The following is a 57,671-nucleotide window of genomic DNA, read 5'->3' on the forward strand; positions in this document are numbered from 1 at the left end:
CTTTGCATGGCCCCAATCGCGCTGAGCGGATAAATTGCCTACGTACAGGCAATCCTGCAGGCCTAAGCTGATCTTGGCAACGGCGCGGGTAATTTTACGGGTAACAAAAGTTTCGCCGCGTATAGGGCTTTCGTGGTTAAACAATATACCGTTGCAGGCATACATTTGATATGCTTCGCGGTAGTTCACAATGATCCAGTAGCCGTAAAGTTTGGCTACCGCATAGGGTGATCGTGGATAAAAAGGGGTGGTTTCGCTTTGCGGGACATGCTGCACCAAACCATAAAGTTCTGATGTAGATGCCTGGTATAAACGTGTTTTTTTGGTAAGGCCTAATAACCTAATTGCTTCCAGTATACGTAATACACCAATACCATCGGTATTAGCGGTATACTCGGGAGAATCAAAACTTACCTTAACATGGCTTTGGGCGCCAAGGTTATATATTTCATCCGGCTGTATCTCCTGGATAAGCCGGGTTAAATTCATAGCATCAGTAAGATCGCCATAGTGCAGATGTAATTTAACGCCGCTTTCATGCGGGTCGTGGTACAAATGGTCTATCCTGTCTGTATTAAAAGATGACGCCCGGCGTTTAATGCCGTGTACCTCGTATCCCTTTTTCAGTAAAAACTCAGCTAAATATGCGCCGTCCTGGCCAGTTATGCCCGTTATTAAAGCCTTTTTCATTAACAATATTATAAGATGCAATATTATTAAATTAATTGTAAAAGCTTGTACCTTCCGGTTCGGTGCAACAAAATGGTCTATACAAACGTAAACCGGCGAGTTAATCATTGACATTATGCAACGTACAGTCGTATTCATCGCCCTTTTATTATTCGCCAGCTGCAAAAAAAGCAATACAGATACAGAGGTACCAAAGGAGACAACCATAGCGAGGGAGACGGATACCGAGGTTGAAAATATAGCAAACGGTGCCTCAACTGCACTTTCAACCTTGCCTAAGCGTGTGGCCTTCGGTACGGAGGGTGATATTTCTCAGAGCGCTCAATTTATTAAGGAAGCTGATTATCAATATCAATATTTGGCAGGTGACATTTTCTCAAATGGATGGACGACATGGAATTCACCCACAGGCGAGTTTGCCCGCGCGTTTTTAAAGCAAACCGGAAAAATGGGAAAGGTTCCGGTATTTAGTTATTACAACATCGTGCCTGCCAAAGGTCGTTACCAGGACCCGGGCTTTAGTAACTTAACCGATCCTGAGGTAATGAATAAATACTTTGCTGACTGGAAATTTTTACTCCAGATATGTAAAGAGTATGGTAAAACTGTTATTATCCATTACGAACCCGATCTGTTAGGTTACATGCAGATGTACAGAAACGATGCCTCCAAAAGTGTTATCATGGTCAGCAGTAGTAAAAATGCAGACGTTAAAACTTTTTCAAACGATGCTCGCGGCCTTTCACAGGCTATCGTGGCTATGCGGAATAAGTACGCGCCTAATGTGTTATTAGGCTGGCACGCTTCGCAATGGGCTACAGGCTATGATCTGATAAAGGGTAAAGCTGACCCCGAAAAATTAGCTATGGAAACCGCTGCTTATTACAAATCATTAAACGCGCGGTTTGACCTCATCTTTTCTGAGTTTTCTGACAGGGACGCCGGATATGATCAAATTGTAAGTGGGAAAATGAACACCCTATGGTCAGTACAAAGTAATGAAGCCAATAATTACCTGAGTGATTTTGACCGGTTTCAACGATACCTTAAAAGATTGAACCTGGAAACAAAGCAAAAAATCATTTTATGGCAAATTCCCATTGGCAATTCTCTTACAAGGACCTGTAATAATTCACGCGGGCATTATAAAGATAATCGGGCGGAGTATTTTTTGCAGCCAGTACTTAATAATGGAAACTCAGAGAAAATAGCCCAATATGGGCAGGCCGGCGTGATCGCCTTTTTGTTTGGAAGAGGTGCAAGCGACTGCACGAGTTTTATGGATGCCCGTGGTGACGGAATAACCGGCGCTACGGAAACTGCGGATGATGATGGCGGCTACTTACGTAAGGCGATTAAAGCCTACTATCAGAATGGGCCGGTTATATTACCATAATGGTCAGGCAGATTGTTTACTTAAACCTACCGAAAAAATAAAGGAGAACTGCTGCGCATTTACCGGCTTTATAATATAATCGGTAATAGCTGAATGATTTTGCACCTTTACGATATCCGCATAATCGATAGAGGAAGTGACCATGAAAATCGGGATCCGTTTGGGTAGGCGCGGTTTAATATGTTCGAAAGCTTTAACGAACTCCCAACCATCCATTACCGGCATGTCAATATCCAGAAAAATCACATCAGGTAACTTATCGCCGCTTGTTTGGTCTGTCAGAAAATCTATAGCATCCTTTCCGTTACCAAAATCTACTATGTCTGAACATAATCCCTTCATTTTTACAAATTTGCGAAAAGCATATTTGTAAATTTCATCATTGTCTATGATCCAGACCGTCTGTATTGTGTTATCCATGCGTGTTTTATATACGGATACGGTATCTAAATGGTTACACCCTTATTATACAAGTTTTATAATAAAGCGGGTACCTACGTTTAAAGTGCTCTCCACGTTAATCTCTCCGCCAAGCGCTTCAATTTGATTACGGGTGATGTAAAGTCCGATCCCCTGTGCATCACTGTTTCTATGAAAGGTTTGATACAGGCCGAAAATCTTGCTCCCATATCGCTCCATGTCTATACCCAGCCCGTTATCTTCAAAAATTAAATAGCAGTGCCCGTTTTCAAATTTGCTTTCACATCTAATTATCGCGTCACGTTCGGGATGACGATATTTTAAAGCATTTGTCAAAAGATTGTGGAAAATACTTTCGAGGTAGGCCGGTAGATACTCAACAGATCTGCACTTGCTGAAATCGTAACTGACAGTGGCATGGGCAGCCTCAATATTAGTTTGCAACGCGCCTACTATATTTTTGAAAAGTAAGTCGAATTCAATCAATGTCTTTGCGTTATCTTTTTCGGAATCTATTTTAATGATTTCGTTTAGATGTTCGATCATGGTATTTAAAGTACTACTGATCGTTTTTATATGGCCAAATACTTCGGGCCGGTCTTCATCCGTTTCCTCATGAAGATTAACCATGATCTGTAGATTCCCTATATATGATCGCAAATTATGGGAAACTATGTAGGCAAAGTTTTCTAAACGCTTATTTTTTTGATTAACGATATTAAGCGATGACTTTAGTTTGTTTTCATTTTGCTTGCTATGGTCGATATTCTGTATGATTCCTTTTATGACAAAGCATTTACCGTAATGATCGATGTTAGCTACAGCCTTTAATTTAACCCATATCGCATTGTTTCTGGCCGTTATCATTTTAAGGTCGAAGTCGAAGGGCCGGCAATTTGTGATACAGGTTTGAATCGCGCTGTTTATTTGCGATTGGTTATGCGGTTCAAAAAAGCTAACTAACTGCTCTATTTCTGTAATATGCTGTTTCAGCTCAAAAATATCCAGTGCTTCGTTACTTAAATAAAGCTTGTTAGCAGCTACATCAATTTCCCACCTGCCTAAATTAACCAGTTGGTTCGTTTCGGTTACCAGCCGGTTATCCGTAGTTAGCTTGAATTGCGAAACTTTAAATTGATGGATATTGATGATCGTTCCGGTAAGTTTATCGCTATGCTTTTGGGTGTTGCTTTGAAACCACTCATAGCCGCTTTTTGTTAATAACCGTATGTACACAACATCCAACTGGTTGTGCTGCGTGTCATTTACGGATTTTAAGAAAATACTTTTATCCTCGTAATAGATCAGGTTGTCGGTAAAATTTGAGTAGGAGCATTCAATTTCCCCGGGTTCATACCCTAGGATCCTGTAAAAACCGATCGACCATCTTACTTTTTTAGTGAGATCATCCAGTTCCCATACGCCGGCGTTGGCGGTGTTAATTACTTGTGCAAGGTTAGGCGTGTCATTATCAAACAGGTAACTCTCAAATAAACTCATATTTCATCACCATTTTATCTGCTGTCATGATTTAACAGTTTAAAAGTACAACATCCCGTTCAATCAGTATTGCATTATTCCTGTATGGAGTTATTTTACGGTGATCGACGCTTAAATGTTTCATAGTTAAGCAACTTGCTCATAAGGTTTTTAACCGGGCTTATACTGTCAGCAAATTTATGCCTGTAAAAACAAGAAACACAATAACATTTGCAGTAAGTAACTTGTGTAATAAAAAAGTTGCTGAAGAAAACATTTATCTCGAACGGATCACTTTCTCGCATTGTGTTTAATTTACTGGAAAAAAAATGAAATTAGTGTAACTAAATTTAATATACGTCGTACTAAGGTTCATGGAAGATTCGAAAACAATAAGTCATTCCTGGCTAAGTTCCAAATCCGGAATAATAGCGATCGTTATCATAGGTAACTTAATGGTTATTGGACTACTGGCGCTTATATATATCGTTTTGTAATATTTCAAACATCGCGTCCTTCTTATTACTTATCGTCCGCGGTTAGTATGCCTGCTCTTCCCCTTTAAAAATGTTTATAACGGTAAGGAAGATGATCCTTATATCAAGCATTAATGACCAGTTCTCCATGTACCAAATGTCGTGTTCTACCCTCATTTCCATTAGTTTGGCGTCTTTCGTCTCTCCCCTGAAGCCGCTCACCTGGGCCCATCCACTGATGCCGGGCTTTAAGAACTGACGGATCATATACTTATCTATGATAACGCGGTATTGCTCGGTATGAGATAACATATGAGGCCTTGGGCCGATAATGCTCATATGACCAAGCAGGACATTAAAGAACTGAGGGAACTCGTCAAGACTGGTTTTGCGCATAAAACGTCCGATAGAGGTGACCCGGTCATCGTTACGGCTTGCCTGCCTGTGCCCGTTACCATCGTTCATCCGCATACTTCTGAATTTGTAGCACCAAAAGGGGGTGTTATCACGACCGGACCTCAATTGCTTAAAAATTATGGGTCCCGGACTCTGGAGTTTTATAATAAGGGCCAAAATAGGGTATAACCAGCTCAATACAAATAGGATAACCAGGGCGCTTACAATGATATCAAACGCGCGTTTTCTGAAGCGGTTGTCTATCGACTCCAAAGGCTCATTTCGAGCAGAGAGTACCATGAAGTTACCCCGTTTATCAAACTTAAAGTCTTGTTGAAAATCGGTGAAATTTGGGACAAAGTTTAGGCGTACACAATGCTTTTCGCCTTCTGATATCAGCTCTTTAAGATCATCCATCTTATTCGTATCGACGCAAACGTATAATTCGTTTATTCCAGAGCTGACCGCTTTTTTTAACTGTTGGGTAGAAGATGATAGTATCAATTCACCGCGCTCATTTACCATCGCGGTCTCTTCTTCTAAAAAACCTCTGAAATTTATGGTAGATTGATTAGAAAGATATTCCGCTAAATGCAGGCCGCCATTATTCATTCCGATGACCGCTACTGATTTACGTAACTCAAAATTGTCGTTCAATAAATTTTGGAAGGCGGTGCCGGTAAATCGACTGAGTATAAAGCTTAAGATGGTCAGAAAGTAGAACAGAACGAAAAAGGCTTTCGGAAAATTCAACATGTTCGTAAAAAACATGTAAGCCAGGAAAAAGCATATATGTAATGCCACGCCGCGCCAGGTCGTTTTGAATATGGCTTCGATCTTATGCAGTGTGTTCCCGGAATACATCCGGACTATACTGGTACAAATGATCCAGATCAAATTGCACACTACCACGTTATCCCTGTACATGGAAAGGTCTATAACCCGGTAGTATTTATTCGTTAAATAGAAACCAAGAAAAAAACAAAAATTTATAAGTATTAGGTCTGTCAGTATGAGGATAAATCGTAATAAGTACAAGTATCTAGATTCCATGACAATGGTCTTTGCAATTATCATACTAAAAAAACTTTCAGCTTAAATGATGGGATTTTAAACTTCAGACGGGGAAATAAAACCCAATGTGTCTTTTTTATTCCTCAATAATCATATTATGCTGTTATGCGTAAAAGATACCGGGCAGTTCGGACCCTGCTTCCTCCTGTTCCTAATGGATAAACTAAAATGTGAAGTACCAGACGGGAACCGTTTACTGAAAGAATTACTGCTGTGTAAGGGGGCTAACAAGCCGGAAGCGTGGTGTCTGCGGTCGGTTTTAAAATTTTAGAATAGCCCGCAGTCCCGCGGGAATTTTTTTCTACGTTGTGAGAAAAAACTTCCTACACGATAGGTCACCTGCCTTTAAACGTTAATAAGGCTTTTATTATTAATTAAAGATTAACATTTTTTTTACAAATGGCGGCTACCGAGAAAAATATCCGCATTAAAACTCATAAGCACCGATATCAGGTTTGCCCTTTATTCTTTGCGTTTTTTCGAAGTCTGTGGAACTATAGCTGATAGGATTTCCATGATCAATAGCCGGACTTTTGCTCTTTAGTTTAAAATTCGCTTTGATACTATTTACAGGGCTAACAAATAATGGGTCCTCATATATACACGAAGGACTGGTGATGCTGATCACCGCCCTTGAGGGATTGGTTATATTATAATGCAGGTTGTTTTCGTAAATAAGGTTACTGTTAGCATAATTGGAGTTCAAAATAACATTTGCATCGGATATCAATATATTATTGACGATCTTGTTATCGTCGCCCATTCCGGAAAGTATCTGGCCTGCTTTCAGCCCGCTGCTTTGAGAGTTACAGAAGGCAGTATTATTGATCATATCAACATGATCACTCTGAAAAGAGTGTATTCCCGTTCCACCATTATACCAGCATACGTTGTTCTCGATCAAAGTTCTTGAACGGTATCTGCCTAGCTTTGATCCATTCTGCCGGTTTCTGAAGTCGTCAATAATAATTCCGTTACCGTCATTTATCTCGCATGTTTTGAACCAGGGAACAAAAGAATTATTATTATAACACTTATTTCTACGAATAAAGTTGTGGTAACCATTAGTATGATTTGAGTTCCAGAACTGATAAAAAGCTATTCCGCTTGTCCCAAACAAGCTATACCAACAGTTGTTGTAGACCAGGTTGTCTTCTACGGTTATATAATCTGCCTGTGTTGCACCAATGCCGCCGCCGCCGCAATCATGCACGCTGTTGCCGGCAATAATTATATGATGGGAATGTTTGCCGTTTTTTCCTTCAATCGTTAAGCCGTTTCCGTTAAATTGGGGGGCAAATTTGCCCTTTTTATTTTGGCAGCCACCCGGTTGCTGCAGGGCGTGTTTAAGCGTAACCTGCGCGTTGTTCCCTATTATTTCAAACCCGGATACCTTTATATAGCTGACCCCGCTTTTTATAGAGATACCCGCCCACCCGTTAAAGCGAATGACAGGGGCGTGTCCCTTGTAGTTCATGTAGATAATGTACCTGTTTTTACTTCCGCTTCTTGATATGTCCAGAACGTTACAACTGGCACAGTCGTTTGTATAGGTGCCGTTCATTACAAAAACTGTGTCGCCCGGCCTGGTAAGTTTTGCTGCGCTCTGTATGCTTTTTTTTGGTTTATCAGGGCTAACGCCTTTACTTTTATCATCTCCACGGGTAGCGTTCACATAATAGTTCCTGGCAGTGACAGCTGTAGTGTTAATGGCGAGGAATAAAAATAAACAGAAGTATCTCATCTTAATTACTAACATGCGGCCAAATACATCAAAGCCGGACAAACAAATAAACAACTTATAAGCAATATTATTTTATCAAGTTTAACTGAAAAGTGATTAAAAGCGACCGGCCATTTAAATAAGCTATGGTATGCTTGGCATTAATGTTGCATACAGTCTGCCTCGGTAACAGTAATGAGTATTTTACTGTGATAAGTTAACTGCAAATTAAATTCATTCATTTTATAAATATCGTTTAACCACTTGCTTAATTATTCCTTCAGTAAAAAATCATGAGTAACACATTTATCAAACCAAAATTTTTATTGCTTTCATTTGCCTGCCTGGCAACCCTGCTGATCCAGTCGTCTTGCAACTCTTACAAAAAAATCCCGTATTTTGAAGATGTCAACATGGCCAAAGTAACCAGCGAAGATATCAGTAATTATACTGATCTGACAATTCAGCCGCATACGCAGTTGGCCATAAGTGTTTCGAGTAAAAACCCTGAAGCCGATGCTGTTTTTAGCAACAATATTCAAAATGCGGGTGCCAATACCAGTAACTCCAATTACGGCTATACGGTTAATCAGAAAGGAGAGGTTAAACTGCCTCTGCTTGGTTTTGTAAAAGTTTCCGGTTTGACTTCCCAGCAACTTTCAGAACAATTAGAGCATAAACTTGCGCCTTTCTTAAGCGCACCTTCGGTAACAGTTACGGTGATGAATTTCAAAGTAGCTGTAATTGGTGATGTTTTGAGACCAAATGTTTATACCAGCCCAAGCGAAAGACTAACCATCACTGAAGCTTTAGGTTTAGCCGGCGATATGAATATAACCGCGATACGTGACCGGGTCATATTAGTGAGAGAGATCAACGCTAAAAGAGAATACATCCCTGTCGATTTGACTTCGAAGACGCTTTTTCAATCTCCTTATTTCTATCTTAAAGCCAACGATCTTATTTACGTAACGCCAGGTAAATCAAAATTATCTACCGTAAGTGATAAAGGCTATCAAAATGCCAGTTTGATCATATCGGCTTTATCAGTTATAGCGATCACCATTTCCTTATTTAGGCGATAACAATCATGAATAACAACAGATCTTCAGGTAGAAGGGAGGATGACGCCCGGTTTGCGGACATACGAACAGTATTGGCCAAATACATCTATCATTGGCCAATATTTTTACTTGGGCTTATCCTGGCTTTATCAGCCGCATACATTTATGTAAAATCCGTTAACCCGGTGTACAAAATAGGAGCTACGATCCTGGTTAAGGATGAAAAGAAAGTCCCTCAGGAAAAAACAGCGCTGCAGGAGCTTGATCAGTCAAGTGCTCCTAAAAATGCAGAAACAGAAATTCAGATCTTAAAGTCATCGGAATTAGTTAGCCGGGTAGTCACTGATCTGAGTTTATGGGTAAACTATAAAAGCGGTGATTCCTGGCGTATGGCTAAGGATATCTATAAAACATCTCCGGTCAAGTTCCTGGCATTACAGGAACTTGATCTGAAAACTGAACAAGCTTTTGAGATCCTCATAAAGGACCAGGGCAGCTACCAGGTAACAGCGGGTGACGGGAACAGCCGGACTTTTAAGTTCAATGAAGTTGTAAATAATGACTTCGGAAAATGGATGTTAAAACCTACTGAATTTACCAAAGGATATGTTGGAAAAAAAATAAAGGTAGTTGTAAAGGATGCCAGTAAGGTTACCAATGAATATGTTAAAGCGCTTGATATTCATTTGCTGGATAAAGCGACACCTACTATCGGTATATTTTTAGATGATGAGGTGCCGGAAAGAGGCAAGCTTATCGTTAACTATCTGATCAAATCTTATAACGAAGTCACTTCTTCGGAAGAAAAGAGATCAACGGAAAGTACGTTAAGATTTATAAATGATCGCCTCGCATCCTTAACGGGTGAATTGAATTCGGCGGAGGATGAAGTGGAAGGTTACAGAAGCAGCCAGGGACTGACAGATATTAATTCGCAGTCGAAGGTTTATCTGGAAAATGTACAGGCGAATGATAATAAATTAAACGAAGTAAACGTCCAGCTGAATATTATTGATGGGATCGAGCGATATGTAAATTCCACATCAAACAATGAAAACCCACCGGCAACGGTTGGGATCTCCGACCCTGCTTTAAACAGCCTGATAGACAAAGTTGCCCAGTTACAGCTCAAGAGGTCTGCCTTGTTGGCTACCACACCTATCGGCAACCCTGTTTTTGAGCCTTTAGAACGGCAGATCAACACAACGAAGATCGCGATCAAACAAAATATCGGTAGTATTAAATCCTCCCTGCTTGCAGCTAAAAGAGAACTGCAATCTTTCAATAATAAGTTTGAATCATCCATAAGAAATATCCCGGGTCAGGAACGGCAGTTTATAGGGAAAAAACGGCAGCAATCTATCAAAGAAAACCTTTACGTTTATCTGCTGCAAAAGAAGGAAGAAGTGTCGTTGAGCTATGCATCAACGCTCGCGGACGCCCGGATCGTGGATAAGGCAAACGTTGAAGATACGGTATGGCCAAAGATGTCGCTAATATTGGCGATCGCGTTATTAGCTGGTTTTGGATTACCTTTTCTACTGATATTTTTTAGATCCGCCTTGAAAAATAAGGTCGTAGACAGGAACCAGATCCAATCCGCTGTTGGGATAAAGGTATTGAGCGAATTTTCAAAGCATGATGAAGACACGTCAATTTTCACGAATAATAACCACATTATTGGTGAGCAGTTCAAGTATTTGAGAACAAACCTGCATTATTTGCATGAAAATAAAAAGGGCAGGGGGCGGGTCACCCTGCTTACTTCCAGTGTGTCTAATGAAGGTAAGAGCTTTATAAGTTCTAACCTGGCCGTATCACTGGCTAATACCGGTCGCAGGACAGTGATCCTGGAAATGGACCTTCGCAGGCCAAAAATATCATCTATATTCAATTTAGATAAGAAACATCAGGGGATAAGTGAGTATCTCGCTTCTGATATGTCAGTCAATGATATTGTTCAGGCAACGAACATCGAAAACCTATTTGTTTTAAGCAGTGGGGATATTCCGCCAAATCCTTCCGAGCTGCTGGAAAAAGACCGTTTGGAACAGTTATTAGACGCTTTAAGGGAAACGTTTGATGATATTATTATCGACAGCCCGCCGGTGCACCTGGTAACTGACGCGATAATCATCAGCAGGGTAACTGATGTTTCGCTGTATATTATCCGGCAGGGTGAAACCAGCCGGTCAGAGTTGTCTTTTATCAGGGAGATTTATGAGGATGAGAAGCTTCCCAAAATGAATGTGATCTTTAACGGGGTGACGGCCGGAAAATATGGATATGGTTATAGCTATGATACCAGCTACTATACGCATAAGTCAAATCAGCCTGCGCTGACAAGAAAATGGAAATTATTTTTAAATCGCTTTTAGTAGTTCCGGCCATTTCATTTAACGGTTAACCTATCGATACAAATGTCAAACAACCTTATTTTTATTTTACCGGTTGTAACGTTAGTATTATTCTTGCTAAACGTTTTTTTTAAGGGGAATACGGTTCAATCCTGCTTGCTTTTTGTATTGTTTTTTTTGCCTTTAATGGATCTGAAGATAACTAAAGAAGCTTGGGGAGGTTTTAAAACATTTGATGCGATAAGCTACTATTGTTTGATATTCCTGTTGAAAGACTTTTTAACCATAGACAAAAAGAACAGGACCAATTTTTATTTCGTCCTGTTCGTTCTGTTTTCTGTCATTGTTCTCATTGGCGGGCTGGCTTCAGAATTTCCGGACAAAACATTCCTCAACCTGGTCAAAATCTTTCCTGTGTTTATATATGCAAGGTTTTTTATTAAGGAATGTTACCTTGACCCATCTTTCCAGGCGCGGGCGGTCAAAGCCGTAAAAATAAGTTATACAGCCGCCCTGATCTTTCTGTTTATCCAATGGGTAGTAGGTCTTAGATTTACCTTTTATCCGGAACTCGGGCCAAATACTTTTGACGCTACTCTTAATTTGATCAGGTATCCCGGGGTGTTTTATGATTCGCAAGCAAGCGGGCAGTTCCTGGCTATGGGGTGTTTTGTTTTTCTGTTCAATGCCAAAGACGCTACCAAAAAAAATCTCAGCATCAACTATATTTTATTCGCGCTCTCTATTACCGGTATTTTTTTGGCAGGCAGCAGGGCCGCTTTCGGAGGGTTCATCGTAGGTTTGCTGGTTGTTTTTTTTATGGCAGCTAACAAGTACCGGATATATGGTGTTTTTCTAATATTTATTGTCGCCGCTGCTTATATGTTTGTAGCCCCCAACAAGGGCGTTTTTGCGAGGACGGCCAATATATCGGAGGATTACCTGTTTCGAAAATCAATTTGGGAAAAAGCGATAGAGATATCAAAAGAACACCCCTATTTAGGGATAGGTATGGAGAATTATCAAAAGTATGTCATGCGCCACGCGCAAGATCAGTATCTGGAAATCAATGAGGGCGAATTATTGTATTTCAGTCAGCCTGAAAACGGCTATCTGAAGATAATGGTCGAATTAGGTTTTACGGGATTTATCATTTTTATGTTCTTTTTGACCGTACCGGTAATTACCGGTATGATATATAAAATAATAGGCTGGGTAGATTACAGGATATCGTTTTTTGTAGCGTCTTTAATATGCTTTCTCGTTGAATTTAATACCGTGTACTCGATTTGGGATAACCGTATATTACTTTTAGTGGTAACTATGATCGCGCTGATTGTCTCATATCCAATGACGCCGGTAAAAAATGATGAAATTGTTGGCAGCTATGTTAAATAACCTAAATCAATTAACCATGGTTTCCCTTTCCATCATTGTTCCTGTATATAACAAAGAGCGTTTCATTGATGATACCATCCGTTCGATACTCAATCAAACATTTGCCGATTTTGAATTGATATTGGTTAATGATGGTTCCACTGACGGTAGTTATCAGAAATGTCTTAAGTATAAAGAACTGGATAGCCGCATCGTCGTAATTGATCAGCAAAATGCAGGCGTATCCGCCGCGAGGAACAGCGGGCTGGATAAGGCCGGAGGAGCGTACATTGGATTTATAGATAGCGATGATACTATCGAGCCGGATATGTATGAGACACTCATCAACAATGCCCGTGAAAATAATGCTGACGTCTCAGTTTGCCGTATGCGCGTGGTCTTTCCTTATAAAACCGTTAGCCCGAGCGAATATGCGGGATCTGTTAACTATGGTCATGAAGACGCCCTGTCGATGTTTTTAAAAGGCGATTTCGATTATAGCGCAAATAATAAAATATTCAAATTAGATATCGCTCGTTCTATTCAATTTGAGGGCAGCATCTATGAAGACATTCTTTATGTGTGCAAAGCATTTTTGGCTGCTAAGAAGGTTGTCTTTGAGGGCGTTGTAAAGTATAATTACATCGTGAGAGATAATTCGGTAAGCATGAGTAGCTTCAATCCGAAATACTTTGAAACGATAAGCGTATCGGGAAAAATGGTTGAGCTTGTCACTGGCGAGAAAGAGAAATCGCTTATTTGGGCTAAGGCCTTTGACGTATCCGCGAATATATCGCTGCTGAATTTATTACTCATGGCAGGAAAGCACAATTACATTGATCAGTACGATCTAGTGGTTAACAATTTAAAAAAGTATGCTTCCTTCATAAAGGAAACAGGTGTGGTAAAGAAAAAGCATAAATACGCTTTTTTGCTACATACCGCCTCTCCTCGGATATACTCCGCCTTTATGTATCTTTATTGTTTGGTAACAAGATCGGAAGTGATCAAACGGACCGAGTTGAGCACTTGATTAATTATCATAAAAACTAAACCGATTACATGACCTTTTTTGAATTTATCTTACAGGATTGGGATGCTAACCACGGCAATGCGAAGGGCAGATTTATTCTGCTGCTGTTCCGACTGGCCAATTTTTGTTCCACACGTAAAATATATTATTATTTTGGATTTTTGTACCTCCTGTTTTACAGGGTATTGGTGGAATTTCTTTTCAGCATTGAAATTCCGTGGAACGTAAAGATAGGAAGAGGGTTATCTTTATTCCACGGGCAGGCGCTGGTCATGAACAATCAAGTGGTAATTGGTGAAAATTGTACGCTTCGGCATTCAACTACGATAGGCAATAAGCAATCAAAAGAAGGCGGGTTCACCGCCTCACCCGTGATTGGAAATAATGTAGATATTGGCAGCAACGTTTGCATCATAGGGAATATTCTGATTGGTGACAATGCTATGATCGGCTGTGGCGCGGTCGTGGTTAAGAATGTGCCCTCCGATAGTGTAGCGGTTGGGAACCCTACGGTGATCAAATTAAAGGACCAGGATAAATATCAATATACTTATGAATAAGGCAAAGATATTATTCAGTATGCCGAGCAAGCATCACGTGGAAATAGCCCTGGATGAAATGACCGGTTTGCAGGAGCTCGGTTATGAATGCGATTCATTTACTTATGCGGCTAAAACAGGTTATACGTCTGGCTTAGCGCGGTTACTCGTGATTTTTCAAAATGCTTTTAACCTGGTTGGTACAGCCTACAGGTTTAAACCGGACATTATCTATTTCAATTCAAGGTTGGAACAGTTAGCCGGAATCCGTGATTTCTTGACAATTATCATTTGCAAGGTATTTTATGTGAGAAAGCCTATATTTATCATAAAATCCCACGGGTCGGATATTGACGCACTGGAAAATGGTGGCTTTGTATTCAGAAAGGTAGTGTTGCCATTTTTGAAGAAGAATATTGCCGCATGGCTTTACTTATCATCAGAAGAAAGAGAAAAACTATCATTTGCTAATTATTTTAATGACAATAGGATATTCATTACGAAAAATATTGTCCGGACTGAGCAGTTTAAGAAGGACCTGGGGTTTAAAAAGAGATTAGGTATCCCGGAAGAAAATAAGGTGCTGTTATTTGTCGGCCGTGTTATTGACCAAAAAGGGGTCATGGAAGTCATAGATGCTTTCTCCTATATCAAATTGGGGTACAAAGTAACGCTTATAATTGTTGGGGACGGGGACGCAATGGATGAGGTAAGAAACAAAATTGTAAAAAGTGCCTTGGCCAATAATGTTATATTGACAGGGTTTATACCAGAACAGGATGTTGTCGCATATTATTCCAACAGTGATATTTTGGTCTTCCCTACTTTTTTTCCCGAAGGGTTTCCAATGGCTTTGTTTAATGCGGTAGGGGCAGGCATGGCCGTGGTCACGACTAAGACGAGGGCGGCTAATGACTACTTAACGGAGCCTGAAAATTGCTTATGGGTGAAACCGAAGGATAGTCAGGATGTCGTGCATGCCCTCGATAGACTATTGCAGTCAAACGAATTGATGGACTTGATGGGCGGGAATAATATAGAGAAGGCGAAACTGTTTAGCAGGCAACAGGTGGCGGCAGAACTGGCTGTAATTTTTGATCTTGTTAGTCATCAATATAAGCTATGATAAGATTTTTAAAGAGCTTACGGAATTTAATTCTCCGTAAGATAATTTACAGAAGATACCAGATCGGCGAGGGCTTTTACAGCGGGGTGAGGGTTAGATTGTGGGCCAGGCAAAAAATCGTTATCGGTCGTGATTTCTATATAGGCCGTGATTCGTTTATTGAAACAGATGCGGTTATAGGGAACAATGTGATTTTTGCTAATCGTGTCGCTTTGATCGGCAAATATGATCACCATTACCAGCAAATAGGGGTGGCGATAAGGCACGCGTCTCAGATAAGGGATAAAGGTTACGCATGGCACGGCTTGAATAGTTTAATTGTAATAGAGGACGATGTCTGGATCGGTTACAACAGCACTGTATTAAGCGGCGTGAAAATTGGCCAAGGGAGCATTGTCGCAGCCGGATCTGTTGTTGTTAGCGATATTGAACCTTATAGTATATACGGGGGGGTGCCTGCCAGAAAGATCAAAGATCGTTTTGATACTACCGAGGACCTAACAGCACATGTTAATTTATATGAACAACGCTACCCTGCTAAGGCATAATAACGCAGGTTACTTTTCATAGGTTTTATTGATCACCGCCGAATATTCAATCATAGGGAAATTATTGATCGTGCCTGGGTCAGACGCAATTAATATGACAGAGGAATAGGGGCTAAGCGTAACTGTTTTTGAGTAACGGTTGTTCTGTACATCAACATAACTGGAGCTAAGCTTGATGATCTTGGCTTCATTACTGGCGTTAAACTCGAAACGGATCTCCGTATCACCCGCGCCTGCATAGTTGGAGGCTGTCAATTTTTTCGTCCGAACAAAGTCCGTGTTTTTTGGGGCGCAATAAATATTGCTGTCTATCCGGCCAAATGAGGTGATATCATCCTGATTGGTGCTAAACTTTGCCGCTGTCTGCCTTGTATTTACGGAAAAGAAAGTATTCTTCTTTATGTTATTATTTCTGATGTATTTACTGGAGGCCAGGTAATGATCCTGCTCCAGCCGGAGTTGAACGCCATTATTAAATACAGTATTGCCGTAAATATTAATATCCTTCGCGTTATGCAATTTAATGCCGTTGTTAGCGCACAAAGAGACGGTATTATCCAATATGTTGACACTTTCGGTATTATCATCTATATAAATACCTTCGGCCTGTAAGGAGTTAACCCGGTCGGTACCGGAACTGTTACCGATACCGTGAAGGATGATGTTGCCCTCCACTCTTTTATTTGTCGTTTTTGACCAGTCACCCAGATAAATCCCAGCGCCGTCATCTTTTGTTAAGCAGAAATAAGTGATATAATTGTTTTTTGCTGACGCCGAATTACCGCCGAAATATATACCATTATATCCGACGCTGTCGATCCTGTTCTTTTCGATAACCGTATGATCACCAAATGAGGTGATCGCCTCATAAGTACCGGTGCCACTTTTACCCATTCCGGCCATTAACCCGGTGTTTTTTATAGTATTGTTACTAATTGAAGCGTTGATGCATCCGGCATCTAAATTAATACCGCCGCTTAAGGAATTATTAATCAGACAGTCCTGAACGCTTAAAAACGGACTGTAAGAAGCTAATATAGCTTCAGCCCCGGAATTTACCATGCTGCAGTTTTTTATTGTGATCCCTTTTGCCTGAATGATATTGAACGAATTTTTACCGGAACCCGTGAAGGAAATATCTTCAAATGTGATATAATTAGACCTTCGGATGTCCACAAGATTGGCAACAGAACTGGTCTTAACAATGACGGCAGATGGTTTATAGCTGCCAAAATAAACACACATGGTTTTCTTCTGCTTATCAAAATACCACTCACCTAACTTATCAAGTGTGTTGATATTATTCTGGATAAAATAGCCGTACTTGTTTTTCGGAGTATTGCTGTTACCCTCGAAGGTAAGCGTATTTCTATTATGGGATATAATAGCACTCCTGTCTATTATCCATCTTGTTTTTCTGATCACTATCTCAGCACCAGACCAATTAGGGCCACTTGCAAGCTGATTGTCCGTGATCGTGCCGTTGCCTGCATGCGAGTCGATTGTTAGATAGCCTGCGTTAGGATAACGCCCAATTTGTTGTGGCCTGTTGTTGATAAGCAGATCGGTGCCCGCAACGTTGCAGGGAGTTTCAAAAATTCCTTTTTTAACCTCTTTCCATGAGCTTAATGTCACAAGTCCGGTTACTTCCGGCTTGATGCCGGTTCCGTATGCACCAAAATAAATAGGCGCGAGTACATAACCGGATTTCGACGGCACAATTGAACCGTAATATATCTCACCTCTCTTGAATAAAACACTATCCCCGGCCTTGAGATATTTGAAGAACCCGTTCAATTTTTCAATACTTTTCCATGGTGTTTTTTGGTCACGGGCCTGGCTACTGGTATAGTCGTCGTTCCCCGTTGAAGCAGAAATATAATATGTAGCAGAATACCCCGCATTGGATAAAAATGTAAAAATTAACAATAAAATAAACCCGGAAAAGCTTTTGCTTAAGAAGGCTATTGGGCTTTTTATTTTGTTCATGTGACGGTCGTTAAGTGTTGAAGTGCCAGAAAACTTTAAAATGTATAGTCCGGCGTTTTCTAATTATAGCGGGGTATACGCCTGTTTAGAATAAAAGGTTACACTTGGGAATGATCTTTGAACGGGGATCATTGTGGAATTCATGCCACGTTGACCAGTGGGATGAGGTCTCAAATCCCCGTCCGGAACATTCGGCCTTTCTTGAACTGTAAAGTCATAGCTATTTAAGTTTATGATAAAAGCGGTACAGCTATTGCTTATGCAGAACAGTAACTATCAGCTTTTAAATGACGCCTAATAAATCCGTTAAATTCTCCGGGTATTCAATATTTTCCGGTGATCTTCAACATATCAGCACCGATAAAAAATACATAGTCAACACTATTAATCAATTTTCCTATACGATCGCAGAGGAGGATCCCGAGTTTAAAGAGGCCTTACTGGATTCGGATATTTTATTACCGGATGGTGTCGGAATCACAGTCGCTGTCGGATTTCTGAAAAAAATAACAATAAAGAAAATCGCGGGCGCTGATATTCACCGGCACCTGTTAGAAAAATTGAATAAAACCGGCGGTCGTTGTTTTTATTTAGGCTCTGGTGAAGAGACGTTAAGCCTGATCAGGAAAAAACTCAAACAAGAGTTTCCGAATATTAACGCGGGCTTTTATTCTCCGCCTTATAAACCATCATTTTCGGCACAGGACACAGCGGAAATGCTAAAGGCGGTGAATCAGTTTAAGCCGGATGTTTTATTTGTCGGAATGACCGCGCCGAAGCAGGAAAAATGGATATTTCAAAACAAAACGTCAATAGAGAGCAACGTAATTTGCGCCATTGGTGCAGTCTTCGATTTCTATGCAGGTACCGTTGTCCGGCCTTCCAAATATTGGCGGGCTTTCGGTTTAGAGTGGTTTATCCGTTTAATCAAAGAACCCAGGCGGATGTATAAACGCTATTTATATTACGGCCCTGTTTTTATCATGCAGCTATTAAAAATGAAATACAAAACCGTATTTGTTCAGGCTTGATATATCAGACCAATCAATAGCGATACCTGATTGGCGGCACCAACCTATTCATTTAGCACATACAAACATATAAGGTTTTATATCAATATGGGATTTTTAAATCGTTCAGGTTTAGTAAATAATAGTCTTTGGGGCTTATGCTCCACGGTATTTCAGACTTTATTTTTAAGCCTGTTCTTTGTTATTGTCTCACGCCATTACGTTATAAAGGAGTTTTCTGATTTTCTTATCGCCAATACGGTTTATCAGCTCATCGTAGGTTTTTCGTCTATGGGGCTCGGACACTGGTTCATACGTGAATATGCGCGCGAGACAGAGGATACGACCGCTTTGGTTTACCGGTTCATTAAAATTCAAGCACTCCTGGGAATAGTTTTTTATCTGATTAGTATTGGATTCGCGTTCGCTGTTTACCAGGATGAACATATAAGGGTATTATCCATTGTCCTGGGAACCAATATTATCTTTGACAACATCGTATACGCCTTAAAAAATTTAAATATTGCCCAGTCTGAACAAAAAAAATCGGCGATTATTATGGCACTTGACGGTTTGTTGAGATTAATTGCAGGTTGTGTTTTATTCTTATACCCCATATCACTGATTTATTTGTCGATCCTATTGGTAATAGTCCGCCTGGTTACTGTCAACCTATTCCTATATATAGGATCGGGAGGGGCCGTTAAAGTAACCGAACTATTTCGGTTTAAAATAACCTTACCCGACTTTAAAAGTAATGTTTTTGCGAACTGGCGGTTCATTTTGATCGTTGGCTCTTCCATAATTTTCTGGCGTAGCGCGACTATAATTATTTCGAAATATCTTACTGCTACTGATGTCGCTAATTATGAAGTTTCTTATAAGATCTTTTCCATGTTTACTATAATGGCTGTTGTCGCCTCTACGACAGTTTATCCCAAATTTGTAAAACTGGTCGCTGGCGGTGACGCAGTAGCCCTGCAGAAATTTTACCAGCTTGTATTTCTTGGTTATACAATATTTGCTGTGACCTCTTTCGCGTTTATACAGTCTTTTTCCGCCACGATCATACCATTTGTTTTCGGACATAAATTTGAGCTGGCATCGCGCTGTATGCAGGAAATGTTTTTAACCTTAATTGTTTTTCCAACGGTGCTTTTGCAGGCGAACTTAATAGTTGCCAAGAACATGGAAAAGGTAGACATGATCCTTAATTTCATCGTATTGTTAGTTAATGTGTCAGGGAGTTTAACGGGCTTATATTTTTACAAAAGCTTATCAGTAATTAACTATTCAATTTTTTCGGCATTTGTGTTATTTCATATATTACAGAGTGTCGTATTGGTAAAGTTAAAAGTAAGCACTTTCAAAAGCTCCTTTCTCTTCTACCTAACGGTAAGTATTTTTGTTGTTAGCTACGAATATATTGGGGATAAGTTCAACCCTGTTATCGTTTTTCTGTCTTTTCTGCTGTTTGTTGCATTTCCATTGCTGTTTGTTTTATGGAAAAAGATCAAAGATTACCTCGACCTAAGCCTAAAGGTTATCACAAAAGATAACATTCATCCGGTTATCAACCTGTAAATAAAAACGACCTGTTTTTTGGGTTCTACAGGTTACAACTTGATGCGTGTCATAATGAAGCTGCCTGGACATGGGACATGTCACTGCGCGGTTATTAATTAACGCACTAACTAATCTTCATATGTGTAAGCTGGTAATGATAGATGATAATCCGATAGAACACCTGATCATGCAGAGGCTTTTAGACCGTTATGGAATCTTCAAAGATGCTGTCCATTCGCTCGACGGCAGGATCATTATTGAATTTCTAAGAGAAAAAAACGCAGTGAGTATGCTGCCTGATCTGATTTTTTTAGATTTGGATATGCCGGGCTTTAGCGGCTGGGATTTTTTGGAACAATTTGAAAAATTGTATTTGCGATTAGCAAAGCCAATCAGCGTCTACGTAGTATCCTCTTCGGTATGCGATGAAGAAAGGTCAAGATCAGCACATTTTCCTTTTGTGAAAGAGTTTATATCAAAACCGGTTACAAAGGATAAATTGGAGATATTGTATTGTTTACATTATATACCATTCGCGGGCGACCGGTGAACTTAATTATCCGTATTCACATCATTAACGCTACACTCACGATAAATTAACTAATGCTGAGGAACCCTTCGGAACTTATTGAATCGATGAAAACGTTGGAACGTAATCTAGTGTATTGTTATATCTATGACTGTTTTGGATTCGACAACAGGATCAAGATCAAAATCATGCTGGAGGTGATGCGAATGGACCGCTCCAAAGAGTGGATCGATTCGGCATACGGAGATGCAGACCGCTTAATCGAAAAGGAGTCCGATGATACAATGTGGCAGGCAGCATTGGATGCAAGAAGCTGGCTCGACGGGGAGTTTGAACTGGAAGAATTGCTTTTCAGTGAAAGAGAGGGCTCAGAACGAACAGAAAGATTAGCGGATATTGAAGTCGAAAAGCCGGGCTGGTTGGTTGCAGCAATTACAGCAGCTGCACATCAGTAATAAGGTGCCTTATTTTATAAAATTATTTTGGCGTCATTCCCGAGAGGATTTTCATACTGGAGTTATTTTGCTCTCATTATCAAAACCTCGATATCGCTTGAGGTGAAAAGAGTGATGCCTTAACCAAATAACTGGGTGTCCCAGAATTTAAATGACGGCCTTTATCGGAATTGCTTTTACCCGTAAGGCCCATTTTTCTAATGTGTTGACGAAATCATCCAGTTTAAACGGTTTGCTGATATAGTCATCCATGCCCGCGTCCATACAAATTTCCACATCGGTTTGCAGCGCATTGGCAGTCATGGCAATAATAAAAGGATAAACCGGGTAACGTTTTTTGATTATGATGGTAGCTTCCAGCCCGTCCATTTTTGGCATTTGTACATCCATAAAAATAATATCGAATGTTTTTTTATTGACCAGTTCCAGTACCTCCAGGCCATCTGCGGCCAGGTCTGCTTCATACCCCAACTTACTCAAAACTTTCATGATCAGTTTTTGGTTCATAAGGTTATCTTCTGCCACCAGGATGTGAAGCGGATATTTTTGCGCAAAATTATCGGGTAATTTTTGTTTTGCTATTTCAGGCTGCAGGGAGCTACTGATTGTTGAATTTCCCTGTTTGCTCAATTCTTCGCTGAGATGTTTAGCTAAAATGTGCTGTTTAACGGGTTTGGTAAGGATGGAGCAAAAAAGGCCGGGATTATCCTTATGGTAGATGTGGCTGATCGAGCTCAAAAGCATGACGGGTAGCCCCGGGCATTGTTTGGCAATTAATGTTGCCAGTTCAACCCCATCCATAAACGGCATTTGCATATCTGAGATCACCAGGTTAAAATCAGGATCCAGGGATAACAGATGTAGCGCTTCCTTACCGGAATATGCGATCACTGCCTTCAGTTTCCATTGTTCCAATTGTGCCGTTAAGATGCGGCAGTTGGTATGGTTATCATCAACTACCAATATTTTTTTGCCCTCAAAACCGTTCATGTCGACACTCATGACGGTTTGAAGCTGCTTCGTGCTTTTTTGCGTATGGATGGAAAAACGGAACATACTTCCTTTACCGATTTCACTTTCTACCTCAATTTTTCCGCCCATGAGTTTTACAAGCTGTTCGCTGATCACCAAGCCCAGGCCGGTCCCGCCGTATTGACGCGTTGTTGATGAATCAACCTGGGAAAATGCTTTAAACAGGCGATGCAGTTTGTCAGCAGGAATCCCGATACCGGTATCTCTGATCTCAAAGCCTAATTCGAGCCCGGGATCATTGTTGCTAATCAAATAGATCCGCACAAATATTTCCCCTTTTTTGGTAAACTTGATCGCATTGCTTATTAAATTGATCAGGATCTGCCGAAGCCTTAAGTTATCACCAATGATCTGGGTGGGCACGTCATCGGCGATCAGGTACACAAGGTCCAGTTCCAGTTGAGCGGCCCTTATTGTGAATACATCAAATACCTCTTCTACACAGGTACGCAGGCTGAAATCCCTTTCCTCCAGGTCCATCTTGCCTGACTCTATTTTTGAAAAATCTAAAATATCATTGATCACTGCCAGCAGATCTTCCCCGCAGGTCTGAATAGAGTCGGCAAAAGTTCGCTGTTCATCATCCAATGGGGTTTCAGCAAGCAGGGCGGCCATGCCAATTACCCCGTTCATTGGGGTGCGGATCTCATGGCTCATGGTTGCCAAAAATACACTCTTGGCCCGGTTTGCTTCCTCTGCTTCCAGCGCCGACCTTTTTTCCTCTTCAATGGCATGTGCCAATTGCGCGGTGCGTTCTTCAACCTGGCGCTCCAGCTCCTTTTTCTGCTGCAAAATGGCGCGCGTCCGGATGAAGTAAAATGCGGGCCCGCTGCCCATAAAAACTAAAGCAAGGATTGTCTTAAACCACCAGGTAAGCCAAAAGGGTGGTATAATCGTCAGCACAATGAAGGTGTCCCTTTTATTCCATCCGCCGTCATTATTCGATCCCTTTACTCTGAAGGTATAGGTACCCGCATCCAGATTGGTGTAGGTAGCCGTTCGTCTGGAGCCTGCAAAATTCCAATCCTTATCAAAGCCATCCAGCTTATAAGCATACTGATTTTTTTCGGGGTTGATGTAATTTAAAGCTGCAAATTCAAATGTAATGACAGATTGTTTATAAGAAAGGCTGATCGATCGGGTTTCCCTGATATCTTTTTGAAGCGGAGAATCTTTATCGCCGATAGTTATCTGCTTATTAAAGATCTGAAAACCGGTGATGTAAACGGGCGGGATAAAGGCATTGTCTTTTAAGCTATCAGGATAAAAGCTGCTAAAACCATTGACGCCGCCAAAGAATAGTTGCCCGTCTGCCGTTTGAAAGGCAGAATGGCCCTTAAATTCATCCCCCTGTAATCCATCGGAAATGCCATAATTCCGGATAGCTTTTGTTTGGGGATTAAACCTGGAGATTCCTTTGTTGGTACTTAGCCAGAAATTCCCTGCACGATCTTTTAAGATCGCATAGACTACATTACTTGGCAAACCTTCTTTTTCGGTATAGGAAGTAAATGTTTTGCTCCGCCGGTTAAAATGATTTAGCCCCCCGCCATTGGTACCCAGCCATATATCGCCATTTTCCGCTTCAGTAATGTACTCTATCGTATTATTTGATAAACTCTGCTTGTTTTTCTCCTCATGCCTGTAATGTGTGAAATGACCGGTTTTAGGGTCAAGCAGATCCAGGCCGCTATGCGTGCCTATCCACATGATTCCTTGCTTGTCCTGGAAAACGATCGTTACAATATCGTTGCTTAAGCTGTTATTATCTTTTGGGTTGTTTTTATACCGGGTAAAAAACCCGGTTTTTATGTTGTAAAAGTTAAGGCCCCCTTTCCAGGTCCCCAACCATATATTGCCATCCCTGTCCTTATATATATTATTGATATCAGAAACAGAAAGACTGTTCGGATGATTTGCCTTCGGCATGTGATGTGCAAAAGCGCCGTTTTTTTTATCGAACATATCGAAACCGCCAACGTGGTAACCAAGGGCGATCATGTTTTTGTTAATGGGCATTATCGCCATAATGTAATCATTACTGGGTGTATTGATCTTATTATGCTTGTGAAGGTAATGGACAAAGGTCTTTTTCTTCCTGTTAAATAAATTCAGCCCACCACCATCGGTGCCGATCCAAATATTTTCATCGCTGTCATCACCTGAGATGGACAAAACATTATTATTACTTAAACTATTTTGGTTGTTTGGGTTTTGGCTATAGGTGTCAAATTTATCCTTCAGACCAGGTAAAAAGTTGACACCGCCTGAATAAGTTCCGATCCAGGTGTTCCCTATATCATCTTTATATAAACAATAAACAGAATTGCTGCTTAGGCTGGCAGGATCATTTACATTGTATTTGTAAGAAATAAATTTATTTGCAGAACGATCAAATACACTGATGCCGCCATTTTCGGTACCTATCCATAGTTTACCATCGTTCGCTTCCATGATCGAAAGGATATCGTTATGGCTAATGCTGTTAGGGTTATGCACATCATTTTTGAAATTGATAAAAGAATTGTCTTTACGGTTATATAAGGCCAGCCCACCGCCGCGTGTTCCAGCCCATATATCGCCTTTGCGATCCTTATATACTGCCTTTACCCAGTCCGAGCTGATGCTTTTCCTATTTTTAGGGTCATGAGCATAACGGGCAGACTTGCCGCTTTTGGGATTAAAGCGGTATAAGCCCTCATCAGTGCCTATCCACAGCCAGCCATCGTTATCTTCGGTAAGCTGAGATATGAAACCACGTGCCAAGCCATCGGCCTTATTAATACCGGGACTGGTAGTGCCTTTGGCTGTATTAAATAGATACAGTCCCCCGCTTGTGCCCAGCCAGATCCTTTTTTTACTATCCTCAAAGATTGCATTAACATCATCCGTTGAATGTTTATTTGAATAATGAATGAACCTGTTTGTTTTCCGGTCAAATCTATCCAGGCCACTGCTGGTACCGACCCAAAAATTTCCGGCATGATCTTCCAGAATGGCCATCACATCACTGTCGGTAATACTTGTTTTGTCGTTTTGGTCGTGTTTAAAGTGGGTAAATTGATAACCATCGTACCTGTCAAGGCCATCTTCTGTGCCAAACCACATAAACCCCCTGCTGTCTTTCAAAATAGCGCTTACATGGCTTTGAGCAAGGCCTTCGTTGGTAGAAAGCCTTTTGAATTTTGGACCTTGTGTTTGCGCAGCGGATAAAAGGGGGCAAAGCAGATATAAGCAGGAAATAAAAAGGAATCGCTTTTTCATTTTATCGTATTACTGCTTTTCCGTGGAAAGGCTGTTAATGATCAACTTATCTTTAAACACGCACGCCGCTGGCAGATCAATCAAAAGACATTATGGATAAGATCTGTGGTAATTCTGTCGGTTTTATTTTGTTTGGATCATGCCGGCCAAAAACCATCGGTTAGCATGATGAAAATGAATTTCTCCGCTATTTATTGAGGGGTTTAAATCAGGACCCGGCTATCTTTAAAACGAAATTTCAGCAGTTGTAATGATTTTCTTATCGTGCACTATGTTTTATTATAGGTTAAATAGTGATAGGTCGTTATACGGTATTTTATGAAAAAATGTTCACGTTTATTTTCAAATTAAATATGAAGAAATATATTTTCATTTATGAGACCGGCATATGTGAGTCACAGAATGCCTGTTCTACAGTATTCATTACCGCTTTGATACTATTAAAATAACCGCTACCTTGCCGGCACACTTGCACGGGGTGCTTCGCTGAAAAGCAAGGCTGAGATGATACCCGATAAACCTGATACGGATAATACCGGCGTAGGGATGCATGGCCAGTATTGTCTTTAAGCAGCTTTATGCTGTCCATTCAATAGGAAAAGCCTTGTTTCTGCTGCGTTCTCTGTACCTCGGAAGCAAGGCTTTTACATTTTATACCTTTTGAAAATGGAATTGAAACAGAACGGCGATTTTGGCCTGATGACCCGGAGCCTGACCAACTGGCAAGGACGCAAAGAGTGGTTTTTCAACCGGGAGCACACCGACACTTACGAACAATGGTACGAAGGACGCTATAAGCGCGCAGAAGTTTGGCAGAAAAAAGTGATGGCGCAGCTGATGGCCAAAGATCCGAGAGTGAAAGAATTACTTGAATTCGGCTGCGGTACCACACGCTTTACCCGCTGGTGGCACGAGATCGGTATCGACGCTACGGGCGGCGATCTGTCACCTTTTATGCTGGGCCAGGCTGTCCACCTGTTCCAGGGCGATCTGGTCAACGCAGACTCTCATTACATGCCCTTTAAAGACAACACATTTGATGCGGTCGCTTTCATTACCACCTTTGAGTATTACCGTGACCCGGTAAAGGTGATCCGTGAGGCGGCACGCGTGGGCCGCCACGGCATTGCCTTCGGCATGATGAACCGCAATTCTCCTAAAGTGCTGCGCCGCAGAGTGCAGCAGCTATTCGGTAAAAATCCTTTTTATGTAACGGCAACATTCTATACGCCCAAGATCCTGATCGGTAAGATCGATGAGGCACTGCAGGGGCGTAATTACAGTTTGGAATGGACCTGCACCGGCTTGCCTGAATGGTTTCCCGTACAGCAGTGGAATGTGCCCGTAGGCGATTTTTTTGGACTGTATGTTAAATTCAACGATTAAGCCCCGCGACCATGTCACAGTTCTCAGGAAAGATATCCGGCGGCGGTTTTGATGAACTCATCTTACCACACCTGGGCTTTGCCCGTTCCAATATCACGCATGGCCCTGCCTTCGGCGTAGATGTATCGGTGGTCGATATCGGTAACGGTACCGGCCTCGCCATGACCAGTGATCCGCTTTCACTCATTCCTTCATTAGGGCTGGCTGAATCGGCCTGGCTGTCGGTGCACCTGATGGCCAATGATATGGCCACCACAGGTCATTCCCCAATGTATGCGCAGATGGTGCTTAACCTGCCGCCGGGGCTGAGTGGTAACGACTTTATCACGTATTGGGAGCATGTTCATCGCTACTGCCAGGCTGTTGGGGTAGCGATTACCGGCGGCCATACCGGCAGTATAGAAGGGCAGAACTCCACCATTGCCGGTGGTGGCACCATGTTGCTGACCGCTCCGCTGGATCAGATCCTGGTCAGCGACCAGGCGAGGGCGGGAGACGTCATCATCGTTACCAAAGAGTGCGCACTATCATCGGCCGCCATCCTGGCCATGAGTTTTCCGCGAACCGTACAGAACGAACTGGGTAAAGAAGTTTATGACCAGTGCTGCGCGCTCTTTTACCAGACCTCATCACTGCCCGATGCGCTGGCAGCGACGGGGACCGGGCAGATCACAGCCATGCACGATGTGACAGAAGGCGGTGTACTGGGCGCTGTTTATGAAATGGCACTTGCGTCAGGCCTGGGCGTTCGCATCCGAAATGAAGATCTGCCTTCCGGAATTGTCCAGCAGCAGGTGACCCGGCTGTTCGGTATCGATGAGCGCTTTTGTATCGGTGCGGGTGCTATGATCATAGCTGCCAGCCCGGGTAGTGAAGAACAGGTTTTAGCAGCGCTTGCCGCTAAACAGATCAAAAGTACGGTGATCGGTGAATTTACCGACAAGGCCCGAGGTATATGCCTGGTTACGGATGGCCGGGATGAGCCGATGCCCTATTACGAAAAGGATCCATACTGGGCAGCATTTTTTCAGGCGTTAAAACAGGGCTGGACATGAGAGATAATCTGCAAATAACCGGCGGGGTATATTTGGTGGTCGATCCGGCAATGGACCGGGCGCTGCTGCTGTCAAAACTGGCTCTGGCCTTAAAAGCGGGCATTGACGCGGTACAGCTATGGAACAACTGGCTGCCGGAAGCCGATAAGCGGTCCTGCGTAGCCGCGGTATCCAGCCTGTGCCGGGCCTACAGCGTGCCTTTACTCATTGATAACGACTGGGAATTACTATTGGGATCGCCTGAGCTGGATGGCGTACATTTCGATGCTATACCCCCGAACTATGCGGAGATACAAAACAGGGTGGCGAGACCCTTGTTGGCAGGTATCACTTGTTCAGGCGATCTGGAGGCCGTACGTTGGGCAGATAAGAATGGACTGGATTATGTATCCTTCTGTGCGATGTTTCCCTCAACATCTGCAGGAAACTGCGCGGTCGTAATGCCCTCGTTGGTCAGGGAAGCCCGCGAGATCACCACTATTCCTTTATTCGTTTCAGGCGGCATAACGCCCGAGAATATACTGACACTTCGTAAGCTCACACCTTTTGATGGTGTGGCCGTCATCTCCGGTATTATGGGTGCTGATGACCCATTCTCAAAAGTCAAACTTTATCAGGACGCTTTAAACTTACCAACACATCATTTATGAAACTAAATACCATAGCAAAACTTTGCTGTCCTTTTGACAAGCATAATCTGCAATTAAGAATACTGGCGCAGGATTTTGATCAAAATGTTATCGAAGGCATATTGAGCTGTAAAACCTGCCAGCGTAACTATCCCATTATCTATGGGGTCCCGATCATGGCGCCTGATGAATATCGTCAGACCGCTTTAGAACAGCCGGTAATAGATCGTTGGGAACTTGATCATCAGCCTGACCCGCTGCGATCGCTGCCGGAATGAGGCTGAACGGAAAAAAACCGCCTAAAAGTGACCCATTCATCGCAAAGCAAGTAAAATGAGTTAATTAAAAGTTTGCTGGAAAGCTGCGGGCGATAGACTGGTCCTGCTCTTAAATAGGTTACTGAAGGATTGCGGATAGTCAAATCCCAGCGCATAAGCCACCTCGCTTACCGACAGGCCGGTGGTAAACAACATCTCCTTTGCCAGGCCGATCAGTCTGTCGTGGATATGCTGCTGTGTGCTTTGGCCGGTCAGCGTTTTCAGTAAGCCGCTGAAATAATTGGGTGAAACATGAAGCGCTGCTGCAACCGACACCACCGTCGGCAATCCTTTGCTGCTTACATTATCGTCACGAAAAGCCTCATCCAGAACCGCTTCGAGCTGGATAAGAATATCGTGGTTATGCCCGGAAGTGCCGTTGATAGAAGCGCTGCGCATACGACAACAGCACTTCCAGCTGCCCGATAATGATGTTTTTGGGGTGAGCCCGCGATATAATATTAACCGACCAACCAGCAATTCGAATGAGTTATCATCAGATCGATGTAGGCTGGATGAATAAAACCGTTCTAGTGTTCTTACTCCATCTATCTGCGATCGGCATACTTTGCTAATTGACAGGTTGTTTAGACTCACCTTACTTTATTTAACATCCTTAAGTCCCAGCAGCTGGCTTAATGCTCTTTTACCATCTTCGTTCCCAGGATTTAACTCTATCGACTTTTTATACATCAGGATAGCATCATCCTTTTTACTACTTTCATTTAGTAATTGCCCATAGCTATCATAAGTATTATAACTTTCAGGAAAAATAAAGGTCGCTAGTTTGAACACTTCGAGTGCCATTTCACGGTGGCCTGGGAAGGAAGACATGTAGAAAAGATTATAGCCTAAGTCGTTCATTTCCCCTTCGTTCAAATAGTAGGCGATACGGTCTGCCTTATTTGCCTGAAAGACAGCAGCAGCGTGGTCCGTGCCCTGTTTTACCAATGCGGTGCCGTAAAGCGTCACTAACGATTGGCTGGTTCTGAATACCATCGGTGGTTTGTTATTCAGAAGTGATAATGAGGAGGTAATAAACCGTCCGAATTCGCTCCCTGCTGTATTGTCGAAACCGATAATAGTTTGATTTTTTGTAAGGTTATGCAGATAAAAGGTGGCCAGGCCAAACTTAAATCCTCCATGCCCAACAGATCTGCCGAAAACGGACTGCTCAAAAATTTCCCAGCCTAAGCCATAAGTCATCTTTCCTTCGCCGTCCATGGTGTCCATTCGACGGTCGTAGTACACATTGCCATTATTTAGTTTAACGGGTGTCATCGCTTCCTGCATGGTGCTTGCTTCAAGTAGTTTGCCTTTAAAATAAGCCCGGTCAAACTTCATCATATCGGCTGTGGTGCTCATTACATTGCTCTGCCCGGTGGTGCAGCTGTTGTTATAGGTAAGGTATCTAAAGCGAGAAATGGAGTCAACCGCTACGAAAGTTGAATCGTATCCCGGGTGGGGTTTCATCTGCGGTTGGGCGACCAAACCGTCGTTCTTTTGATTGCGCATGGTGATGTAGGTATCTTTCATCCCCGCCGGCCCGAAAATGTATTTTTTTAGATATATCGGAAAGGGCATGCCGCTTACCTTTTCAACCAGCAGTGCGAGTAAATTATATTCGGTATTGCAATAGCGAAATTCATCGCCGGGTTTAAAATACAGCCCTCGTTGCCATTTGCGCAATTGAGGCAACACATCACTATTGGTGATTACCGTATCCGGGAACCGTTTTACGAGGTCTTCAAACAGTTCAAGGTCGGGGAGGCCGGAGGTATGCGTTAGCAAATGGCGGATCCTGATATCCTTGTAAGGAAAATCAGGCAGGTAGCGCACTAAAGCGTCATCAATGCTGAACCTACCTTTATCCCTTAATTGCAAAATGGCCGTTGCCGTTATCACCTTTGAAATGGAGGCCAGGTTAAAGCGGGATGATGATGTGTTTGGCGTTTGCGTTCGAAAGTCTGCATAACCCGCAGAAAAGTTTATAATGGGGTGTCCATTATCGGCCACTAAAATATTGCCGTTATGTTGCCTGCTCCGGCCCAGTTCATCAAAATATGCAGTAATGGGTTTTGGCTGAGCCTTCAACAATACCGGGCATAGCCATAGGACGCACAAAAAGAGGAAGTGTAATTTCATGATCGTTTGTTTTAAGTTTCAGCCAAAGTAAACCATGGGGAAATACAAGGCCGGAGATATCGTTCAAATGCCCAAACACCTCGGCAAACAGGCAGGCGGTTCCTGTACAGGCGAGCACAAATTGTGATAACTTTGTTTTATGAAGAAAAGGTTATCCCTATTCTCTTTTACGTTTTTAGTTTTTTATGTGCTGGTTATTATTGCCAGGCAACTGCCGGGCTTGGTACGTGGCCGGTTTTCTTTTGCCGGCGGTAGCCACAGCATAGCCGAGTGGGTGCAATTTGCAGGCGATATATTGATATACTATTTAGTGGCACTGGGTGTATACTTATTATTATGCTGGTTTCATCCGCGAAAACAATATCCACAGTTGTTCTTTGGGTTACTGGTTATTTGCATGGGAGCCTATTTTTGTTGTCTGTTCTGGGCAAGAGCTTTTGCAGATGCTCCTGTGCGCATGAGCCGTTATTTTCAACTGGTCATTATTCCCATTACAGCGCAGGTATTTTTCGCAATCATATTTTACCTGGTCAGGTACTCGCAATATAAAGAATTACAGCAGGTAGAATTACAATTGCAAAACCGGCAGACTGAATTGTCTTTCCTGCGCTCGCAGATCAATCCGCATTTTCTCTTCAATCACCTCAATAATATCTACGCGCTGGTGTATGAACAAAATGCACAGGCCTTACCTGCCATATCGGGATTGTCGGAGTTGTTAAGATATATGCTGTACAATAGCAACGAAGTGGTTCTGCTAAGTACCGAAATCAGCTACATCGAAAAATATATTGCATTACAACAGCTCCGCTTTGAGTACCCATCTATGATAGCGGTAACGAAAAGTTGCAGAGATAAAACTGCTCACATTCCGCCGTTGCTATTGATCCCTTTTATAGAGAATGCTTTTAAACACGGCGAGGTAAGCATAAAAGAAAATTGGCTGAAAATGGAGATTGACAGCAACTCCGATCAGTTGAATTTTAGCTGCGCTAACATAATCGGCACCCATAAAAAGGATATAACAGGAGGCATCGGCCTTAAGAATGTAAAACAGCGGCTGAATCTGCTTTATCCCGGTCTTCATCGGCTGGAAATTACCGAAGTTGATAACCTGTTTGTTGTAAAACTGCAATTATACTATGGAAAGTAAAAGATTGATACGGTGTATTGTGGTGGATGACGAGCATCCGGCTATACGGTTGTTATCCGGTTATATTAAAAGAACGCCTAGGCTTGAGCTTATTCTGCAAACAACAAGCGCGTCCGAAGCGCTTGAGGCCATCAATAAAGGATTGGCCGATCTGGTGTTGCTGGATATACAGATGCCGGAGATCACAGGTATTCAACTAATGGAGTCCCTGAAAAACAACCACGCCAAAGTAATACTCACCACAGCTTATGCAGAGTATGCGCTGGAAGGGTACAAGCATGACGTGATTGATTATCTTTTAAAGCCTATCACTTTTGACCGCTTTCTTGTTGCCGTCGCTAAAGCAAAACAACGCATTGGAACCTCGTCACAGCAATGCTCTGGGTACCTGATGCTCCGTACAGAATACAAAATTCAAAAGACTGATTTTGCTACTATTCTTTATATCGAAGGGCTTGGGGACTATCTGATCTTCTACCTTACAACAGGTAAACTGATGACGCTCGAGCGGATGAAAAATATGGAACAAGCGCTGCCTGAAGAATGCTTCGTACGTATACATAAATCATATATCGTCAACATTAGTAAAATCGATTATTTTGAAAAGGCCAAAATTGTAATTTCCGGGCAGCATTTACCGGTTGGCGATACTTTTAAAAGTGCTGTTAAACTAAAATTGGGATGGTGAAACATTATGGAGACGAGCTACGTCAATATTTGATTTTACTGTTTCGATTTGATCTTCACCGGCAGATCATCTACGATTTCCATCAGGTCGATATGTAACGGCAAGTTTATTTCCTGGTTTCCTTTCAAACTGTTAAAAAGATCGTAAGCGGCTTCCCGGTCATCTCCAAAGATATGGTCAAGTTGTTGTTCTCCAGGCTCAGTTTAAAATCCTCTTTTTTCAATCCCGGCGCAGCCAGCTCCACATGGTAGTTGTTTTCACTGATATTAACAGCAGGGACGCGGGTCAGCATCCTGTCGTTCAGAAAAGTGTCGTTGAAAATGGATTCAAAAACTTCATTAAAGCCTCGCGATAATGTGTTGTTACGGTTGTTGTTGAATTTAACTAAGGTCATGGACTTTTCTCCTTTAAATTACTTTAAAAAATAAATGAACAATAATTAATTAAATCATCGTGATAACAAACTTATTACAAGGAAAATACCAAACCGGATCAGCTAAAAAAAATGAAAATCCGGCAGTTTCGGACTGAATATTTTTTATTCGGGATGCCAATTTTTCACCGACGGTGCTCCCTGGTTACATTGTCCGGCGGAAACGATAAAAAACAGTCATACGGAATTGTCCGACTGTTAACAAATAGGCAGAACGATACGATTTTGCTGATTAGAGCAAAACAGTACCTCGCTGGTTGAAATTAGACTATAATCTTGCAGTTAAGAATATAGTTGCCTAAGCATAACGTTAGCGTATTAATTAGAAATGAAAGCTTATGAGTGATAGAAAAGTGCGGGGCCACCCTGAAAGCTATGAATCGATCGTAGAGAACCTGTTAGATTTATCATTTGCAAACGCTAAGCCGATTAACAGTATGGGCAATAAAATTAGTCAAATGATTAAATATTTTGATTGAATAAAAAAATCTTTATATGTTTGCATATTAATTCACAATGATGGCAGTTATAAACGAGCAGCTGACTAAAGAGAATCTTTCGACCGAAGAAAAACTAAAAGAGGCGGCGCGGATTGTATTTACCAAAAAAGGCTATGCCGCTACAAAAACCAGGGATATCGCAGATGAGGCCGGTTTGAACCTCGCGCTTTTTCATTATTATTTTCGCAGCAAGGAAAAGCTTTTTGAAATTATCATGATGGAGAAGGTACAGCAGCTTTTTTCTTTTATAGCTCCTGCGCTCAATAATCCTGATAACACGCTTGAAGAAAAAATTGACTGGATAACCGCTAACTATATTGATATGTTGCTCAAAAATCCGGATTTGCCCATTTTTGTTTTGAGCGAGATCAGGAACAATCCTGAACGTTTTGGAAAAACGGTGCAGTTAAATACCTATGTTTTAAAATCTCATTTTGTAAAACAACTGGCCGAGAGGAAAAAAGATATTAACCCCATACAGTTGTTTCTGAGTTTTTTAGGCATGATGGTTTTTCCCTTTATCAGCAAACCTATATTTGAAACAACCGGAGCTGTTAATGAGGCCGCTTTTAAGCAATTAATGGATGAACGTAAACTGTTGATCCCCAAATGGATAAAAATGATGCTTGAATAAGGCATTTTTTTTGATATTGAGTTAATCAAACGACTAAATCAAATTAATAAATAAATTGATTAATATGAACAAGCTTTTCTATCTATGTGCATTTCAGCTGTTGACCCTTTCTTACAGCCATGCGCAGCCAGCCGGTCAGCTTACTTTAAATGATTGTTACACTCTGGCAAAACAAAACTATCCCTTAATAAGGCAACGGGAACTGATTGCCATAGCCGCCGACTATACTGTTGACAACATCCGGAAAGGTTACCTGCCTCAGCTGAATATTAATGGTCAGGCTACGTATCAATCAGCGGTTACCCAGGTGCCTGTCAAATTGTCCAACGCTGCTATCCCGGATATCAGTAAAGATCAGTATAAGTTTTACGGCGAAATAAACCAGTTAGTTTATGATGGCGGCGTATTGGGGCAGCAAAAACAACTTGCGAAAGGCAATGCCGCCGTTGAGCAGCAGCAATTGGAAACATCATTATATGAGCTTAAAGAACGTATCAATCAGCTGTACTTTGGCGTGCTCCTTATTGACGAACAGATAAAGCAAAATGAATTGCTGATAAAAAACGTGCAGCTGGGGCTCAATAAGGTACAGGCAGCTATAAAGAATGGCGCCGCCTTTAAAAGTAACGGCGACGTGATCAGGGCTGATCTACTGAAGACCAAGCAGCATACCATTGAACTGCAGGCTTCCCGCAAAGCATATGCTGATATGCTGAGCCTGTTTACCGGGAGGGGTATCGACAGTCAAACCGTCCTCGCTAAGCCCGGGGCGGTAATAGCCTCAAAGCAAATTAACCGCCCGGAGTTACTGGTTTACGACGAGCAAAGCAAAAATCTCGATGTCCAGAACAAAATGATTACAGCAAAAGCTTTACCAAAACTCAACGCCTTTTTTCAGGGCGGAATGGGCAGGCCGGCGCTTAATATGCTTAGCGGTGGCGCTGATGCTTACTATATAGGGGGGATCCGTTTTACCTGGTCGCCGTCAGCGTTCTATACGATAAAAAAAGAAAGGGCACTCATCAATATCTCCCGCAGAAATTTAGGCGTACAAAAAGAAACCTTCCTGTTTAATACCAATTTAACCGTAAAACAGCAGGATGCCGAGATTGGCAAGTATCAACAGTTGCTGGCCTCAGATAATGAGATCATAGAGCTGCGCGATAAGGTGAAAACAACTGCTATGGCACAACTGGAGAATGGCGTAATAAACGGTAACGATTTTTTGAGCGAAGTGAATGCCGAAGATCAGGCCAGGCAGAACAAAATACTGCACGAGATACAGTTATTAATGGCGCAGCACAATCAAAAAACTACAACAGGTAATTAAAATAAAGGCATATTATGAAAACATTATCATTATCAGTTTTGATTTTGACAGCTTTAACCGCATGTAATAATAAGGAAGAAAAATATGACGCATCGGGTACATTTGAGGCCGTTGAAACCATTGTCTCCGCAGAAGCGTCCGGCGCTATCAAGGCGCTCGACCTGGAAGAAGGCCAGATGTTAAAGGCCGGCCAGGTGGTTGGATATATAGACAGCGCGCAGCTCTATTTAAAGAAGAAACAACTACAGGCGCAAATAAGTACGGTGTTAAGCGGAAAGCCAAATATAGCCGTACAAACAGCCTCACTTCGGGAACAACTGCGTCAGGCCGAACGTGAACAAAGGCGCATTACCAACCTGCTAAAAGCCGATGCCGCCACGCAGAAACAACTGGACGATGCCCATACGCAGGTAGTGGTTGTAAAAAAGCAAATCGCGGCAACCCGGTCATCACTGGGTATTACCTCGGCCAACCTTAATGAGCAAACCGCACCTTTAAACGTGCAAATACAGCAAATCAATGATCAGCTTGAAAAATGCCGGATCGTTAATGAGGTTAACGGTATAGTATTGACCAAATACGCCGAGGTAAATGAGGTTACCGCCGATGGTAAACCCATATACAAGATAGCCGCGCTGGACTTTATAAAACTCAGGGCTTATATCACCGGTGACCAGCTATCGCACGTAAAGGTTGGTCAGCGGGTAAAGGTGCTGGTTGATGATACGAAAGATACTTACAAAACCTATACAGGGACAGTAGAGCGGGTGAGTGACAAAGCGGAATTTACGCCAAAAACCATTCAGACCAAAGATGAACGTGCCAACCTGGTGTATGCCGTTAAGATCAGGATAAAGAATGATGGCTATCTGAAAATAGGGATGTACGCGGACGTAAAATTATAATGATGGAAGCTGTAGTAGTTAAGGATTTAAGCAAGGTTTATGATAAGGATAAAACGGCGGTTGATGCGGTATCATTTTCGGTAGAACAGGGCGAGATATTTGGCTTAATAGGGCCGGACGGCGCGGGGAAAACCAGCATTTTCCGGATGCTTACTACGCTGTTGCTTCCGGATGGCGGCTCGGCTACGGTAGACGGTTTTGATGTGGTGAAAGATTACAAACAGATCAGGAGCAGGGTAGGATATATGCCCGGCAAGTTTTCCTTGTATCAGGATCTGACGGTTGAAGAAAACCTCAATTTTTTCGCTGTCATTTTTAATACTACCGTTCAGGAAAATTATCATCTTATTAAGGATATCTATATGCAGCTGGAACCTTTTAAGACGCGGCGCGCCGGTAAACTGTCGGGGGGAATGAAACAGAAACTGGCATTATGCTGTGCCTTGATCCATAAACCGTCTGTTTTGTTTTTAGATGAACCCACGACGGGGGTAGATCCGGTTTCGCGCAAGGAGTTTTGGGAGATGTTGAAAAAGTTGAAGGCGCAAAATATCAGCATAGTCGTATCTACCCCATACATGGACGAGGCCAATTTGTGCGACCATATCGCCCTGATCCAATCGGGTAAAATATTGTCTGTTGACAGCCCTGCCAATATTGTACGCTCTTATCCGGAAGACCTTTATGCTATAAAAGCCGAAAATATGCGCTCGCTTTTAAAAGCCCTGCACCAATACAACGAGGTGCTTGATAGTTACGCCTTTGGCGAATATGCACATGTTGCCTTTAAGGATAAACACCCTGATTTAAGCAAAATAAGAACTTATCTGGAACAGCAGGGCGTTAACGGCACAGATCTGAAAAAGACCGAAGTAACCATTGAGGACAGTTTTATTAAACTCTTAAAGAATTAATATGAATGAGCCGGTTATAAAAACAAATAAACTAACAAAACGTTTCGGCGGTTTTATTGCCGCCGACGAGATCACCTTTACGGTAGATCAGGGCGAGATATTCGGTTTCCTGGGGGCTAACGGCGCGGGTAAAACAACCGCCATGCGCATGTTATGCGGACTGTCCATTCCGTCATCGGGCCAGGCTACCATTGCCGGGTTTGATGTATATAAGCAAACCGAGCAGATTAAAAAGAATATAGGTTACATGAGCCAAAAGTTCTCGCTTTATGAGGACTTGACCATACTGGAAAACATCAGGTTCTTTGGGGGTATTTATGGTTTGTCTGACCGGCAACTGAAAACCAAAAGCGAAGAGCTGATCGATAAGCTTGGGCTGCAGAACGAAGCGAAAAAGCTGGTGGCTTCGCTACCTTTGGGCTGGAAACAAAAACTCTCGTTCTCGGTGGCTATTCTGCACGAGCCAAAAATTGTTTTTCTGGATGAACCTACAGGAGGTGTTGACCCGGTAACACGCAGGCAGTTCTGGGACCTGATCTATAACGCGGCAGATAACGGGGTAACCATATTTGTAACCACCCATTATATGGACGAAGCGGAGTACTGTAACCGCATATCTATCATGGTAGATGGCAAGATCAAGGCATTGGATTCCCCTGCTAATTTAAAAGCCAGCTTCGGTGTCGGCTCTATGGACGAAGTATTTTATGAACTGGCCCGCGGCGCAAAACGAAGCGATTAAACATTTGGCGATGAAACAATTTTCAATATTTATAAAAAAAGAGTTTACGCATGTATTACGTGACCGTAAAACATTGCTCATCCTTTTCGGAATGCCTGTCGTGCAGATCCTGATCTTTGGGTTTGCCCTTACCAATGAGGTAAAGAACGCCCGGATAGCCATTTTAGATCAGGCTAATGACCCGGCTTCACATCAGCTTATCACAAAAATTGCGGCCAGTAAATATTTCGAAACGGAACAGGCAGTAATGAACCGCCGGCAAATGGAAGATGCTTTTAAAAGGGGCAGCATACGGCTGGCAGTAATTTTCCCCGCCAATTTTAACAATGAGCTACTGCATCAGCACAATGCCGGGATACAGGTAATTGCCGACGCGTCCGACCCCAATAATGCGACCACGTTAACCAGTTATGTCACCGCGATCATCCAGGATTACCTTGCTGCGCTTAACAAAACAGGCCAGACGCCTTACCGTATTTCTCCTGAGATCAGGATGCTCTACAATCCCCAGCTTAAGGGGGCCTCGAATTTTGTCCCTGGCGTAATGGCATTGGTGCTCATGCTGGTTTGTGTAATGATGACCGCTGTATCCATTGTTAAAGAAAAGGAAACCGGTACGATGGAAATTCTGTTGGTTTCATCTTTTAAGCCATTGCTGGTAATTGCATCAAAAGCGGTACCCTATCTGATGCTGTCGCTCGTTAACGTGGCATCTATTTTATTACTGAGTGTTTTTGTACTCGATTTGCCGGTGAACGGGAATGTATTTCTGTTGTTTGCCGAGAGTACACTTTTTATTATAACCTGCCTTACGCTGGGTATTTTTATTTCAGTTAAAACCAGTTCGCAGCAGGTGGCCATGCTCATTTCATTAATGGGCATGCTATTGCCCACCATCCTGTTCAGTGGCTTTATGTTTCCCATTGAAAATATGCCGGTTGCACTGCAATTGATTTCCAATATTATTCCCGCAAAATGGTATTACATCATTGTAAAAGCCATCATGATCAAAGGGTCGGGGTTTAACGCGATATGGAAGGAAACGCTTATATTATCGGGCATAACTGTTTTTCTGCTCATAGTAAGCTTAAAAAGTTTTAAGATACGTTTATCATGAGAACCATCAGATTTTTACTGCAAAAGGAATTCAGACAAATATTCCGTAACAGGGCCATACTGGCCATGGTTATTGTAATGCCGGTAATACAGCTGCTTATCCTTCCAATGGCTGCCAATTACGAGGTGAAGAATATCAATATCGCCATAATTGATAACGATCATTCGTCCTATTCACAAAAACTCATTTCCAAAATCACGTCGTCGGGTTATTTTAAACTTACCGGTTATAACTTTTCATTTAAAGAAGCATTCCGGCTTATTGAAACTGATGATGCCGACCTGATACTGGAAATACCGCGGGGGTTTGAACGCAACCTGGTGCGCGAGAACGGGCAAAAAATATTCATCGCGGTAAATGCCATCAATGGCACCAAGGCCAATTTGGGTGGCGTTTACCTTACCGGTATTATTAAAGATTTTAACGGCGAAGTGCGACTGCAACTGGTGCCGCCTGCAAAATTTGACCGGACGCTTTCAATTGATATCGCGTCATCTAACTGGTTTAATCCATTTCTTGACTATCATGTATTTATGGTGCCCGGTATTTTGGCTATTTTGGTAACCATGGTAGGGGGATTTTTAGCTGCACTTAATATTGTAAAGGAAAAGGAGGTTGGCACCATTGAGCAAATCAATGTAACACCTATAAAAAAGCATCATTTTATATTAGGTAAACTTATCCCGTTCTGGGTGCTGGGTAACGTGGTATTCACTCTCGGGCTTATTGTCGCATGGCTTATTTACCGTATTATCCCCGTGGGGAATATCTTTTTACTGTATAGTTTTGTATCGGTTTACCTGCTGGCTGTTTTGGGTTTTGGATTACTGATCTCAACCTTTTGCGAAACTCAGCAGCAGGCCATGTTCATTATGTTTTTCTTTATGATGGTTTTCATACTGATGGGTGGCCTGTTTACCTCTATCGACAGCATGCCCGACTGGGCAAAAGCGGTTAGTCAATTTAACCCGGTGAGTTATCTTATTGAAGTCATGCGGATGATCATCCTGAAGGGGAGTGGTTTTAAAGATATCCTGAGACAATTAGGCATTATAGCTTTATTTGCTGTTGTATTCAATGGCTGGGCTATTTTTAATTATAAGAAAACCAGCTGATGTAAATCGTGTTCCTTTCTAAATTTTGTTAATACATTACGAATAACAGAGCTTCTTGACCATCGGTCAACACTATTTGCATATATGCTTATTTGGTACGTTAAAGATTATTTGAACTCCTTTCTGCCGCGGCATCAGCGATCCCCTGTCATCTCAAAAGATAATCACTCCGCTTTTCGCACGTTTCAAGGCAAGGGTCTTTAGCATTTATTTTTGAAAAATATTTTAAGGTTGAATTAGTTTTAACAGCTTTTTATGGGCGATCTATCTGTTTTTTTACTCCCAGCGCATTCGGGGAGGCCAAATTGGGGAATTATTTATTAATATAAATTGGATAGGGTGTCAGTAACCAGGTGGTTGGCAGGGTTCGTTGCGATCTGAATGCCAAATTGTGCTTCTTTCGGATTGGATGCCCTTGAGTTTAACTCTTTAAATAGCTCATAATAAAAAATGAAGTTACAATGCGGTTTGTACTGATCATGCATAAGCGTTAAAAAACCACCTTTGCCTAAACCATTTGGATTGGGAGTGGCACCACCGCCAAACGAGATTCCGGTTTCACTTAACCCTACCTGCGTAACCAGGGGACTCGCCGGTTGCGTCAAAAATTTATATTTCAGGCGATTAATCGCCTCATTTGCCATTGGCACATCCTGGCTATAAACATTGTGCGATTTATCAGTCCCGTATTCCTCGCCGTTGTACCAATTCAAAAGCATGAAGTCCAGCTTTTTGTTTTGCGCGAGCATATCTTTGCTGAACTTAAGGAACAATCCGTAATGGAGCCAGGCATAATTAGTGCCGATTTTGATTGAACTATCGGCAGCCCTTATGCCGTCGTAGGCTCCCAGCATAAATTGGAAATAGGCGGGATATTTGGTCATGTCATATTTGGCATCATTTTGGCCAATCACAGGCTCCTGCGTGCCGGAATATGTTGCTTTTAATATCAAAGCGTTATTATCATTTTCCAATTCATTAAAAATTTGGATAAATTGGATCTTTCCCTGCAATGCAGCGCGTGATGCAAAACCATACCCCCGGTTATAGCCTGATGTGTTGTAGTTCGTGAGTTCGGTGGTTGTATAAGTTATGCCGTTTGCAGGTGCAGTGACAGCGGGGTTATTCATGATTGCTAAAATGCCTATACCGGCATTATACGCGGAATCAACAAATGGCTGGAATGCAGGGTTGGACGGAACACCGCTGCTGTTCATACTTACATCGGTACGGAAATAATTAAAGTTCATTTGTTTGGCCAGACTGATGGCAAAACTTATTTTATCAGCCACATAATCCGTATTGTTTGCCTGACCAAAATGAACGTTAACGCCATAAACACTGTCTGTGCGAAAAGGGATTGATTGTACCGACCGGGCTGTTGCCTTTATGTTTTGCAAGGAAGCTGGTTTAACCTGAATATTATTTTTACAAGCGGTTAGCACCAGTAATACTGCGGGGAAAAGAAGACTTTTTTTCATGATTTTCGTTTAAGCAGTTATGAATTGAATTTTAAGAATTGACAATTGTTCAATGCAAGTATGTTTTTAAAAGAAATGATTGAAAATAAAAGGCAACGGGTATCCTTTTGAAACTAGGGGATAGTATATCTTAATATTGTTTTAAATGTTCTTTTACGGAATACGATTCTATTTGGTTACCTTAAAGTGCCTGTTAGATTTTATTGCCAAAAAAAGGTCAGCGAAGCGTTTTGTGCTCTATACATCGGGCCCGGCTATCTCATTTTGCGCTTCGGCGTACATAAGCATTACTTCCCAGGCGCAGCATCACGGCATCTCCGTAAAAAAAGCAATGGCGTTATCCAGAGATTCGACAACGATGCCGACGTTGTTCATTTTTATTAAATTGTTTTTTGCCATCGTTTGTCTTCCTATCAATTAAAGCTTAGATAATATCCAATACAAACTTCTATAAAGTTTATCGCATCGGATTGTATAAATCGGAACCGGAGTGGAAAAGCGCTGCGCCGGCTGATGCGCTTGTCATTCTGATACATCCTCTGCTTTTTTCTGATAGGTAAGAGCCAATACCGGAGAGCAAGCTCACCGTCTTTTATAAAGACCGGTACGGGGTTCACTTTTGATGGCTGGAAAGCGAACAGGGCGGGGCAACCTTCTACGTGGCGATGCAGGCAGCGATCTGCTCACGCAATGCCTGACTATCCGGTTCTGTTTTGTTAGAATAATTGATATATTTGGATTAGTGAACATCCAATCACATTTAACTACTCTTTACGTTTCCCCTCTCAAAGCTTATATTGCAGCGTCATGGGCCCGGATTTGAAAATAGCGGATGATGCTGAACTTTTGTTACTCCTTAGTAAGGGAAGTAAGCCGGCTTTCGATGTGCTCTATAATAAATATTGGAAACAGGTTTATAATACAGCTTATAAAAGGCTCAATGATGCGGAGCGCGCACAGGATATTGCCCAGGACGTTTTTGTACAACTATGGATCCGGGGTTCTAAAGCACCTATAGCTAATCTGCCCGCGTATCTCCTTGTTGCCGCCCGTAACGGTGTATTCAAGAAAATGGAAAAGGAAGCTAAGTATGCAGCCTTACCGGATGGCGCCGAAGAAATTGAAAGCACGGCAGGGCGGGCAGACGCTAATATGCTTCATGATGAATTTTTAAAGGCATTTACCGATCTTGTAAGTACGTTGCCCCCTCAGCAGCAAATGATATTTAGCTTACGTTTTAATGAAGGCCTCTCCAGCCAGCAAATAGCCGACCAATTGAATATTTCGCCAAAAACAGTGAGAAACCAAATGGGAAGAGCGCTTAATACATTGAGGAAATCGCTTTTTTTACTCTATGTGGTGATTTATTTCTATCAAAAGTAACAATTCTTAACTTTCAGAAGCCCAAAAGTGGTTAAAAACAACTAACTATTGTTTTTAATATATTTTATTATATAAATATGCACCCCGTATAGCCAAATATACCTGTTGTTAAATAAATGTAAATTATTTTTTAATTCTTGTGGGCTATTTGCATTTTTTTGACTCATGTATATATAATAAGATTTTAATGGACCCTGCAGACAAGCAATATTTTATAAAGATATTAACAAAGTACAGACTCGGTAACGCTACAAACGAAGAAGTAAAGTTTCTGGAAACTTACTATAATGTGTTCGATTTAAGCGATGATCTCATCACCAGCGAAAATGAGGGAGATTATATTCATTTAAAAGACGCCATTAAAGATGTAGTTGACCAACGGATCAGGGATTATCAAAAGCAATCCATCGCTCCGCGTATGAAGTATCTATGGGTAAAATATGCGGCGGCAGCTTTAATCCTATTTTTCATATCATTTGGAATATATTTTCTTATCAATACCAATAATGTAAAAAACAACAATGTTGTTGTAAATGCTTATAAGGGGATTGTTCCAGGTGGTAATAAAGCACTTTTAACGCTTAGTAATGGAACAAAAATTTTGCTGGACGATGCTTTAAAAGGTGAAATTGCCCGGCAGGCAGGGGTGATCATCACTAAAATGGCCGATGGGCAGCTTGTTTACAAGGTACTTAGCGTCCAAACCGGTCAGCATCAGTTGTTTCAAAACTCAATAGCTACACCAAAGGGCGGCCAATACAAAGTTATCCTGCCCGACGGCACTAACGTTTGGCTTAATGCTTCATCATCTATAACCTATCCAACTGTGTTTACGGGTAATGAGCGTATGGTAACCCTTACCGGTGAGGCCTATTTCGAAGTGGTAAAGAATAAACAGATGCCCTTCAGGGTAAAATCGGCCATGCAAACTATTGAAGTATTAGGAACTCACTTTAACATAAACGCTTATGATGATGAGGCGGTTATGGGAACAACTTTATTGGAGGGTTCGGTAAAAGTTACTTCACCATCAGGCACCGTTACTATTGCGCCAGGGGAGCAAGCTGTTATTAACAGAGATGGTGACGGGACTATTATTAAACGCCAGGTAGATATTGATCAGGAAGTGGCATGGAAAAATGGCATATTCTCTTTCAATGGCGAAGATATCCGATCAGTAATGAGGCAAGTGAGCCGCTGGTACAATATTGATGTGGTTTACGATAAGGATATTCCCCATGAAAAATATTTCGGCGAAATTTCAAGAAGCAGCAGCCTGGGCGATGTTTTTAAAATACTGGAGCTTAATAATGTAAAGTTCAGCATTGAAGGCAAAACTGTAACGGTTTCTAATAAAAAATAAGCGCATCTATCTAACCCGATCTTTAACTAAAAAAACAACTAACTAACTAAACTAACACTTAATCGAAAGGCATGAATAGAAAACTACTCTAACTCCACGGAATTTTTGACAAGAAAAAACCGGAAGCGTCTCACAGCTCCCGGTGAAGGTCAGCAGTATTAGATGTTCAAGGCCAATGCTGCATTTGTTTAACCCTATTAATCAAAAATATGAAATTAACCTTTCTTTACAATGCCGTGTGCGCAATACGGAACGTAAAGTATAAACTTCTTTTAGTATTGAAACTCACTACTATACTACTACTTGTTGGTGCCTTGCACTTATCTGCAGCAAGTTATTCGCAAACCGTAACGTTGTTTGGCAAAAACAAAAGCCTTGAAACCGTTTTTAAGGAAATAAAGCAACAAACAGGATACTTATTTTTCTATAACGAAAAAGTAAGCATCAAAGGGAAAACCACCGATATAGATGTTAAGAATGCGCCCTTGCAGGAAGCGCTTAACGCCTGTTTGAAAAACAATGGCTTAAGCTTTACCATAATTAACAAAACTATAGTTATCCAGAATAAAGCGCCCGAGGAAGCTCCTGTTAACCATTTAAATAAAGTGCAGATAAACGGGCAGGTAATTGATTCTGTAAGCAAAGCGGGGATCCCTGGTGTAAACATTTCACTTAAGGGTACTGTAGGCCTTGTTGGGCAAACTAACAACACCGGTGAATTTAATGTAGCGGCAGATCCCGGCCAAATTTTGGTTTTTACTTTTATGGGCTACAAAGCGGCAGAAGTTAAGGTAAGCACCGCAAAAGTAATTACCGTGAAAATGGTGCCTGATATTAACAACATTAAAGACGTTGTAGTTACCGGCTATCAGATCATTAAAAAAGATAACTACACAGGTAGTGCCATAACGGTAAGCGGGGCAGATCTTAAACGTAATAACCCTCAAAACCTGCTTAAAAGTATCCAATCTTTTGATCCTTCATTTAAAGTGTTGGATAACAACCTTAGCGGGGCCGACCCCAACAAGCTGCCCAAGATCAACGTGCGTGGTGCTACAGCCATCCCATCAATAAATGATGATATTCTTGACCGTAATAATCTTTCGAGCAATTACAATCTTCCGGCTTTTATATTAGATGGCTTTGAAGTTACGCTCCAAAAAGTTGTCGATTTGGATATCAACCGGATTGAATCGGTTACGTTATTAAAGGATGGCGCCGCCACAGCGGTTTATGGTTCAAGAGCTGCCAACGGAGTAATGGTAATTACTACCAAAGCCCCGGTAGCCGGCAAACTACAGCTTTCATATAATTACGAGCTAACCTTTAATGGCCCCGACTTATCTGACTACCATGTGCTTAATGCCAAGCAAAAAATAGAGTATGAGCAACTTGTTGGCCTTTATGACGCCAGCAGTTTTACAAGCGGCGATAAGCAGGACGATTTGGACGCACAGTTGTTTACGCGTTTAAAAAATGTAGCAAGCGGCGTGAATACCTATTGGTTATCACAACCATTAAGAAATGCCTACCAGCAAAAGCACTCGCTGTACGCGCAGGGTGGTGACCAGTCTTTCAGATACGGAATTGACCTGCGTTACCAAACGCAACCAGGTATAATGAAGGGATCTGACAATACAAGATACAGTGGTGGTGTAAATTTTACATACAATCCTAACTCCCGCCTTATCATCAGAAATGACCTTACCGTTACCCAGGTTGATCAGGCTAACTCGCCATATGGGAATTTTTCGAGCTATGTAAATGCAAACCCGTATTTCCCCATGAGGGATAGTTCTGGTGCATTAGTGCAGGAGCTTGCTAACTGGCGTGTTAATACCGGCAGAAATCAGGATAATCAGTATGTAACCGAAACCATATTTAACCCCTTATTTGAGGCCAGTTTAAGCAGTTTTAATAAATCTGCCTATACAGAAATACTGGAGTCATTTTCGGCTGACTATAAGCTATCTAAGAGCTTAAGGTTACGGGCGCTAATGAGTGTAAACAAAACAAGCTCATCAGCAGATAAATACGTTTCCCCATTAAGCAGTGTGTTTTATTATACTCCTTCCGATGAACTTAACAACCGGGGAACTTATGATTACATCAATAGTGGTATCCTGAATCTGGACGGCAATGTAACTCTAAGTTATAATAAACAGCTGGGCGATAATTACTTTAACCTGGTATTGGGGGCAAATATCCTGTCGGCCAAGTCAGATACCAAAACATTCTCGGCCGAAGGTTTTTCTAATGACAGGTTTAGCAACATTGGCTTTGCCCGTATCTACAAAGAAAACGCTGGCCCCGGGGGCGATGTGATCAAGTCCCGAACCGCAGGCAGTTTCTTCTCAGGTAACTATTCTTACAAGAACAAGTATCTGCTGGATGTATCCTTTAGGATGGACGGCTCCTCAGCATTTGGCGCAGACAAACGTTTCGCCCCATTCTGGTCGGTAGGCACAGGCTGGAACATCCATAAAGAAGCGTTTTTAGAGGCTATAGATTTCATCAGCCAGTTGCGCTTAAAAGGCAGTATAGCAACCTTGGGTTCTATCAGTTTCCCTGCTTATCAGTCAAGGTCAATATATCAGTATCAAACATCAAACTGGTATTCTACCGGTATTGGCGCTACTATTTTTGGTTATGGCAATAGCAGCCTGGAGTGGCAAAAAACTAAAACTTACGATGCCGGCTTAGATATTGGTCTATTCAAAGATAGGGTGGTTATCTCGCCAAGATATTATTATAAATTAACTAAGGGCCTTATCACCGATATTAACCTTGCCCCATCTACCGGTTTTTCTACTTATAAGGATAACCTGGGCGATATGTCAAACAAGGGTTATGAGCTTTACCTGGTGGCTAATGTTTATCGTGCAACAGACTGGAATGTTAATATCACCGGTAACCTGGCACACAACGTAAACCAAATTGTTCATATCTCTGAATCATTAAAAGCATTTAATAATAGTATTGATAATTTCCAGACCAATACAGAAAAGAACGCTTTTTCTACACCATTATCCCGCTACGTAGAGGGTAAATCTTTAAATACCATATACGCAGTTAAATCATTAGGTATCGACCCGGAGAATGGTAAAGAGATATTGGTAAAAAAAGACGGCAGTTTAACCTATATCTGGGATGTAAAAGATATTCAGGATGTGGGTAATACTACACCAAAAGCCGAGGGCTTTTTTGGTAGCAGCGTATCTTATAAAAGGTTCTTGTTAAGCTTCAGCTTCCATTACCGCTTTGGTGGACAGGCATTCAATCAAACATTAATTGATCGTGTGGAAAATGCTGATCCCCGTTATAATGTAGATAGCCGGGTGCTGGAACAACGTTGGAAACAACCTGGCGACCATACCTTCTTTAAAAACATTGCCGACCTCACAAAAACTTACGTGTCATCGCGCTTTGTACAAAACGACAACCTTGTAGAACTGCAGTCTCTTTATTTCTCTTACGATTTCAATAGTAAGTCGATCCGTAAATATGGATTGCAAAACCTACGATTAGCGGCAACCGCCAATGACCTGTTCAGGGCTTCGAGCATTGAGGTAGAGCGAGGGATAAATTACCCGTTTGCCAGGAGTTTAACATTTTCAATACAGGGATCATTTTAAAAACAGTAACATGAAAAAATATTTATTTTTTATACTTCCGCTACTGGTGCTTTCATCATGTAAAAAGTTTCTTGATGTGCAGCCAGAGTCTGATGTAACTAAAGAAGAGCTTTTTAGCACGGAAGAAGGTTTTAAAGAAGCTTTAAACGGGGTATATACCAAATGTGCCGGCGGTGATCTGTATGGAGGGAATTTAACATTCAGCAACCTTGATATCATGGCGCAGAATTATTCCTTTACCGATCTCAACTTACAAAAAATAGCCTCTTTTCAATATAAAGAGAATATCTTAAAGGATAAGAACAGCACGATCTGGTCGGGAGCCTACAGCGCTATCGGTAACTGCAACCAAATTTTGCAAATGATCGATAAGCAAAAGGGCGTTTTTTCGGGCAATAACTATGCAATTATTAAGGGGGAGGCATTGGCTTTAAGGGCTTATATACATTTCGACCTTTTAAGAATGTTCGCCAATTCGTATAAATACAACCCTGCTGGTCGCGGCATCCCATACGTAACCACGGTTGGTATAAAAAGTACGCCATTTTCATCGGTAGGCGACGCGCTTAATATGGCAATTATCGACTTGCGTGATGCCCGTACATTATTAAGCGATGCAGACCCTATCCGTTCTGCGGGTTATATTATTGGCTATCCAAATAAAACGTATCCTGGTGGGTATACGGGTCAAAAGGCTACTGAAACCAACAGCAATACCTTGTTTTTGCAAAACAGAAGGCACCGGCTAAACTATTTTGCGGTTTGCGCCGAACTGGCAAGGGTTTATCTGTATAAAGGAGATTACCCCAATAGCTTGTCAAATGCAAATGATGTAATAAGCGCCAGTAAATTCCCATGGACTGAAAAGGAGGATGCTTTTAACCCTAATGTACAGCAACGGGACAAGATCTTTTATAAAGAACTAACATTTGGCTGGTATGTGGATAACGCTGATATCAACAAAATGCTGACAGACCTGTACACAAAAGTTAATGTGGCATCGTACCAGCCAACGCCACTACAGTTGGATAATATTTACGAAAAAAGCTCGGTAGGTGCCGAAGACTGGCGCTATAGGCAATGGTTTTTAACCGCTACCGATGTAACGCCCAACCGCATTTACCTGGTTAAGTACACTAAAAACAGCACACCGCTTATTAATCTGCATCCGGTTATGGCACCGGCTTTAAGGCTGTCTGAAATGTATTATATAGCTGCCGAAGCAAGCTATGACACAAACCCGGCAACCGCAATTAGCTACCTAAATACCATGCGTACACACCGCGGTATAATTGATTTGCTGCCTACTAACCTTAGTAAAACAGCCTTTATGAACGAGCTGGTAAAGGAGTGCCGAAAGGAGTTTTACGGAGAAAGCCAGATATTTTTCATGTATAAGCGGTTAAACCTTGATGTTATTGCCCCAAGCGGCCAGGTGTACCCTGCATCTAACAACATATTCGTATTTCCGGTACCGGATGGGGAGTTAACTTATAACAACTGATTTTATCTGTCAATAGGCTTTATATGCCTGTTGGTGGCTACAGTTTAAACAAACACACATATTGAAAAACGATATAGATATGAAAAGAAATATATTTTATGTTTTACTGGCCGCTGTTACCCTTTTTGGATGCAAGAAGGAAGCGCTGCAAGTATACGATGCAAAAGATAATATTTATCTGAATTATAAAGATAAGGACGGCAATCAGGATACATCGGCTTTAACTTATTCATTTGCCTATAACCCGTCACTATCAAAGGATACGGTTTGGGTGCCGGTGATTATCTCGGGCCAAAGGGTTAACCATGACAGGAAGTTTGCGCTTACCGTAGTGGATTCAAGCACCACCGCTAATGCGGATCTGCATTATGAATTACTGAAGCCATTTTACATTATGCCCGCCGACTCGGGAAATGTGAGGGTGCCTGTAATTATCAAGAACCTTGACCCGTTGCTTGCCGATAAGTCTGTTAACCTTACTATCCGTGTTTCGGGCGGTGAGGATTTTGATTCTACTCTTCCCTTAACATTAAGGACAAGATCTATTTACTATTCGTCCCGCTTAGAAAAACCAAGCTGGTGGATTTACTGGCAAGGCCCGCTGGGCGATTATAGCCGTGTTAAACATCAGCTTTTCCTGATCTCATCAGGCACAACCGATTTGGTAGACATGTCTAAACCCAATGCTTATTTACAAATCCCGAGGACATTGTATTACATAGATAACACCAAAACTTTTGTAAATGATCCGTTTACCTGGGTAACCCGGCATGCAGATAAGGGGTATATATTAACTAAAAGAACGGGCGGAAGTAACGACTATGATTTTTACAGTGCCGCATCGCCCGAAAAGAAATTCTATCTCAAGTATTACGCTCAGTTAGATAAGTACTTTTTTGTTGATGAGAATGGTAATCAGGTTATTATAAACTAAAAATGATCATGAAATTTAAATTAATATATTTATTAGCGTTCATCGCGGTTATCAGTTCATCCTGTAAAAAGGATCTGGGTAATTATACTTATTCACCGCCATCAGAGCCGGTGCTTACCGGCATAAAAAATGAAACATTTTCTGCTTTAATAGGGGATACTCTAACAATTAAGCCAACCGTTACCCTTGCGGGTGCCGACCCGATTAAGGATCTTGATTTTGAATGGCATATAACCATACAGGAAGAATTAAGGGAAGTTGTTTATAAAGGTTATCCGCTTAAATTAGTTTATAACCTTGGCCCGGGCGAACGTGCTTGCAGACTTATTGTTACCGATAAAAGGAACGGGTTGTTTTACAAGTTTGCATTTAAAATTGCAGGCACTACCCAGTTCTCTGCAGGCGATATTGTACTGAGTGATGATAACGGTGTGGCCAAGCTATCCTTTATTAAACCGGATAAAACGGTAATTGCAGATCTTTATCATGCGTTAAACAATGAAGATCTGCCTTCAAACCCGGTTCAATTGTATTACTCTAAACCGCTGCCTTATCAGCCTAATACCAAAGAGGAATACTGGGCGCTTTGTAACGACCCCAACAACAGCGGTGTAATACTTGACGCCAGCACATTGCTGCGTAAAAATGGTTTTTCATCGCAGTTTTTTACGCCGCCAACACCAATTACTACAGGTTACCTCGAACCTTTTCTGGGCCCCTTACAAATGGGTACAATACCCACCGGGGTTGTAAATGGTAAATTGTATGTAGGTGTATCATCAACAGCTCCCTTTGCAGATGATTATGGCAAGTTTGCAAACGAACAGGCGGGTAACTATACCATGTCTAAATACTTTTACCATGGTAGTGCTTACTTCCTGGGTTATGATACAAAGGCCAAAGCGTTTATAACCTTTGGTGCAGATGGAACTTACTCCGGCACATCGTATACAATTGATACAGCCAGCACAGGGTTCAACCCCAAGCAGGTTAGCTTAGATAACCAGATCTTTATGAAAGCCACAGAAGGCGGGGCTTCCTACGCTTTCTTCAAGACAGGCAGCGACGTTACCGAATTAAGCTTTAGTTATCCCACGGGCAACGACCGCACTTTCAAAGCAACACGTAAGCGCGCTTTTAAAGCCGCGGCGCTGATTGATGAGAACAGCAAATGGGTGGCCAACAGTATAAATATCTTTTACTTCTCGTCTAAAGATAAGATCTATAGATACAATCCAATTAATGAAGACCTTAGGGTGCTTGATGCTGATTTTGGCGGGAAAATAGTATCCATGATCAAGATCAGCCAGGATGACAATACATTAACGGTTGGCACCAATGGTAACGTTTATACCCTTGACGTAAGCATAGCTAAAACCGGTAACATCACCAAAATAATTACAGGCATCCCGGGCACACCTGTAGATATTATTATTAAGTAAACATCACCTAACATTATCATGAAATATCTAAGAAATACTATAAAGTGCTTACTCTTAATACTATCGGCTGCGGCGTCAATCTCTTGTAGTAAAAATGCTGCAGACGAACAGGGCCAGCAACCCGTAAAAGTTGTTTTTCACGATTACATCTCACAAGATTCGATCACAAAAAATGGCTATACGCTTATTTTTACCAATAACTCACCTGATTTTGCTACAGAAGCCGGGAACAAAGTTAAGGCCAGGATGATAGATGCCTTTTTTAAAGTATACCCGGAAGAAGCAGCGACTTATAACCCAAAAACTCTTAAAAAGGTTTACTTTTTGATTGATCCGTCTTACTCGGGAGCGGCAGAGGCTGGCGGAGGGCATGTGCGTTATAGCTCCAAATGGATGCTTAACACTCCAACAGATTTGGATGTGGTAACACATGAGGTAATGCACATTGTACAAGGTTATACCGGCAACAACCCGGGTTGGCTGGTTGAAGGTATTGCCGACTTTGCCCGAAATAAATTTGGTGTTGATAACGCGACTGCCGGATGGTCATTAGCCGCTTTTAACTCCGATAAGGACTATACCGGCAGTTACCGGTACACTGCGCGCTTTTTAGTATGGCTTGAAAAAAATGTTAAGCCAAACCTGGTAAAAGATCTGGATACAGCTTGTCGTGATAACACCTATACAGCACAAATCTGGAAAACACTAACAGGTAAAACAGTTGATGAACTTTGGGCTGCATACGCTGCAGAACCATATCTCTAAATCTAAATAACAAATATCTAAACCTTTTTTAAAGTAAATACACAATGAAAATTAAATTATCGATCCTTGCTTTTTTGCTACCTGCAATTGCCTTTGCACAAAAGCCAAAGTTTACTATAACCGGCCACATAGGTAAGCTGGATAAACCGGCCAAGGTTTATCTTGATTACATGGACAACGGAGATAACAACGCAAGTCATGAAGATTCATGTGTAGTTGTTAATGGCACGTTTAGTTTTACCGGCACTGTGCACGGTATTGTTACTTCGCGCATATCATTAGATCATACAGGCCAGGGCAAACCACACTCTATCTACGCCCCAAACAGTGATGTGGTCTACATTTATTTCAGTAACGAGAACCTGGTTTTCACTTCGGCAGATTCGCTAATTAACGCTACTGTAACAGGCTCAAAGGTTTATGACGAATTTCAGGCATATAACAAACAAATTGGTGGTACCATAATGGAGCTTACCAAAAACGTAAATATCGAATTTTCAAAAGCAACACCTGAGCAGCAAAAGGATACCGCCTTTGTAAAGGCTGTTGATGCAAGGTTCCGCCGCAATGTTGCCAAAAGGAACGAAAAACAGCTTGAGTTTGCCAAAAATAACCCCAACTCGTATTTCGGCTTAGTGGCGTTGTCAGAAGCTGCCGGGGCAAAAGTAGATATAAAAAAAGTTGAGCCGATTTTTAAAGCTTTTAAACCGGAACTCCGTAATACCGATACAGGTAAAGAGCTTGAGCAACGTATCCTGGCTGCCAGCACTACCGCGGTAGGTATGCAAGCACCCGAGTTTACCCAAAACGATGTTAACGGCAAGCCAATATCACTTGCAAGCCTTAAGGGCAAATATGTACTTGTTGAATTTTGGGCAAGTTGGTGCACTCCGTGCCGTGCAGGCAACCCCAACCTGGTTAAACAATACCAGCTTTATAAAGACAAAGGTTTTGAAATTATTTCTGTATCGCTTGATAATGTGAAAGACAGGTGGGTTGAGGCTATCAAAAAAGATGGTTTACCATGGCTACATGTTTCTGACCTTAAAGGCTGGAATAATGCAGTAGGCAGGTTATATGGTGTAAGAGCGGTGCCACAAAGTTATTTATTAGATAAAGACGGAAAGGTTATTGGCAACACATTAAGGGATGAAACCCTGAACGCCAAATTGGCCGAGCTGTTTAAAAATTAACAAGATATACAGGAAAGTGTACGGCACTTAAACCTAAAGACGCCTTTTGGCAAATAATCAGTTCAGTATAGTTAGTTACCCGGAAGCCGGTTTATTACCGGCTTCCCTTTTTATTGCCCTTAATTTTTGATTTATATATGAATAAATACAAGGCTTTGGCCATTGCCGCCATTCAAATTTTAGTGTGTGCGGCTTTAATAACAAACGCACAGCAAAAAAATAATAAGGTTCATTCTAATAAAGAAATACCCGGCTATATTTCACAGGCAATTGCAAAAAGTTATTCGGCATCTGTATTAATGTGGGAAATTGATGCCGAATCTGGCAACAGGATGAGCGCCCAGTTTAGCGGCGTTGTAGTAAGTAAAGAAGGGGAGATCCTGAGCGCGGCACATGTGGTTGCACCCGGTAAAACATACAGGGTTATGTTTCCTGACGGAAGGGAGTGTACAGCAAAAGGATTAGGTCGCATATCTATACCGCCTACGTTTATGCTGCCTGATGCTGCTATGTTAAAAATTGTTGACAAAGGCCCCTGGCCATTTGCACAAATGGGATGGTCATCATCGTTAAGTGTTAATCAACCATGCATCAGCATAGCGTATCCCGAAAGCCCGGAACAACGAAAACCTAATATCAGGTTCGGGCGCATCACCCTGCTAAAAAACAAGCATGGTTTTGTGCAATCAAGCTGTGTTATGGAACCCGGTGATTCCGGTGGTCCGTTATTTGACCTGCTGGGGCGCGTTATTGGCATCCACAGCGGCATTGAAGTACCCGAAGATGTAAACTACGAGGTACCTGTTGATACTTACCGCAAATACCGGAGTGCTTTAAATAAGCCCGAAAATTATACAGTATTACCTGCAGATACCGATGCTTTTGTAAAAGACACCCTAATCGCTTCCATCAAATCTATACCACCGGTAAAGAACCTGCAGGTTGAATTCAATAAGCTTAACGCGCAAGTCAAAGCTAACTGTATTAAAATAAAAAGTGTGATCGATGGTAAGGAAGAGCAAATATCCGGTACGCTTTTATCATTGGATGGGCTGAAATTAAAACCGGCATTTACCGGTAAAACGGTTTTGCTAAGCAAAAATTCAATGGTGGGTGAAAGCCCTGCAATTATATTACCGGGTGGTGAAATCGTCAAAGCCAGGGTATTAGCCCGTAGCACGGCCAATGACCTGGTTTTATTACTCCCGGCCAAAACAATTGGCAAAGGCATAAAGTTGGATTTAACCGAACGGGATGGCATTACTTTTAATGACTTGGGTCAGTTCTTAATATCTCCCCGTCCGGATTCGGTTTACCGGACGGGCGTTACCGGAAGCATGTCTGTGAATTTGCCTAAAATAACCAGTTATGGATATATTGGCGCCACTACAGCGCTGAAGGACGATAAGCTGGTGTTTGCATCTGTCAGCCCCGGTAGCGCGGCAGAGGCCGGGGGAGTAAAACCCGAAGACCGGCTACTGACGGTAGACGGGCATAACGTGGAGGACCAGCTTGATTTTATTAAAGCGCTTCAAAAATACAGGGCCGGTGATACCACTATAATTACGATATCAAGAGAATCAAAAAGTTATACTAAGCTGATCATACTAAAATATCCGCCGCAAAAAACATTTAATCATCCTGCCGAGTTGTTCCCGGGCGGAAAGAGCATCAGGAGGGACGGGTTTGATAATGTGTTTATTCACGATACAAAGATACAGCCGTATGAATGCGGCGGACCTGTATTTAAAGGCAACGGCCATTTTATGGGTATTAATATAGCCAGGTTAAGCAGGACAAGCAGCGTTGCTGTTCCAGCAAGCACGGTAAGACGATTCGTAAGTGCTGTGATGGTGGCCCTGTCCCTATAAGTCGCAGCGAATTTTTTTCCGGCTCCGGTGTTGAAAGTCGACGCTTCACCGTCAGCTTTAATGAAAAATAATTTGTCTGTCAACTCTTTATTAAAAAGTTTGTTATCTGAAAAGGAACCAAACTCAGCACTAACAAAATGAACAGGACCATGAGCATAAAAAATAACAATAAGAAAATGGAGCGCGCCAGGGCCATAGGCGCTTACGCATTGGGTGCCAGGGCAATAGGCGCTGGTGCAACGGGAGCCTTAGCGCTGGGATGCGTGGCCATCGGCTCGATCGCTGTTGGCGCGTTTTACCTTGGTCGCTTATCTGTTAAAAAGGCCTCGTTTGGCGATATGCATATTGATAAGCTAACTATCGAAGACCTGGAAATTATAAATAGTAAAATCAATGTTGACGGGTCTGCTGATAACAATTAAATCAATTAAAAGGACCGGAACGGAGAGCTTACCTGTTCGCTACTTCCGTGCACAGAATGGGAATAGCGACCCTATTTCAGGTTTTGGAATTGGGCTGTATCTAAGTGCCGGAATTATTCGCCGTCTTAACGGTGAGATTGGGGTAAACGGCGAACCGGGTAAATTGCTTTGCTGAAACCCGGGCCTGTTCAGGAATTGTTTGATGGAAGTTTATAACCGGCCGTTATGATCTGTCTTTTATACAAGTGTTTTTGAATACAGCGCACAGGTTACAGTCATCGCCGGAAAATACCCAAAACGTTTCTTTCGTTGCCAGGCGCGATGTGAATATTTTAAGGGTACCGATCTGTCCCTCTAACTGCGGAAAAGCCTCGGTTACATAGGCGCTTTTAAACGGGGATAACAGGAAGACCAGTTCCGGTTCGGAAAACAGTGTATTGAAAATATCCTTATACGAATGGTTGAGAAAGGACAATACATGTGGAACGCTGGAGTATTTGCCACCCTCATATTTACTGAAGAAATAGATGCAGGCCGCTAAAAAGTTGATCGCGGATTGGGTAAAGAACTGATCGCTGCCACCCGACTTATCGCCTTTTTTCATCGCTTCCACCAAACCTTCGGCACTTTCGGAAAAAAATGCCTTCAGAGGTCAATTTTGTTGAGTTGACCCATAAAGCAATGTCGAACCTTAAAAACCTCGCTCAGATATACAGGGAGGCAAATATTGAAGGCAAAAGGCTCATTATTGGTTCGACTTTTTCAAAAAAAATGGGATTTTTCAGATTCTAAAGGTCGAACCACTTACCTAAGTAAATCGGTTGGGTTGATGTATCTGATTAACAATAAGTTAGGAAATAAAAAAACCGGAATAAAGGCAAAAAAATGCGATTACTCCGGTTCGGTACCCAGCGCCGGAGTCGAACCGGCACGGTTTCCCACAGGTGTTTGAGACCAGCGCGTCTACCAATTCCGCCAGCTGGGCATACTTAAAGCAAGTCTTTTGCTTAGAAGCGGGCTGCAAATGTATCTAAACTCTCTTTAATTCGCAACAGATATTTTTGCCTGAAGT

48 protein-coding genes, 1 tRNA gene and 1 riboswitch (1 of these 50 running past the window's edge) are annotated in these 57,671 nt (G+C 41.9%); of the genes, 35 read left to right on the plus strand and 14 right to left on the minus strand.

Features of this window, described 5'->3' with window-relative positions:
• Positions 1-690, minus strand: a 690-nt coding sequence (gmd, locus tag NPE20_RS00005; RefSeq protein ID WP_256536534.1) for a GDP-mannose 4,6-dehydratase, incomplete at its 3' end; no start/stop codon positions are given.
• 115 nt (positions 691-805) lie between these two features.
• Between gmd and NPE20_RS00010 the strand changes: the two genes are divergently transcribed.
• The gene (locus NPE20_RS00010; RefSeq protein ID WP_256536535.1) at positions 806-2,086 is read left to right on the plus strand and encodes a hypothetical protein; all 1,281 of its coding nucleotides are present in this window, start codon (positions 806-808) and stop codon (positions 2,084-2,086) included.
• A gap of 3 nt (positions 2,087-2,089) precedes the next feature.
• Here the strand turns inward: NPE20_RS00010 and NPE20_RS00015 are convergent, their stop codons facing one another.
• The 4 genes from NPE20_RS00015 to NPE20_RS00030 all read right to left on the minus strand — a co-directional run bounded on the left by NPE20_RS00015 (position 2,090) and on the right by NPE20_RS00030 (position 7,675).
• On the minus strand, positions 2,090-2,506 hold the full coding sequence (locus tag NPE20_RS00015) for a response regulator (RefSeq protein ID WP_256536536.1): 417 nt from the start codon (positions 2,504-2,506) through the stop codon (positions 2,090-2,092).
• A 45-nt stretch (positions 2,507-2,551) separates the two neighbouring features.
• Complete coding sequence (locus NPE20_RS00020) at positions 2,552-4,006, minus strand: PAS domain-containing sensor histidine kinase (RefSeq protein WP_256536537.1); 1,455 nt, start codon at positions 4,004-4,006, stop codon at positions 2,552-2,554.
• Positions 4,007-4,524: 518 nt separating this feature from the next.
• Entirely contained in the window at positions 4,525-5,934 is a 1,410-nt protein-coding gene (locus NPE20_RS00025) for an undecaprenyl-phosphate glucose phosphotransferase (RefSeq protein WP_354003213.1), read from the minus strand.
• A 424-nt stretch (positions 5,935-6,358) separates the two neighbouring features.
• On the minus strand, positions 6,359-7,675 hold the full coding sequence (locus tag NPE20_RS00030; RefSeq protein ID WP_256536539.1) for a right-handed parallel beta-helix repeat-containing protein: 1,317 nt from the start codon (positions 7,673-7,675) through the stop codon (positions 6,359-6,361).
• Between the two features lie 272 nt (positions 7,676-7,947).
• On the opposite strand from NPE20_RS00030, the gene NPE20_RS00035 reads away from it, so the two are divergent.
• From NPE20_RS00035 to NPE20_RS00065, 7 genes are all read left to right on the plus strand, one after another.
• A complete protein-coding gene (locus NPE20_RS00035; protein WP_256536540.1) occupies positions 7,948-8,739 on the plus strand; it encodes a polysaccharide biosynthesis/export family protein in 792 nt (263 codons plus the stop codon).
• A 5-nt stretch (positions 8,740-8,744) separates the two neighbouring features.
• On the plus strand, positions 8,745-11,096 hold the full coding sequence (locus NPE20_RS00040; protein ID WP_256536541.1) for a GumC family protein: 2,352 nt from the start codon (positions 8,745-8,747) through the stop codon (positions 11,094-11,096).
• Between the two features lie 165 nt (positions 11,097-11,261).
• A complete protein-coding gene (locus tag NPE20_RS00045) occupies positions 11,262-12,473 on the plus strand; it encodes an O-antigen ligase family protein (RefSeq protein WP_256536542.1) in 1,212 nt (403 codons plus the stop codon).
• The gene (locus NPE20_RS00050) at positions 12,442-13,485 is read left to right on the plus strand and encodes a glycosyltransferase (RefSeq protein WP_256536543.1); all 1,044 of its coding nucleotides are present in this window, start codon (positions 12,442-12,444) and stop codon (positions 13,483-13,485) included. Before NPE20_RS00045 ends, NPE20_RS00050 begins: the two co-directional genes overlap by 32 nt.
• A gap of 29 nt (positions 13,486-13,514) precedes the next feature.
• Entirely contained in the window at positions 13,515-14,045 is a 531-nt protein-coding gene (locus NPE20_RS26800) for a serine acetyltransferase (protein ID WP_290427151.1), read from the plus strand.
• Positions 14,038-15,150 carry a glycosyltransferase family 4 protein gene (locus NPE20_RS00060; RefSeq protein ID WP_256536544.1) on the plus strand — a complete coding sequence of 371 codons (1,113 nt, stop codon included), beginning with the start codon at positions 14,038-14,040 and terminating at the stop codon, positions 15,148-15,150. Before NPE20_RS26800 ends, NPE20_RS00060 begins: the two co-directional genes overlap by 8 nt.
• Positions 15,147-15,698: an acyltransferase gene (locus NPE20_RS00065; RefSeq protein ID WP_256536545.1), complete on the plus strand. Its 552-nt coding sequence runs from the start codon at positions 15,147-15,149 to the stop codon at positions 15,696-15,698. Before NPE20_RS00060 ends, NPE20_RS00065 begins: the two co-directional genes overlap by 4 nt.
• 9 nt (positions 15,699-15,707) lie before the next feature.
• Here NPE20_RS00065 and NPE20_RS00070 read toward each other — a convergent pair whose 3' ends face one another.
• The gene (locus NPE20_RS00070; protein ID WP_256536546.1) at positions 15,708-17,687 is read right to left on the minus strand and encodes a right-handed parallel beta-helix repeat-containing protein; all 1,980 of its coding nucleotides are present in this window, start codon (positions 17,685-17,687) and stop codon (positions 15,708-15,710) included.
• Between the two features lie 287 nt (positions 17,688-17,974).
• Here NPE20_RS00070 and NPE20_RS00075 point away from each other — a divergent pair, with 287 nt between their 5' ends.
• The 4 genes from NPE20_RS00075 to NPE20_RS00090 all read left to right on the plus strand — a co-directional run bounded on the left by NPE20_RS00075 (position 17,975) and on the right by NPE20_RS00090 (position 21,247).
• Entirely contained in the window at positions 17,975-18,718 is a 744-nt protein-coding gene (locus NPE20_RS00075; RefSeq protein WP_256536547.1) for a WecB/TagA/CpsF family glycosyltransferase, read from the plus strand.
• An 87-nt stretch (positions 18,719-18,805) separates the two neighbouring features.
• Positions 18,806-20,281: an oligosaccharide flippase family protein gene (locus NPE20_RS00080; RefSeq protein ID WP_256536548.1), complete on the plus strand. Its 1,476-nt coding sequence runs from the start codon at positions 18,806-18,808 to the stop codon at positions 20,279-20,281.
• Positions 20,282-20,402: 121 nt separating this feature from the next.
• On the plus strand, positions 20,403-20,813 hold the full coding sequence (locus NPE20_RS00085) for a response regulator (protein WP_256536549.1): 411 nt from the start codon (positions 20,403-20,405) through the stop codon (positions 20,811-20,813).
• Between the two features lie 86 nt (positions 20,814-20,899).
• A complete protein-coding gene (locus NPE20_RS00090; RefSeq protein WP_256536550.1) occupies positions 20,900-21,247 on the plus strand; it encodes a hypothetical protein in 348 nt (115 codons plus the stop codon).
• 147 nt (positions 21,248-21,394) lie between these two features.
• Here the strand turns inward: NPE20_RS00090 and NPE20_RS00095 are convergent, their stop codons facing one another.
• Positions 21,395-25,543, minus strand: a complete 4,149-nt coding sequence (locus NPE20_RS00095) for a hybrid sensor histidine kinase/response regulator (protein WP_256536551.1) — start codon at positions 25,541-25,543, stop codon at positions 21,395-21,397.
• A gap of 464 nt (positions 25,544-26,007) precedes the next feature.
• Positions 26,008-26,107: riboswitch (TPP riboswitch) on the plus strand.
• A 102-nt stretch (positions 26,108-26,209) separates the two neighbouring features.
• Between NPE20_RS00095 and NPE20_RS00100 the strand changes: the two genes are divergently transcribed.
• From NPE20_RS00100 to NPE20_RS00115, 4 genes are read left to right on the plus strand one after another with little or no spacing between them, the layout of a single operon-like run.
• Positions 26,210-26,929 carry a class I SAM-dependent methyltransferase gene (locus NPE20_RS00100; RefSeq protein WP_256536552.1) on the plus strand — a complete coding sequence of 240 codons (720 nt, stop codon included), beginning with the start codon at positions 26,210-26,212 and terminating at the stop codon, positions 26,927-26,929.
• Positions 26,930-26,940: 11 nt separating this feature from the next.
• Positions 26,941-27,984 (plus strand): AIR synthase-related protein, encoded by a 1,044-nt coding sequence (locus tag NPE20_RS00105; protein WP_256536553.1) that lies wholly within the window; start codon positions 26,941-26,943, stop codon positions 27,982-27,984.
• Positions 27,981-28,634 (plus strand): thiamine phosphate synthase, encoded by a 654-nt coding sequence (locus NPE20_RS00110; RefSeq protein WP_256536554.1) that lies wholly within the window; start codon positions 27,981-27,983, stop codon positions 28,632-28,634. Before NPE20_RS00105 ends, NPE20_RS00110 begins: the two co-directional genes overlap by 4 nt.
• The gene (locus tag NPE20_RS00115) at positions 28,631-28,891 is read left to right on the plus strand and encodes a Trm112 family protein (RefSeq protein ID WP_256536555.1); all 261 of its coding nucleotides are present in this window, start codon (positions 28,631-28,633) and stop codon (positions 28,889-28,891) included. Before NPE20_RS00110 ends, NPE20_RS00115 begins: the two co-directional genes overlap by 4 nt.
• A gap of 60 nt (positions 28,892-28,951) precedes the next feature.
• On the opposite strand, the gene NPE20_RS00120 is transcribed toward NPE20_RS00115, so the two are convergent.
• Both NPE20_RS00120 and NPE20_RS00125 read right to left on the minus strand, forming a co-directional pair.
• A complete protein-coding gene (locus tag NPE20_RS00120) occupies positions 28,952-29,329 on the minus strand; it encodes a helix-turn-helix domain-containing protein (RefSeq protein ID WP_256536556.1) in 378 nt (125 codons plus the stop codon).
• A gap of 204 nt (positions 29,330-29,533) precedes the next feature.
• Positions 29,534-31,075 (minus strand): beta-lactamase family protein, encoded by a 1,542-nt coding sequence (locus NPE20_RS00125; RefSeq protein WP_256536557.1) that lies wholly within the window; start codon positions 31,073-31,075, stop codon positions 29,534-29,536.
• Between the two features lie 139 nt (positions 31,076-31,214).
• On the opposite strand from NPE20_RS00125, the gene NPE20_RS00130 reads away from it, so the two are divergent.
• Positions 31,215-32,228 (plus strand): sensor histidine kinase, encoded by a 1,014-nt coding sequence (locus NPE20_RS00130; protein ID WP_256536558.1) that lies wholly within the window; start codon positions 31,215-31,217, stop codon positions 32,226-32,228.
• On the plus strand, positions 32,218-32,916 hold the full coding sequence (locus tag NPE20_RS00135) for a LytR/AlgR family response regulator transcription factor (RefSeq protein ID WP_256536559.1): 699 nt from the start codon (positions 32,218-32,220) through the stop codon (positions 32,914-32,916). Before NPE20_RS00130 ends, NPE20_RS00135 begins: the two co-directional genes overlap by 11 nt.
• Positions 32,917-33,040: 124 nt before the next feature.
• Here NPE20_RS00135 and NPE20_RS00140 read toward each other — a convergent pair whose 3' ends face one another.
• Positions 33,041-33,310 carry an Hsp20/alpha crystallin family protein gene (locus tag NPE20_RS00140; RefSeq protein WP_256536560.1) on the minus strand — a complete coding sequence of 90 codons (270 nt, stop codon included), beginning with the start codon at positions 33,308-33,310 and terminating at the stop codon, positions 33,041-33,043.
• Positions 33,311-33,865: 555 nt separating this feature from the next.
• Between NPE20_RS00140 and NPE20_RS00145 the strand changes: the two genes are divergently transcribed.
• The 7 genes from NPE20_RS00145 (at position 33,866) to NPE20_RS00175 (ending at position 40,606) form a co-directional block, all read left to right on the plus strand.
• Positions 33,866-34,483, plus strand: a complete 618-nt coding sequence (locus tag NPE20_RS00145) for a TetR/AcrR family transcriptional regulator (RefSeq protein ID WP_256536561.1) — start codon at positions 33,866-33,868, stop codon at positions 34,481-34,483.
• 64 nt (positions 34,484-34,547) lie between these two features.
• Positions 34,548-35,813 (plus strand): TolC family protein, encoded by a 1,266-nt coding sequence (locus tag NPE20_RS00150; protein ID WP_256536562.1) that lies wholly within the window; start codon positions 34,548-34,550, stop codon positions 35,811-35,813.
• Positions 35,814-35,827: 14 nt separating this feature from the next.
• On the plus strand, positions 35,828-36,718 hold the full coding sequence (locus NPE20_RS00155) for an HlyD family secretion protein (RefSeq protein WP_256536563.1): 891 nt from the start codon (positions 35,828-35,830) through the stop codon (positions 36,716-36,718).
• The gene (locus NPE20_RS00160) at positions 36,718-37,632 is read left to right on the plus strand and encodes an ABC transporter ATP-binding protein (protein ID WP_256536564.1); all 915 of its coding nucleotides are present in this window, start codon (positions 36,718-36,720) and stop codon (positions 37,630-37,632) included. Before NPE20_RS00155 ends, NPE20_RS00160 begins: the two co-directional genes overlap by 1 nt.
• A 1-nt stretch (position 37,633) precedes the next feature.
• Positions 37,634-38,374 (plus strand): ABC transporter ATP-binding protein, encoded by a 741-nt coding sequence (locus NPE20_RS00165; RefSeq protein WP_256536565.1) that lies wholly within the window; start codon positions 37,634-37,636, stop codon positions 38,372-38,374.
• Between the two features lie 10 nt (positions 38,375-38,384).
• Complete coding sequence (locus tag NPE20_RS00170; RefSeq protein ID WP_256536566.1) at positions 38,385-39,491, plus strand: ABC transporter permease; 1,107 nt, start codon at positions 38,385-38,387, stop codon at positions 39,489-39,491.
• Positions 39,488-40,606 (plus strand): ABC transporter permease, encoded by a 1,119-nt coding sequence (locus tag NPE20_RS00175; RefSeq protein ID WP_256536567.1) that lies wholly within the window; start codon positions 39,488-39,490, stop codon positions 40,604-40,606. Before NPE20_RS00170 ends, NPE20_RS00175 begins: the two co-directional genes overlap by 4 nt.
• A gap of 320 nt (positions 40,607-40,926) precedes the next feature.
• Here the strand turns inward: NPE20_RS00175 and NPE20_RS00180 are convergent, their stop codons facing one another.
• Entirely contained in the window at positions 40,927-42,087 is a 1,161-nt protein-coding gene (locus tag NPE20_RS00180) for a hypothetical protein (protein ID WP_256536568.1), read from the minus strand.
• An 807-nt stretch (positions 42,088-42,894) separates the two neighbouring features.
• Here NPE20_RS00180 and NPE20_RS00185 point away from each other — a divergent pair.
• The 10 genes from NPE20_RS00185 (at position 42,895) to NPE20_RS00230 (ending at position 56,599) form a co-directional block, all read left to right on the plus strand.
• The gene (locus NPE20_RS00185) at positions 42,895-43,470 is read left to right on the plus strand and encodes an RNA polymerase sigma factor (RefSeq protein ID WP_256536569.1); all 576 of its coding nucleotides are present in this window, start codon (positions 42,895-42,897) and stop codon (positions 43,468-43,470) included.
• Between the two features lie 187 nt (positions 43,471-43,657).
• Positions 43,658-44,833 (plus strand): FecR family protein, encoded by a 1,176-nt coding sequence (locus tag NPE20_RS00190; RefSeq protein WP_256536570.1) that lies wholly within the window; start codon positions 43,658-43,660, stop codon positions 44,831-44,833.
• A 209-nt stretch (positions 44,834-45,042) separates the two neighbouring features.
• Positions 45,043-48,468, plus strand: a complete 3,426-nt coding sequence (locus tag NPE20_RS00195) for a SusC/RagA family TonB-linked outer membrane protein (RefSeq protein ID WP_256536571.1) — start codon at positions 45,043-45,045, stop codon at positions 48,466-48,468.
• A gap of 10 nt (positions 48,469-48,478) precedes the next feature.
• On the plus strand, positions 48,479-49,972 hold the full coding sequence (locus tag NPE20_RS00200; RefSeq protein ID WP_256536572.1) for a RagB/SusD family nutrient uptake outer membrane protein: 1,494 nt from the start codon (positions 48,479-48,481) through the stop codon (positions 49,970-49,972).
• A gap of 79 nt (positions 49,973-50,051) precedes the next feature.
• The gene (locus NPE20_RS00205; protein WP_256536573.1) at positions 50,052-50,906 is read left to right on the plus strand and encodes a DUF4843 domain-containing protein; all 855 of its coding nucleotides are present in this window, start codon (positions 50,052-50,054) and stop codon (positions 50,904-50,906) included.
• 8 nt (positions 50,907-50,914) lie between these two features.
• Positions 50,915-52,348, plus strand: coding sequence for a PKD-like family lipoprotein (locus NPE20_RS00210; protein ID WP_256536574.1), 1,434 nt, complete (start codon positions 50,915-50,917; stop codon positions 52,346-52,348).
• Between the two features lie 18 nt (positions 52,349-52,366).
• Complete coding sequence (locus NPE20_RS00215; RefSeq protein ID WP_256536575.1) at positions 52,367-53,113, plus strand: basic secretory protein-like protein; 747 nt, start codon at positions 52,367-52,369, stop codon at positions 53,111-53,113.
• A gap of 44 nt (positions 53,114-53,157) precedes the next feature.
• Positions 53,158-54,306: a TlpA disulfide reductase family protein gene (locus tag NPE20_RS00220; protein WP_256536576.1), complete on the plus strand. Its 1,149-nt coding sequence runs from the start codon at positions 53,158-53,160 to the stop codon at positions 54,304-54,306.
• A gap of 137 nt (positions 54,307-54,443) precedes the next feature.
• Positions 54,444-56,177: a trypsin-like peptidase domain-containing protein gene (locus NPE20_RS00225; RefSeq protein ID WP_256536577.1), complete on the plus strand. Its 1,734-nt coding sequence runs from the start codon at positions 54,444-54,446 to the stop codon at positions 56,175-56,177.
• Between the two features lie 149 nt (positions 56,178-56,326).
• A complete protein-coding gene (locus NPE20_RS00230; RefSeq protein WP_256536578.1) occupies positions 56,327-56,599 on the plus strand; it encodes a hypothetical protein in 273 nt (90 codons plus the stop codon).
• A 223-nt stretch (positions 56,600-56,822) separates the two neighbouring features.
• On the opposite strand, the gene NPE20_RS00235 is transcribed toward NPE20_RS00230, so the two are convergent.
• The 3 genes from NPE20_RS00235 to hscB form a co-directional block, all read right to left on the minus strand.
• Complete coding sequence (locus NPE20_RS00235; RefSeq protein WP_256536579.1) at positions 56,823-57,203, minus strand: hypothetical protein; 381 nt, start codon at positions 57,201-57,203, stop codon at positions 56,823-56,825.
• A 301-nt stretch (positions 57,204-57,504) separates the two neighbouring features.
• Positions 57,505-57,584 (minus strand) — tRNA-Leu (locus NPE20_RS00240).
• Positions 57,585-57,606: 22 nt separating this feature from the next.
• Positions 57,607-57,671 carry the end of a Fe-S protein assembly co-chaperone HscB gene (gene hscB / locus NPE20_RS00245; RefSeq protein WP_354003214.1) on the minus strand. It continues 463 nt past the right edge of the window, so only the last 65 of its 528 coding nucleotides appear in the window; its start codon lies beyond the right edge, outside the window; it ends in the stop codon at positions 57,607-57,609.

The sequence above is a fragment of the Mucilaginibacter aquariorum genome (genome assembly GCF_024498135.1).
GTDB lineage: Bacteria > Bacteroidota > Bacteroidia > Sphingobacteriales > Sphingobacteriaceae > Mucilaginibacter > Mucilaginibacter aquariorum.

Coding starts and splice junctions, on each gene's coding strand:
- NPE20_RS00040 (WP_256536541.1), top strand. CDS start 8,745: ATGAATAACAACAGATCTTCAGGTAGAAGGGAGGATGACGCCCGGTTT.
- NPE20_RS00175 (WP_256536567.1), top strand. CDS start 39,488: ATGAGAACCATCAGATTTTTACTGCAAAAGGAATTCAGACAAATATTC.
- NPE20_RS00050 (WP_256536543.1), top strand. CDS start 12,442: ATGATGAAATTGTTGGCAGCTATGTTAAATAACCTAAATCAATTAACC.
- NPE20_RS00170 (WP_256536566.1), top strand. CDS start 38,385: ATGAAACAATTTTCAATATTTATAAAAAAAGAGTTTACGCATGTATTA.
- NPE20_RS00095 (WP_256536551.1), bottom strand. CDS start 25,543: ATGAAAAAGCGATTCCTTTTTATTTCCTGCTTATATCTGCTTTGCCCC.
- NPE20_RS00225 (WP_256536577.1), top strand. CDS start 54,444: ATGAATAAATACAAGGCTTTGGCCATTGCCGCCATTCAAATTTTAGTG.
- NPE20_RS00060 (WP_256536544.1), top strand. CDS start 14,038: ATGAATAAGGCAAAGATATTATTCAGTATGCCGAGCAAGCATCACGTG.
- NPE20_RS00145 (WP_256536561.1), top strand. CDS start 33,866: ATGATGGCAGTTATAAACGAGCAGCTGACTAAAGAGAATCTTTCGACC.
- NPE20_RS00065 (WP_256536545.1), top strand. CDS start 15,147: ATGATAAGATTTTTAAAGAGCTTACGGAATTTAATTCTCCGTAAGATA.
- NPE20_RS00190 (WP_256536570.1), top strand. CDS start 43,658: ATGGACCCTGCAGACAAGCAATATTTTATAAAGATATTAACAAAGTAC.
- NPE20_RS00210 (WP_256536574.1), top strand. CDS start 50,915: ATGAAATTTAAATTAATATATTTATTAGCGTTCATCGCGGTTATCAGT.
- NPE20_RS00085 (WP_256536549.1), top strand. CDS start 20,403: ATGTGTAAGCTGGTAATGATAGATGATAATCCGATAGAACACCTGATC.
- NPE20_RS00185 (WP_256536569.1), top strand. CDS start 42,895: ATGGGCCCGGATTTGAAAATAGCGGATGATGCTGAACTTTTGTTACTC.
- NPE20_RS00205 (WP_256536573.1), top strand. CDS start 50,052: ATGAAAAGAAATATATTTTATGTTTTACTGGCCGCTGTTACCCTTTTT.
- NPE20_RS00070 (WP_256536546.1), bottom strand. CDS start 17,687: ATGAACAAAATAAAAAGCCCAATAGCCTTCTTAAGCAAAAGCTTTTCC.
- NPE20_RS26800 (WP_290427151.1), top strand. CDS start 13,515: ATGACCTTTTTTGAATTTATCTTACAGGATTGGGATGCTAACCACGGC.
- NPE20_RS00105 (WP_256536553.1), top strand. CDS start 26,941: ATGTCACAGTTCTCAGGAAAGATATCCGGCGGCGGTTTTGATGAACTC.
- NPE20_RS00200 (WP_256536572.1), top strand. CDS start 48,479: ATGAAAAAATATTTATTTTTTATACTTCCGCTACTGGTGCTTTCATCA.
- NPE20_RS00100 (WP_256536552.1), top strand. CDS start 26,210: ATGGAATTGAAACAGAACGGCGATTTTGGCCTGATGACCCGGAGCCTG.
- NPE20_RS00015 (WP_256536536.1), bottom strand. CDS start 2,506: ATGGATAACACAATACAGACGGTCTGGATCATAGACAATGATGAAATT.
- NPE20_RS00230 (WP_256536578.1), top strand. CDS start 56,327: ATGAGCATAAAAAATAACAATAAGAAAATGGAGCGCGCCAGGGCCATA.
- NPE20_RS00195 (WP_256536571.1), top strand. CDS start 45,043: ATGAAATTAACCTTTCTTTACAATGCCGTGTGCGCAATACGGAACGTA.
- NPE20_RS00140 (WP_256536560.1), bottom strand. CDS start 33,310: ATGACCTTAGTTAAATTCAACAACAACCGTAACAACACATTATCGCGA.
- NPE20_RS00025 (WP_354003213.1), bottom strand. CDS start 5,934: ATGATAATTGCAAAGACCATTGTCATGGAATCTAGATACTTGTACTTA.
- NPE20_RS00235 (WP_256536579.1), bottom strand. CDS start 57,203: ATGAAAAAAGGCGATAAGTCGGGTGGCAGCGATCAGTTCTTTACCCAA.
- NPE20_RS00160 (WP_256536564.1), top strand. CDS start 36,718: ATGATGGAAGCTGTAGTAGTTAAGGATTTAAGCAAGGTTTATGATAAG.
- NPE20_RS00075 (WP_256536547.1), top strand. CDS start 17,975: ATGACGCCTAATAAATCCGTTAAATTCTCCGGGTATTCAATATTTTCC.
- NPE20_RS00220 (WP_256536576.1), top strand. CDS start 53,158: ATGAAAATTAAATTATCGATCCTTGCTTTTTTGCTACCTGCAATTGCC.
- NPE20_RS00080 (WP_256536548.1), top strand. CDS start 18,806: ATGGGATTTTTAAATCGTTCAGGTTTAGTAAATAATAGTCTTTGGGGC.
- NPE20_RS00120 (WP_256536556.1), bottom strand. CDS start 29,329: ATGCGCAGCGCTTCTATCAACGGCACTTCCGGGCATAACCACGATATT.
- NPE20_RS00150 (WP_256536562.1), top strand. CDS start 34,548: ATGAACAAGCTTTTCTATCTATGTGCATTTCAGCTGTTGACCCTTTCT.
- NPE20_RS00130 (WP_256536558.1), top strand. CDS start 31,215: ATGAAGAAAAGGTTATCCCTATTCTCTTTTACGTTTTTAGTTTTTTAT.
- NPE20_RS00035 (WP_256536540.1), top strand. CDS start 7,948: ATGAGTAACACATTTATCAAACCAAAATTTTTATTGCTTTCATTTGCC.
- NPE20_RS00020 (WP_256536537.1), bottom strand. CDS start 4,006: ATGAGTTTATTTGAGAGTTACCTGTTTGATAATGACACGCCTAACCTT.
- NPE20_RS00180 (WP_256536568.1), bottom strand. CDS start 42,087: ATGAAAAAAAGTCTTCTTTTCCCCGCAGTATTACTGGTGCTAACCGCT.
- NPE20_RS00110 (WP_256536554.1), top strand. CDS start 27,981: ATGAGAGATAATCTGCAAATAACCGGCGGGGTATATTTGGTGGTCGAT.
- NPE20_RS00155 (WP_256536563.1), top strand. CDS start 35,828: ATGAAAACATTATCATTATCAGTTTTGATTTTGACAGCTTTAACCGCA.
- NPE20_RS00045 (WP_256536542.1), top strand. CDS start 11,262: ATGGATCTGAAGATAACTAAAGAAGCTTGGGGAGGTTTTAAAACATTT.
- NPE20_RS00135 (WP_256536559.1), top strand. CDS start 32,218: ATGGAAAGTAAAAGATTGATACGGTGTATTGTGGTGGATGACGAGCAT.
- NPE20_RS00090 (WP_256536550.1), top strand. CDS start 20,900: ATGAAAACGTTGGAACGTAATCTAGTGTATTGTTATATCTATGACTGT.
- NPE20_RS00010 (WP_256536535.1), top strand. CDS start 806: ATGCAACGTACAGTCGTATTCATCGCCCTTTTATTATTCGCCAGCTGC.
- NPE20_RS00115 (WP_256536555.1), top strand. CDS start 28,631: ATGAAACTAAATACCATAGCAAAACTTTGCTGTCCTTTTGACAAGCAT.
- NPE20_RS00030 (WP_256536539.1), bottom strand. CDS start 7,675: ATGAGATACTTCTGTTTATTTTTATTCCTCGCCATTAACACTACAGCT.
- NPE20_RS00165 (WP_256536565.1), top strand. CDS start 37,634: ATGAATGAGCCGGTTATAAAAACAAATAAACTAACAAAACGTTTCGGC.
- NPE20_RS00215 (WP_256536575.1), top strand. CDS start 52,367: ATGAAATATCTAAGAAATACTATAAAGTGCTTACTCTTAATACTATCG.
- NPE20_RS00125 (WP_256536557.1), bottom strand. CDS start 31,075: ATGAAATTACACTTCCTCTTTTTGTGCGTCCTATGGCTATGCCCGGTA.